This window comes from Mesorhizobium amorphae (assembly GCF_014843845.1).
Lineage (GTDB): Bacteria > Pseudomonadota > Alphaproteobacteria > Rhizobiales > Rhizobiaceae > Mesorhizobium > Mesorhizobium amorphae_A.
In genome coordinates this window covers 1-56,215 of sequence record NZ_JHQS01000064.1, presented here as the reverse complement: position 1 = coordinate 56,215, position 56,215 = coordinate 1, and the positions used below count along the sequence as shown (strand labels likewise).

At 62.7% G+C, this 56,215-nt stretch carries 54 protein-coding genes, 1 tRNA gene and 1 pseudogene (1 of these 56 cut by a window edge); 25 read left to right on the top strand and 31 right to left on the bottom strand.

Going from position 1 to position 56,215, the window contains the following annotated elements:
* Positions 1–83: the 5' end (the start) of a hypothetical protein gene (locus DH08_RS29990; RefSeq protein WP_192182871.1), read on the bottom strand. Its footprint begins 472 nt before the window's first position; the window shows 83 of its 555 coding nt (coding positions 1–83); its start codon is at positions 81–83; its stop codon lies off the left edge, out of view.
* A gap of 96 nt (positions 84–179) precedes the next feature.
* Between DH08_RS29990 and DH08_RS29985 the strand changes: the two genes are divergently transcribed.
* Positions 180–5,231, top strand: coding sequence for an NACHT domain-containing protein (locus tag DH08_RS29985; RefSeq protein ID WP_192182870.1), 5,052 nt, complete (start codon positions 180–182; stop codon positions 5,229–5,231).
* 149 nt (positions 5,232–5,380) lie between these two features.
* On the opposite strand, the gene DH08_RS29980 is transcribed toward DH08_RS29985, so the two are convergent.
* Positions 5,381–6,808 (bottom strand): hypothetical protein, encoded by a 1,428-nt coding sequence (locus DH08_RS29980; protein WP_192182869.1) that lies wholly within the window; start codon positions 6,806–6,808, stop codon positions 5,381–5,383.
* Positions 6,808–11,166 carry a P-loop domain-containing protein gene (locus DH08_RS29975; RefSeq protein WP_192182868.1) on the bottom strand — a complete coding sequence of 1,453 codons (4,359 nt, stop codon included), beginning with the start codon at positions 11,164–11,166 and terminating at the stop codon, positions 6,808–6,810. The genes DH08_RS29980 and DH08_RS29975 overlap by 1 nt, the downstream gene beginning before the upstream one ends.
* Positions 11,167–11,546: 380 nt before the next feature.
* Here DH08_RS29975 and DH08_RS29970 point away from each other — a divergent pair, with 380 nt between their 5' ends.
* Positions 11,547–11,795, top strand: coding sequence for a hypothetical protein (locus DH08_RS29970; protein ID WP_192182878.1), 249 nt, complete (start codon positions 11,547–11,549; stop codon positions 11,793–11,795).
* Positions 11,796–12,107: 312 nt separating this feature from the next.
* Here the strand turns inward: DH08_RS29970 and DH08_RS37235 are convergent, their stop codons facing one another.
* A complete protein-coding gene (locus DH08_RS37235) occupies positions 12,108–12,515 on the bottom strand; it encodes a hypothetical protein (protein WP_345892462.1) in 408 nt (135 codons plus the stop codon).
* Here DH08_RS37235 and DH08_RS36680 point away from each other — a divergent pair.
* A pseudogene (locus tag DH08_RS36680) lies at positions 12,417–12,800 on the top strand (tyrosine-type recombinase/integrase); the annotation flags it as partial. The gene DH08_RS37235 and the pseudogene DH08_RS36680 sit on opposite strands and share 99 nt — an antisense overlap.
* Before the next feature lie 191 nt (positions 12,801–12,991).
* On the opposite strand, the gene DH08_RS29960 reads toward DH08_RS36680, so the two are convergent.
* Positions 12,992–13,067, bottom strand: a tRNA-Ile gene (locus DH08_RS29960).
* Positions 13,068–13,200: 133 nt separating this feature from the next.
* On the opposite strand from DH08_RS29960, the gene DH08_RS29955 reads away from it, so the two are divergent.
* Positions 13,201–13,926, top strand: a complete 726-nt coding sequence (locus DH08_RS29955; protein WP_192182867.1) for an SIMPL domain-containing protein — start codon at positions 13,201–13,203, stop codon at positions 13,924–13,926.
* Positions 13,927–14,141: 215 nt separating this feature from the next.
* Here DH08_RS29955 and DH08_RS29950 read toward each other — a convergent pair whose 3' ends face one another.
* Together DH08_RS29950 and DH08_RS29945 are read right to left on the bottom strand one after the other, a co-directional pair.
* A complete protein-coding gene (locus DH08_RS29950) occupies positions 14,142–14,489 on the bottom strand; it encodes a hypothetical protein (protein WP_192182866.1) in 348 nt (115 codons plus the stop codon).
* Between the two features lie 238 nt (positions 14,490–14,727).
* Positions 14,728–15,174 (bottom strand): YcgN family cysteine cluster protein, encoded by a 447-nt coding sequence (locus DH08_RS29945; RefSeq protein WP_192182877.1) that lies wholly within the window; start codon positions 15,172–15,174, stop codon positions 14,728–14,730.
* A gap of 228 nt (positions 15,175–15,402) precedes the next feature.
* On the opposite strand from DH08_RS29945, the gene DH08_RS29940 reads away from it, so the two are divergent.
* Positions 15,403–17,553 carry an OmpA family protein gene (locus DH08_RS29940; protein WP_192182865.1) on the top strand — a complete coding sequence of 717 codons (2,151 nt, stop codon included), beginning with the start codon at positions 15,403–15,405 and terminating at the stop codon, positions 17,551–17,553.
* 319 nt (positions 17,554–17,872) lie between these two features.
* A complete protein-coding gene (locus tag DH08_RS29935) occupies positions 17,873–18,388 on the top strand; it encodes a TIGR00645 family protein (protein WP_192182864.1) in 516 nt (171 codons plus the stop codon).
* 16 nt (positions 18,389–18,404) lie between these two features.
* Here the strand turns inward: DH08_RS29935 and DH08_RS29930 are convergent, their stop codons facing one another.
* From DH08_RS29930 to DH08_RS29920, 3 genes are all read right to left on the bottom strand, one after another.
* Positions 18,405–19,271, bottom strand: a complete 867-nt coding sequence (locus tag DH08_RS29930; RefSeq protein WP_192182863.1) for an SDR family oxidoreductase — start codon at positions 19,269–19,271, stop codon at positions 18,405–18,407.
* A gap of 251 nt (positions 19,272–19,522) precedes the next feature.
* A complete protein-coding gene (locus DH08_RS29925) occupies positions 19,523–20,176 on the bottom strand; it encodes a helix-turn-helix transcriptional regulator (protein WP_192182862.1) in 654 nt (217 codons plus the stop codon).
* Positions 20,177–20,184: 8 nt separating this feature from the next.
* The gene (locus DH08_RS29920) at positions 20,185–21,057 is read right to left on the bottom strand and encodes a S1C family serine protease (RefSeq protein WP_192182861.1); all 873 of its coding nucleotides are present in this window, start codon (positions 21,055–21,057) and stop codon (positions 20,185–20,187) included.
* Between the two features lie 168 nt (positions 21,058–21,225).
* Between DH08_RS29920 and DH08_RS29915 the strand changes: the two genes are divergently transcribed.
* A complete protein-coding gene (locus tag DH08_RS29915; protein ID WP_192182860.1) occupies positions 21,226–22,176 on the top strand; it encodes a S1C family serine protease in 951 nt (316 codons plus the stop codon).
* A gap of 3 nt (positions 22,177–22,179) precedes the next feature.
* On the opposite strand, the gene DH08_RS29910 is transcribed toward DH08_RS29915, so the two are convergent.
* Positions 22,180–23,133: an arginase family protein gene (locus DH08_RS29910; protein WP_246801050.1), complete on the bottom strand. Its 954-nt coding sequence runs from the start codon at positions 23,131–23,133 to the stop codon at positions 22,180–22,182.
* Positions 23,134–23,187: 54 nt separating this feature from the next.
* Positions 23,188–23,613 (bottom strand): VOC family protein, encoded by a 426-nt coding sequence (locus DH08_RS29905; protein WP_192182859.1) that lies wholly within the window; start codon positions 23,611–23,613, stop codon positions 23,188–23,190.
* A 66-nt stretch (positions 23,614–23,679) separates the two neighbouring features.
* Here DH08_RS29905 and DH08_RS29900 point away from each other — a divergent pair, with 66 nt between their 5' ends.
* Entirely contained in the window at positions 23,680–24,288 is a 609-nt protein-coding gene (locus DH08_RS29900) for a TetR/AcrR family transcriptional regulator (protein WP_192182858.1), read from the top strand.
* A gap of 40 nt (positions 24,289–24,328) precedes the next feature.
* Here DH08_RS29900 and DH08_RS29895 read toward each other — a convergent pair whose 3' ends face one another.
* Positions 24,329–25,288: a LysR family transcriptional regulator gene (locus tag DH08_RS29895; RefSeq protein ID WP_192182857.1), complete on the bottom strand. Its 960-nt coding sequence runs from the start codon at positions 25,286–25,288 to the stop codon at positions 24,329–24,331.
* 108 nt (positions 25,289–25,396) lie between these two features.
* Here DH08_RS29895 and DH08_RS29890 point away from each other — a divergent pair, with 108 nt between their 5' ends.
* Positions 25,397–26,032 (top strand): FMN-dependent NADH-azoreductase, encoded by a 636-nt coding sequence (locus DH08_RS29890; RefSeq protein WP_192182856.1) that lies wholly within the window; start codon positions 25,397–25,399, stop codon positions 26,030–26,032.
* A gap of 93 nt (positions 26,033–26,125) precedes the next feature.
* On the opposite strand, the gene DH08_RS29885 is transcribed toward DH08_RS29890, so the two are convergent.
* Entirely contained in the window at positions 26,126–26,419 is a 294-nt protein-coding gene (locus tag DH08_RS29885) for an HlyU family transcriptional regulator (protein ID WP_192182855.1), read from the bottom strand.
* 59 nt (positions 26,420–26,478) lie between these two features.
* Positions 26,479–27,120 (bottom strand): TetR/AcrR family transcriptional regulator, encoded by a 642-nt coding sequence (locus tag DH08_RS29880; RefSeq protein ID WP_192182854.1) that lies wholly within the window; start codon positions 27,118–27,120, stop codon positions 26,479–26,481.
* Positions 27,121–27,284: 164 nt separating this feature from the next.
* Between DH08_RS29880 and DH08_RS29875 the strand changes: the two genes are divergently transcribed.
* A complete protein-coding gene (locus DH08_RS29875) occupies positions 27,285–27,962 on the top strand; it encodes a PspA/IM30 family protein (protein ID WP_192182853.1) in 678 nt (225 codons plus the stop codon).
* A gap of 59 nt (positions 27,963–28,021) precedes the next feature.
* Positions 28,022–28,282: a YiaA/YiaB family inner membrane protein gene (locus DH08_RS29870; RefSeq protein ID WP_006200022.1), complete on the top strand. Its 261-nt coding sequence runs from the start codon at positions 28,022–28,024 to the stop codon at positions 28,280–28,282.
* Between the two features lie 95 nt (positions 28,283–28,377).
* Here the strand turns inward: DH08_RS29870 and DH08_RS29865 are convergent, their stop codons facing one another.
* Positions 28,378–29,046, bottom strand: coding sequence for a PadR family transcriptional regulator (locus DH08_RS29865; protein ID WP_192182852.1), 669 nt, complete (start codon positions 29,044–29,046; stop codon positions 28,378–28,380).
* A gap of 273 nt (positions 29,047–29,319) precedes the next feature.
* Here DH08_RS29865 and DH08_RS29860 point away from each other — a divergent pair, with 273 nt between their 5' ends.
* On the top strand, positions 29,320–29,577 hold the full coding sequence (locus DH08_RS29860) for a DUF2798 domain-containing protein (protein WP_192182851.1): 258 nt from the start codon (positions 29,320–29,322) through the stop codon (positions 29,575–29,577).
* 78 nt (positions 29,578–29,655) lie between these two features.
* Here the strand turns inward: DH08_RS29860 and DH08_RS29855 are convergent, their stop codons facing one another.
* The 6 genes from DH08_RS29855 to DH08_RS29830 form a co-directional block, all read right to left on the bottom strand.
* Positions 29,656–30,024 carry a thiol-disulfide oxidoreductase DCC family protein gene (locus DH08_RS29855; RefSeq protein ID WP_192182850.1) on the bottom strand — a complete coding sequence of 123 codons (369 nt, stop codon included), beginning with the start codon at positions 30,022–30,024 and terminating at the stop codon, positions 29,656–29,658.
* A gap of 133 nt (positions 30,025–30,157) precedes the next feature.
* Positions 30,158–30,451 (bottom strand): GYD domain-containing protein, encoded by a 294-nt coding sequence (locus DH08_RS29850; protein ID WP_192182849.1) that lies wholly within the window; start codon positions 30,449–30,451, stop codon positions 30,158–30,160.
* A gap of 179 nt (positions 30,452–30,630) precedes the next feature.
* The gene (locus DH08_RS29845) at positions 30,631–31,116 is read right to left on the bottom strand and encodes a hypothetical protein (RefSeq protein WP_192182848.1); all 486 of its coding nucleotides are present in this window, start codon (positions 31,114–31,116) and stop codon (positions 30,631–30,633) included.
* A 116-nt stretch (positions 31,117–31,232) separates the two neighbouring features.
* Positions 31,233–33,260, bottom strand: coding sequence for an RNA polymerase sigma factor RpoD (gene rpoD / locus DH08_RS29840; protein WP_192182847.1), 2,028 nt, complete (start codon positions 33,258–33,260; stop codon positions 31,233–31,235).
* Positions 33,261–33,623: 363 nt separating this feature from the next.
* Positions 33,624–35,582 (bottom strand): DNA primase, encoded by a 1,959-nt coding sequence (gene dnaG / locus DH08_RS29835; RefSeq protein ID WP_192182846.1) that lies wholly within the window; start codon positions 35,580–35,582, stop codon positions 33,624–33,626.
* Between the two features lie 136 nt (positions 35,583–35,718).
* On the bottom strand, positions 35,719–36,090 hold the full coding sequence (locus tag DH08_RS29830) for an RcnB family protein (protein WP_192182845.1): 372 nt from the start codon (positions 36,088–36,090) through the stop codon (positions 35,719–35,721).
* Positions 36,091–36,479: 389 nt separating this feature from the next.
* Here DH08_RS29830 and DH08_RS29825 point away from each other — a divergent pair, with 389 nt between their 5' ends.
* Together DH08_RS29825 and DH08_RS29820 are read left to right on the top strand one after the other, a co-directional pair.
* Entirely contained in the window at positions 36,480–38,141 is a 1,662-nt protein-coding gene (locus DH08_RS29825) for a Na/Pi symporter (protein WP_192182844.1), read from the top strand.
* 159 nt (positions 38,142–38,300) lie between these two features.
* The gene (locus tag DH08_RS29820; RefSeq protein WP_192182843.1) at positions 38,301–39,482 is read left to right on the top strand and encodes an MFS transporter; all 1,182 of its coding nucleotides are present in this window, start codon (positions 38,301–38,303) and stop codon (positions 39,480–39,482) included.
* 7 nt (positions 39,483–39,489) lie between these two features.
* On the opposite strand, the gene DH08_RS29815 is transcribed toward DH08_RS29820, so the two are convergent.
* Together DH08_RS29815 and DH08_RS29810 are read right to left on the bottom strand one after the other, a co-directional pair.
* Positions 39,490–40,047 carry a GNAT family N-acetyltransferase gene (locus tag DH08_RS29815; protein WP_192182842.1) on the bottom strand — a complete coding sequence of 186 codons (558 nt, stop codon included), beginning with the start codon at positions 40,045–40,047 and terminating at the stop codon, positions 39,490–39,492.
* Between the two features lie 55 nt (positions 40,048–40,102).
* Positions 40,103–40,552: a GatB/YqeY domain-containing protein gene (locus DH08_RS29810; protein WP_192182875.1), complete on the bottom strand. Its 450-nt coding sequence runs from the start codon at positions 40,550–40,552 to the stop codon at positions 40,103–40,105.
* A gap of 261 nt (positions 40,553–40,813) precedes the next feature.
* Here DH08_RS29810 and carA point away from each other — a divergent pair, with 261 nt between their 5' ends.
* Positions 40,814–42,031, top strand: a complete 1,218-nt coding sequence (gene carA, locus DH08_RS29805; RefSeq protein ID WP_246801049.1) for a glutamine-hydrolyzing carbamoyl-phosphate synthase small subunit — start codon at positions 40,814–40,816, stop codon at positions 42,029–42,031.
* Positions 42,032–42,075: 44 nt separating this feature from the next.
* Here the strand turns inward: carA and DH08_RS29800 are convergent, their stop codons facing one another.
* Together DH08_RS29800 and ypfJ are read right to left on the bottom strand one after the other, a co-directional pair.
* On the bottom strand, positions 42,076–43,344 hold the full coding sequence (locus tag DH08_RS29800; RefSeq protein ID WP_192182841.1) for a TCR/Tet family MFS transporter: 1,269 nt from the start codon (positions 43,342–43,344) through the stop codon (positions 42,076–42,078).
* A gap of 156 nt (positions 43,345–43,500) precedes the next feature.
* On the bottom strand, positions 43,501–44,424 hold the full coding sequence (gene ypfJ / locus DH08_RS29795; RefSeq protein ID WP_192182840.1) for a KPN_02809 family neutral zinc metallopeptidase: 924 nt from the start codon (positions 44,422–44,424) through the stop codon (positions 43,501–43,503).
* 14 nt (positions 44,425–44,438) lie between these two features.
* On the opposite strand from ypfJ, the gene DH08_RS29790 reads away from it, so the two are divergent.
* Both DH08_RS29790 and DH08_RS29785 read left to right on the top strand, forming a co-directional pair.
* A complete protein-coding gene (locus DH08_RS29790; protein WP_192182839.1) occupies positions 44,439–44,594 on the top strand; it encodes a hypothetical protein in 156 nt (51 codons plus the stop codon).
* A gap of 33 nt (positions 44,595–44,627) precedes the next feature.
* On the top strand, positions 44,628–45,455 hold the full coding sequence (locus DH08_RS29785; RefSeq protein WP_246801048.1) for a hypothetical protein: 828 nt from the start codon (positions 44,628–44,630) through the stop codon (positions 45,453–45,455).
* A gap of 21 nt (positions 45,456–45,476) precedes the next feature.
* On the opposite strand, the gene DH08_RS29780 is transcribed toward DH08_RS29785, so the two are convergent.
* Positions 45,477–45,665 (bottom strand): hypothetical protein, encoded by a 189-nt coding sequence (locus tag DH08_RS29780; RefSeq protein ID WP_006200039.1) that lies wholly within the window; start codon positions 45,663–45,665, stop codon positions 45,477–45,479.
* 83 nt (positions 45,666–45,748) lie between these two features.
* On the bottom strand, positions 45,749–46,204 hold the full coding sequence (gene mntR, locus DH08_RS29775) for a manganese-binding transcriptional regulator MntR (RefSeq protein ID WP_192182838.1): 456 nt from the start codon (positions 46,202–46,204) through the stop codon (positions 45,749–45,751).
* A 238-nt stretch (positions 46,205–46,442) separates the two neighbouring features.
* Between mntR and DH08_RS29770 the strand changes: the two genes are divergently transcribed.
* From DH08_RS29770 to DH08_RS29760, 3 genes are all read left to right on the top strand, one after another.
* On the top strand, positions 46,443–47,810 hold the full coding sequence (locus tag DH08_RS29770; protein WP_192182837.1) for an Nramp family divalent metal transporter: 1,368 nt from the start codon (positions 46,443–46,445) through the stop codon (positions 47,808–47,810).
* Positions 47,811–47,864: 54 nt separating this feature from the next.
* On the top strand, positions 47,865–48,701 hold the full coding sequence (locus tag DH08_RS29765; RefSeq protein WP_192182836.1) for a protein-L-isoaspartate O-methyltransferase family protein: 837 nt from the start codon (positions 47,865–47,867) through the stop codon (positions 48,699–48,701).
* Between the two features lie 121 nt (positions 48,702–48,822).
* Complete coding sequence (locus DH08_RS29760) at positions 48,823–49,473, top strand: dihydrofolate reductase family protein (RefSeq protein WP_192182835.1); 651 nt, start codon at positions 48,823–48,825, stop codon at positions 49,471–49,473.
* Between the two features lie 55 nt (positions 49,474–49,528).
* On the opposite strand, the gene DH08_RS29755 is transcribed toward DH08_RS29760, so the two are convergent.
* The gene (locus tag DH08_RS29755; RefSeq protein WP_192182834.1) at positions 49,529–50,389 is read right to left on the bottom strand and encodes a LysR substrate-binding domain-containing protein; all 861 of its coding nucleotides are present in this window, start codon (positions 50,387–50,389) and stop codon (positions 49,529–49,531) included.
* Positions 50,390–50,484: 95 nt separating this feature from the next.
* Between DH08_RS29755 and DH08_RS29750 the strand changes: the two genes are divergently transcribed.
* Positions 50,485–51,084, top strand: coding sequence for a LysE family translocator (locus DH08_RS29750; protein WP_192182833.1), 600 nt, complete (start codon positions 50,485–50,487; stop codon positions 51,082–51,084).
* Between the two features lie 19 nt (positions 51,085–51,103).
* Here DH08_RS29750 and DH08_RS29745 read toward each other — a convergent pair whose 3' ends face one another.
* Positions 51,104–51,898, bottom strand: coding sequence for an SDR family NAD(P)-dependent oxidoreductase (locus tag DH08_RS29745; RefSeq protein ID WP_192182832.1), 795 nt, complete (start codon positions 51,896–51,898; stop codon positions 51,104–51,106).
* 180 nt (positions 51,899–52,078) lie between these two features.
* Here DH08_RS29745 and DH08_RS29740 point away from each other — a divergent pair, with 180 nt between their 5' ends.
* Positions 52,079–52,534 (top strand): MarR family winged helix-turn-helix transcriptional regulator, encoded by a 456-nt coding sequence (locus tag DH08_RS29740; protein WP_192182831.1) that lies wholly within the window; start codon positions 52,079–52,081, stop codon positions 52,532–52,534.
* A 23-nt stretch (positions 52,535–52,557) separates the two neighbouring features.
* Here DH08_RS29740 and DH08_RS29735 read toward each other — a convergent pair whose 3' ends face one another.
* Positions 52,558–53,736, bottom strand: coding sequence for an MFS transporter (locus DH08_RS29735; protein WP_192182830.1), 1,179 nt, complete (start codon positions 53,734–53,736; stop codon positions 52,558–52,560).
* Between the two features lie 216 nt (positions 53,737–53,952).
* Here DH08_RS29735 and DH08_RS29730 point away from each other — a divergent pair, with 216 nt between their 5' ends.
* From DH08_RS29730 to DH08_RS29720, 3 genes are all read left to right on the top strand, one after another.
* A complete protein-coding gene (locus DH08_RS29730; RefSeq protein ID WP_192182829.1) occupies positions 53,953–54,312 on the top strand; it encodes an ArsR/SmtB family transcription factor in 360 nt (119 codons plus the stop codon).
* Positions 54,313–54,371: 59 nt separating this feature from the next.
* On the top strand, positions 54,372–55,130 hold the full coding sequence (locus DH08_RS29725; RefSeq protein WP_192182828.1) for a metallophosphoesterase family protein: 759 nt from the start codon (positions 54,372–54,374) through the stop codon (positions 55,128–55,130).
* 202 nt (positions 55,131–55,332) lie between these two features.
* Entirely contained in the window at positions 55,333–56,130 is a 798-nt protein-coding gene (locus tag DH08_RS29720) for an SH3 domain-containing protein (RefSeq protein ID WP_192182827.1), read from the top strand.
* Positions 56,131–56,215 lie beyond the last annotated feature (85 nt).

The following is a 56,215-nucleotide window of genomic DNA, read 5'->3' as shown; positions in this document are numbered from 1 at the left end:
CGTGCTTGAATGTCCGATGCATCCACGATGCTTTTTTCACAGCTCGTTGAAAGCGTCATCTTCTCAGTATTGATGGGAATCATCGCTTCCGTCATTGATTGAGAATGGCACATACAACTTCGATCATCTCGACCAGCGGTGCTGGCGTATCGCTCGAGTCGCGAGTAGCGGCTGTTTACTTGGCAGCCATGCTCGCGCAATCGAGCGGACCTGGAGACGCGCAGGCGACAGTTATAGAAAATGTCAGCTTCCAACGCAGTGAGCCAGCGGCAGGCTTCGATGACATCCACCTGCATCATCGGTGTCCCACCGAAGTCAGGTCGACCACCTATCTGCAGATAAAGCGCAGCCTAACAGGAAACCGCAGCGACAACGCGTTCCGGCGGCCAGTCGCTGACGCGGCCAAGTTGCTTAGTAGTGGCGACCCTGGCGGTGCAAACTTCAGGATTGTTGCTTCCCGGAGCGCGATCGCACCGCGCGACGTCGACCGTGCCAAGGCCGCTGCTCTACTATCATCGGACAGCTCGGACTTCTGGTCGCGGTGGTCAAAGCCCGGAGCATCGAGTGAAACCGAGCGTGCATACACCAGAGCGGTCGCGTGGGTGATAGAACAGGAATTCGGGGAGGCTGACCCCGATCTCGCATGGCGAGTGATCACCCTGATGGGAATCGTCGAGCTCGACGTCGATCAGAGCGGCTCTCAGGTCATCTCGCAAGCCGTGGATCGACTACAAGGTGCGTTGGTCTCAGGCAGCCGAGCGGAGGCACTCCAACTTTTTGAGACGATCTGCTTTTTCGCCGAGGACGCAGCGAAGGTGGCTGGCGGCGTCAATCGGGCTCGCCTAATCGCGGAACTCGCGCCACGGTACAAGCTGACAGCGGCGATTTCTGCACGAGCCTGCCTCAAGCGCATCGCCGCCGATGCGAGTGCGGCCCTCGCAAGCATTCGCGATGACATAGCGGGAGTAAGGCTTGCTCGGGCGGATCTGACCGAGCATCTGACTGCGACATTGAGGGACATCAAAGGCCTAAGGCTCGGAGGCGAAGCTGGGGCAGGAAAATCTGCAGTCCTGCGCAGCATCGCAGAGCGCCAACGCGACGATGGTGCTGGAGTGATCGTGTTGAAGCACGACCGGCTGACGGCGGCGAGCTGGGCCGCGCATGCGCAGCTCATGCAAGTGACCACATCTCTTGAGGACCTTGTCGAAGAATTGTCAGCCGGCGGCTCCGGACTGCTGGTGCTGGATGGCTTCGATCGCATTATGGAGGCCGGTTTCGGTAGCCTCGTCCGCGAGGTTTGCGATGCAATTCAGAGGTCACCGACGACGCAGCTGTGGCGCTGCCTTGTGTCCAGCCGGGATGCCGCGGGACCCGAGCCATCCCTGGACATGCCTCTCCTTACGGAAACGCAACCGTTCGTTATCGGCGCGCCGAGTCCGGAGGAGCTGACCTTTGTCGCCCAGGCCTTCCCGCACTTGATACCGTTGATGTCGCGCCGCGGCTACGCTGATCTGAACAGAAATCTTTTCTTCATCGACCAGATGGCGCGCCATCCATCCGATGCTGGAGCATCGTCCGAACTCGATTTGATGCGTGCATGGGCAAGGCGCGGCGCCACAGAATCTGCTCGCCATCCATCCCGCGACGCGACGTTACGGTCGCTAGGTGAGCAGCGACTGATCCGTCCTTATGGGCCTCTTCCAAAGCCCAGCGACGACGACGGTCTCTCGCGCTTAATGTCCGAACGGACAGTGGACATCCCCGCCTATCGAGATGTCGTGACCTTTGCTCACGACATTTACGAGGAGTGGGCTGTCGCACGAGCTCTCGATGCCCGACGGGCCGAGATACCGGCTATACTCAAGGCGGCGGGACAGCCTCTCGCCTGGATGCGCTCGATCCGCCTGGTGGCCGAAGTCGCCCTAGAAACCGACGGGCCAATGGGATGGCGAGCTTTCCATGACCTCCTAATGGATGACGAAGAACTGGATCCACTGTGGCGCAGGCTAACACTCACTGCGATGCTTCACTCGCCACGCGCGGAAAACGCTTTGAATGGACTGCAGGCCATCCTTCTGGAAGATCATGCGCGACTGATGAAGGACCTAGTCGAGACCCTGCGGTCACTTGAGGTACGACCGCATCCGGTCGTCCTCTCCGCTCAGGAATACGACCATCTAGCTCCGGCAGAGCGACGTCAGCTCGCCCAGAGCGCCGCCGTGCCTCGCTTAGTGCCGTGGTACGCATTTCTTATCTGGTCCGTCGCTCGCTGGTCCGTCTGGCCGAAAAGTCTCGTCCCGGATCTCTCGCGCACAGCGCTCATTTGGTTGCGCCTCGGGGCGCATGGGCATGAGCCCAGCGGAAGGATTGTAGCGCAGTGCGTGGCGTGGCTGCGTGAGTTGGACGCCATCCACGCAATGCCGCTCGACGACTGGGAGGAACGTTCACGGCTCCTGATGGAGTATGGCGCTGAACGATCGGGTTCGGCCGACCCGGTGCGCAAGCTGCTGAGGACCGCCATTGCCAATGGCGCTGCCGACGCCGTGGCTGATGTTGACGCCTATCTGAGCGATCTAATCGCCACCGGTGGTCGCGGCGGGGCGGAGTTCGTGGAGACGCCTGGCGTCATACCGACGGTCTTGGCGAAGCGATACGTTGACCTCGTCATCGCAAAAATGATTCTGCCACATGATCCCGAAAAACCCCTCGACTATGGCGTAGAGCGGAGCGACGGGATCAGGGATCAGGGTCGGCTCTTCCCGACCTCGCCATCGCGCGCCGGCTGCGATCTGCTGTTTGCCGCCGACGAGGATCAAGCACTCCGCTTGATGGGTGCGCTTAGCGCCGCCGCGGCCGCTGTGTGGCGTAGGCGGGAGGCGAGCAGAGGGCTGAAGCCGCGGCCGCTTGCGCTTGCCATCGAAGGCATCGAAGCTGCGCTTTGGGGCGACCAGCACGTGTTCAAATGGTCCTGCGGACTACTTGGCCCGAAGCTGCTTGGTTCGCTGTTTCTTGCGGCCGACGGTTGGATGGCGAAGCAGGTCGAGGCGGGAAGGCCCGTGGGGCAACTTTGCGCGAAGGTTCTGGATTCCAGCCACCTTGTTGCATCCGCGAGTCTCTGTCTTGCCGCAGCCAAAGACAGAGCATCCCTGGAAGTCTTAAATCAGGTGCTGCCGCTGTTGGTGCAGCCAAGGCTGTGGAGCTATGACCTCAGATTGTCGCTGGAAGATCGGCGTGGCACCGCTTTCCGGATCGGGTGGCGGCCAGGAGACGAGCATGCCTATCGGACGGCCGTAGTGGTCCGCGAGCGTCGCGATCGTCAGCCTTCTCTTGTCGAGGGCCTGATCGCACCTCTTCACCTGGTCGGCGACAGCGACTTAAAGCAAGCCTTTGCAACTGCTGTCGGCGCTTGGAACGTCGGCGACCTTGCCGCTTTTGACGAGGAACTAGAAGACCCTGATGCCCGCGCTGAGCTTGACCAGGAACTGGAAAGCTGGCGCGCCAAGGCAGATCCGAAGAACTGGCAATTTGTGAGGGAGCCAGATGAGAGAACCATTCGTATCGGATATGCGCCACCCGAGAATCTGAGCGAGCGCGCAGCAGAAGTGCTCGACCGACATGAGGCAATGGAGCAGAGCGGGAAACTCCTCGATTGGGCGTTCGGCGATGGGAGGGCCGGCAAGACGCATAGCGGGCAGACGTTCCTGGAGGCCTTGCCAATCGCCAAGCAAATGGACGCGCCCGACTTGTTCGATCATGCGCTAGACATTGATCCGGCATTTCTCATCAGATCGCAGGGAGTCGCGGCGGTTGCAGCTGCGGTGGCAATGCATGGTGAAGCTGATCTCGTCTCGGCTGAATGGGAATGGCTTGTCTCCGTGTTCTCTCGTGCTGCCGCCATCGACCACCAATCGAGCCCCATCCACTTTGAGGAAACAGTTCTCAGCGAAGATCCTGCCGCTTCCGCGGCGAGGGGCTTGGGTGCTCTTGCCATGCGCGGTCTCGCCGCCCGCGAGCTCATGCGTATTTGGCTGGGTCTCATCGCCAGTCCCTTCCGCGACATCGCGAAGGCAGCACTAGAGCCTGCGGCGGCAGGGGCGTCGGCCCGTCTGGAAGTGTGTGCGGCTGGGCTCGCAGTGAGCGCTGAGTCGATGCTTTACAGCTGGCATCCGTTCGATGCCAACTTTGAGGAGAAGATGAGGACGTCGCGAGCCGAGCGATCCCTAGGGGCAATCGACCTAGCTCTTGACGCAATCGATCGAGGCGAGATCTTGGTTCCGGTCTTCCCTTTGCCAGTGGCGGAGACGTTTGTCGCGGGGGGCGCATCGAACCCATGCGCGGGCGATCCTGAGTCGCAGTTCGATACGTACCGCGCAAGTGCGTTATGGTCGGGCCTCGACATCGAGGCGATATGCCAGGTTTCTGAGCTACGCGAAATCCTGGTCACCTATGTGTCCGACGCCCTGCGCTGGTACGCATCCTTCATGGAATTCCAGGACAGCAGCCGTAGCTATGGCGCGACGCGGCGCATGGAATGGGAGATGACGTTAGGCGGCATCGCCGGCAGGCTCGCAGCACTTATCCCGTCCGATGAGGCAGTGGCCAAGTTCGTCCTGCCGGCTACGTCTATTCCGGACGGAAAGACGCGTAGCGATGTCCTTGCGCACCTGCTGAATGCCTTCGGCAATACCTTGATTGTCGCAGACCGACCGGTGGACTCAAGCTTCGAGACGGTATGGCGTGCCGCCTCGCAACCGATCTTCGAGCAGGCTCGCAACGAGGCTGGGCCTCGATACGATCCTGATGAAACAGCACTCACCGCCGCCGCGTTCGCTCTCTACTCGCTTCCGATCTTCCCACCTGAATGGCCGCGCGCGAAGGAACTGGCGGGGCTCGTCCATGAATGGGTTACCAACTGCGCACGCTACCGCTTCGCAGCATCGATCGTGCGGAGGTTGATCGCGCAAGCAGGGTCTGCCTTTACACCGTCTCCAGGGCTCGATTGGTTGGAGGCGATATTGGATGCACACGCAACCGACTCCCAGTATTGGCAATCCGGAATGGGTGACGCTACGGGCGAAATTCTTCTCCTGCTCTGGTCAGGCAGCGACAAGAGCGCGCGGCGAATTCACGTAAAGAGGTTCCGTGCAGCGGCAGCTCGCCTTGCGGACCGTGGAGTCTCATCCGCCGCGGAATTGCTGTCCGAGATCGCCATCGTTCAGGGCGGTGGCTGATCAATCCTCAATGGGCCTGCTGGAGTACCACGTGCAACGGAAAGGTGTTGGCTGCGAGCGCCAGCTTGAGTTCCGGCCCGTCTATCGGCCAGGTTCGCCGCTTGAATACACCCATCGTTCTCTCGCTAGAGCCGCGCGGTCCGCATTGCTCAGAGATGGACGAACGTCGATACGTCTTTTGGTGATCGGTCGTAACCGCCCTCAGACTTTTCCATCCTGGACAATCTAACAAACCAGCCAACTTTTTTGCCCAGTCGCACCGTAGCCGCCGTTAGCTGAGATCGCCGAATCCTGGTGATTGTTCCACACCGGGTTGCAGAGTTTGGCCCATACAATGGCGTCCAGGCATCATGCCAAATTGCCGTGGATCCAACTTCTTCGTCCCCAATGCTGAGATGAATGCCATCCGGTCGTGCCCGCTGAAACGTCGGCTGCTCGAAACAATAGGGCGCCGGCAGTGAAAGGCCCCGCTGATAATACTCGTCGTGCCAATAGCCATGGATCATTGGATATTCATCGCAGCACGCGGACAGCGCACTGCCTCGCTTTCCAACGTCCCCCCGGGGTTTGAGGTGCGAACGAGGCATGTCGAAATGATAATGCCTGGATTCAAGCAGCTGCCCGTCATCCTTCAGAAGCTGATTATCTCCCAGCGCGAAATCATCGCTCGCAAAATAGGCTGCAATTTCCAGTTCGCCGAATTCGTCGAAAGATCGATCGAATGGAATCCGCATCTGGACAACTTGGAAATCGTCTTTCGGCTGGAGCGCGATTAGTGCGCGGGCGGTGCTCGCCAGATCATTATTTTGAAGCTCTGCCGCATCAATCGAAGGTAGCCACGCCGGTCTCGCAGCTGGCTCTACCTCGAAAAGGCCGGGGAGAGCTGGCACGCCATATGTGGCAAATGGGGCGACCGAGTGAAACGGAACACCCCACTCGTCGGCTGCGCAAGCGAGCGTTCGTTGATAGGCAGAGCGGTAGAGTTCGCCCTGACGTTGGATGAACTGTCCAACGATTCCCTCGCGTTGAAGTCCAAAATCGCCAAAGTATGTTGGATAGCGTGTATACCCAGCTTGGAGCTGCGTCCTTAGCGCCGTCCACTCGAACGCCCACTGTCGGAGGAAGGGCAATCCCGTTCGCTCCTCAAGGTAATTCAGCTCGTGCTCCAGGGCCGGGGGCACCTGCGCTGTCTTGTGCTCGTAAAAGTAGCTCTCGGCCGCGAAATCCGCAGGAGCAGAACTACTGTGGGCGGAGTACCATCTGCCCGTGCTCATGCCGTACATCTCGTGCAGCAGAAAGTCCGCGGCCATTGAGGGCCTGTTTATGGACGTTTCCAGGTCGTCGAATGGAGGACGAACTTCGTGAGGCGAGACCATTAGGACGCTGAGGCCGGATATCACCTCGCTTTCCAGGTTCCTAGCGGCCACCCAAGCGAGTAACGCCTTCGTCGCGATCGCACGGCTCTCGTCATTCAGGAGGAGAGATCGTATTGCCTTGGCGGTTTTCCAGCGCACCATTTTGACTGGCCAACGCAGTCGCTCAAGGAGCATCTCCATGGCTGATTCGCGCTCGGTCATCAACGGAACCATGTGGCCTCGGGTATTTGCAAATCATGGACTTCGTCGACGATGGTCTTGACCATCGCGTCAACTATCCGAGTAGCAAGATCGCGTTGACCGACGAGCAGGAGAAACTCAACCAGATATTTCGCACCGATAGTTAGCCCGTAGCCGCGTGTTCTGTAGAATTCAGGAGGTTCCGAGGTGTCAACGATGTATTGCTTCCATCGCTCGGGATAGTTCTCGGCAGAAAAGTGTAGCCGAGCCATGACCTCATCACGTGATGTCCAGTTGCTTTGCCAACCGAGGCGCTCGATATGTGCTTTAACGAGCCATTCGTATGCAGCCTCTCGGCCTTCGACCTCCATGCTCACTTCAACTGCTGCATCGAGAACATCATTAGCACCATACGTTTCTCGTTTGGCCCGAAAGTATTTCCTAACTGACTCGAGAGCTTCCTTCCCTTTGCCGGCCTCCTTGTGAATCCCCAGCCACTTCTCAAAATAGCTTTTGCGATTGTGGTGATCGTACGACCCGGTTGTATCAGCCACAACAGCATCGAACTCGTTGGGGCCTCGCGCTCCAACTATTGGCTTTTCCTCAGGGAGTTGGGTGTCACCTGATCGGTAGTGGTCGGAGTGATCTGTCGGTTTACCGCCAAGAAACCGAATCTGGTCATCAAGCAGTTCCTTTGCCTTGACATCACCTTTTGCCCGCTGCTCAAGCGTCCCCAAGACACGCGGGTCGAGAAAGGTGCTTAGCAGCGCTGCGATTTCGGGAGTGTCCAACGACAATACACTTCCCACTTGACGCAGGCACTCGTCCGCATAGCTCCATTCTTCTTCTTCGACATGCCGTTGAAAGAAGATCGGAAGGCGATCCGGATAGGTCCTAGCAGTGACCCGTATGATCTCGCTGCGCGCGTGATTGGTGCCTGAGCCGTCCGTGAATTCAGTGATCTGATCAACAATCGGGACTAGCGTCGATATCCACGCAAGCGCCGGGCTTGCCGTCGGGTCATGCACGACCTCAACGGCGCCCAGAACATCAAATATCCACGGGTCTTTCCGGTATCCGTAGCCCAAAAGGCAATCTGCTGCTCGGTGTGCGAACGTCGACGCCTCCGACAGTCCATGGATCGCGGCGACACGAGCGCGAAGAGCCCACCCTCCAGACCTCTCGTTGAAGACCGAGACTGTTGCGCCTACTTTGATGGCGTCGCTTGCCATCATCTCCAACGCGGCCTCGGCGGTCATCGTTGGCCGACCCAAGTCCGCTACCTTCTCCAACCACAGCTCATCGCTCCAATGGGCTGAGGTACGCGCCTTTGCGAGGACGTGAATGCCTACGAGCGTTGTGCCTGCTGTCCTGCCGATAAGATGGAGGTCGAAAGCTATCCTACGCAGTGCCGCAGCAAATGACCGATACTGCGCTTGATCGTTTTCCGTTGCGCCGGCTCGGCCATGAAACACCGGGATGATGTGCTCTGCGCCCACAAACGGCGCGGACAGGTCCGCGGGGAGTTGTCGCGTACCGACCTCGTCTGCAATGCGGACCACTAGGTCGAATGCTTCCCCCAGCCAACCAAGCCCCTCGCGCGGCAAGGCCGGGTACTGGAATGGTTCGGCGGAAGTTCCGCGGAGAGAATGCGCTAGAGCAGCAAAAAACAGAACCTCGATGAAGCCTACCAATGTGGTGTCGATGCCATAGCCATAGCGATCCCGCACCAAGTTGGTGGGAACTGGGGGATGGCGCACGCGGTTCGCTACAATATGCTTATGGAGTCCGCACCAACTCGCATAGAGCGGGCTTAGCTCGCCGCCCTCAAAGTTTATTCGGGTGAATGGGTTGGCACCAAGCGCGCACGCAACGCGCAAAATCTGATCGTCGATCTCTGCACGTTCGGCAATCCACCTAGGATCCGCTAGTTTAGCCCTCAACTCAAGCAGTGCATCATAGCGATTCGAAGCCATTAACCGTTCGCCAAAGTATCGAATCTCCTCGGCGGGTTCGCGAAATCGCTGCAGAAAATTCCACACTCGAGTAATGCGAGGCGCGGAACTAAGGGCTACTAGATCAAGGTAGCGACGCGCGAGTGTTCTGAATTCGCCGTCCGGCCGGTGGCGGAGCTCGAGCCAAACATCGATTCTGCGCTCGAGCTCCAGTTCGCAGCCCTCCACAATCTCTTCAGACAGGTCCGGAGACGCGGCGCGAGGAAGCATGGCGACCTCTGCCTCAGAAAGCGCGGCGAGGTCGTCGAACATGCTCTTCAGCTGCTGCTCGTTGTTCGACGAACGAATGGCCGCTTCCTCAAACAGTGAATAGTCCTGGATCTGAAAATCTCGCGCATTCATCACGCGCGTTTTGATCGAGCGTAGTGCCACTGCGACAGGAAGGTCGAGCTGCCGAAAGGCGTACTCCTCTGCCTCGGAGAAAATTCGAATGATTTGTCGTTCCGGCCAGCCATGCGCGAGGGACGACACTGCCCATTCCCGTGACACCCCCGCCATCAGTGGCGCGAAGTCACCAAGTTTGGCTTTCGAAAGCCACAGCCATCCCCAACGCCAATAGGCAGGTGCATCCACTTCAAGCCATGCGATGATACGAGGGAGCAGTGATTGGAAACTCTCCACATGATCAGAGCGCTCTCGGACGTACGCGAGAATACTGCCGTGAAAGGGCAGCATTCCGGAGCTTCGCGCCTCAAGCAGAAATCCGATCTCCTCGTAGTTTCCCAAACACTGGCGAATTCCTAGCCCGGGCCAATTGAACTCGGATCCTGACAACGCATGTAGAATCTCGCGCCCTGTTGCGCTGAGTTTGTCCCAAAGATTTGCATAGTAATTTTGGATATCGCCCTCAGGACAAGGCGGGAGCAATGCGACTTGTTCGGCATCAACAGAAGCCCCCGTGCGGGCTAAGGTTTCAAATGCATAAATCAGATGAAGAGGGTGACCGTGTGATATCTCGTAGAATGCTTTCGATATGGCCACAACGGAATCGCCACGTTCCTTTCCATCCGGTTCGCCCCGGATAATGAGACGTCCAGCCTTATCTTGCGCATCAACCCAATGGTGAACGGCGAGCGTATCCATCGGCGGTATAGCGACCCAGTCGCTGCCCGAAGTATTGGCCAGCAAGCGACTTGGCAATTGACCTCTTGGAACTCGTTGTGTGCCGACTATGAGACTGACGTTAGCGGGAAGCGGAATCAATTGACTGAAGAGGTAGTTGAGTTGATCCACCTTCTGATAGTCACGCCAAACATGATCAAGGCCATCGATTATGACGTACAATCTCTCACCCTGCTCCTCGAAATGGCGAGCGACCGAAGCAAGGGTGCTCTGTAGTTTGTCCGCGTCCTCGATCTGGTCCGGAACGGATTCCGGATATCTGTCGATCAGCTGATTGGTGAGAGAGTGTGAGATCTCCGAATACGAAATGCGATCTGCTGTATCGTCGCCGGACAGGAAGTAGTGATGGCGAATGACCGGTTTGCCATTGTTGCGAAGCTCGCCAGTAAGGTAGCTGAGGTATGTGCTCTTTCCCCGACCTGGTGTGCCCCACAGGATCGTGGTTGGCGTCTTGGGATCAGCGATTCGTGCCAGGAAGTGCTGGTGGAATTGGTCGCTTGGGAGCGTGTATGCCGGAGGTACCAAGAAGTCTTGCCGAATGGGCTCGGCGCGCTGCCGCGTAATGATCTGAGCGAGATGCTTGTGAAGTATCCTGCCACCAGGCGGTTCGTCACGCCTAATCGCCCAACGTCGTACTTGGTCACGAAAAAACGACCAGCCGCCCGGCAAAAGGTCGGAAGGGACAAGCTCTAGCCTGATGCGGGCTTCGAGGCTGTCCAAACTTTCAGACAGAGACCTAAATTCGAAAGCGTTTAGAAAAGCTGCGGCTTCACCAGCTCCGCCGCACTCCTCCTCGAACCGAGCTTTGACCGGCAGATCGAGCCGGGTCGGGTCTATTCGCAGTCCATCTAGTGCCGCTTTGAACGAATCGGAGGGTATGCGGTTCGTCCGCAAAGAACATGAACGAACCGGCCCCAGTGTACGAACTCTCGATAGAGACTTTGCCCACTTGCTAATCATCGACGTGCCGTTCGGCTTTTTTGCTAAAAGCCAATCCCAATCGAGATAATACTTTTCGGCGTCGACCGTGAACTTCACCTGCGTAAACTCAAATGTTCCATCTGAACGGGCCGCGATTACGTCGTCGAGGGATCCGTAAGCGTCGGCATCAGCCTCCAACATGACCCAATCAAAAAGGTGAGGTTCGCGGTAGAATCGGATCAAGGTCTCGATCCCGACGAGGTCTTGAAACTCGTAGCCTGCGCGAACGATGGCTGTTGACTTAATCGTTGGATTTGCCAACGCATGCCTCGCAAAACGTGGTGTGTCCGAATACTACGCGACGTTGGCGTGTCGTGTCTGCTTTGTGAAGCCGCAGAGTTTTTGATGCAGTCCGAATGATGTCTGCTTTTAGCAAGCGGCGAAGACTGCGATGGGGCCGGCGATCGCTACGACGCGACCCGATATGAGAACGGCACCCATTCCGAATGTGGGGAGCGCTTGTAGCGCCCTACCGCTACCAACCCCGGACCTTGACAATCGACGAGGCAGTGACCGTAGGCGGCTATCCTATTTACAGGTCGCGACCGCGATTTGCCGAACAAACCGCGGAGCTCTCTTCCTTCCATGATCATTGGGGGTTAGCCGTGGCCGGTCTTATTTGTAGAACCTTGGATGAAGCGGTGAAAAGCGACACCCTCTCCTACCCTCCTCGCGGCCTCTCACGCGAAGAAGCCGCCCGATATGTTGGCGTGGGCATAACCAAATTCGACCAGATGGTTGCTGACCGCCGCATGCCGAAGCCGAAGAAAGTTGACGGTCGCGTGATTTGGGATCGGCTCAAACTCGAAGCGGCCTTTGGCGAACTACCTGGAGACGATGAAGAAAATATCGTCGACTTCCTGTTGCAAGGGAATCATCGCAGGGAATAGATTCATTCTGCCATGACCGACAAATATCCCGGCCTCTCCTCCTACACCGACCGCCATGGCAAAGTTCGCTGGCGCTATCGGACGAAGGAGCGTGTGGTTAGCCTGCCGGCCCCCAATCAGGCGGGTTTCAGAGAGGCCTACCAAGCAGCAGTCGAGGGCCGGAAAGTCCCTAAGGCTCCCGTCGTTCGTATGCCTGGAGCCGCTCTCCCCGGCACTTTTGGAGCGTCCTTTCAACGCTTGAAGATCTCGGTCAAGTGGCTAGCGCTTGACGAGGCTAGCAAGCGCAAGAACACGCGGCTGATCGAAGAATTTCTAGATCTGCGAGTGGTCCCTGATCACCCGCTCCTCTGGCGAGACGTAGCAGTTAAGGACCTCAGACGTATCCATGTTGAAGAGCTTCTTGGCCGCTTCATCGCCACACCCCACAAGGCTAAGCACCTGTTGGTAGGCATACGCAAGCTGGTCTATGTCGCATTGCGGCAAGATTGGATTGAAATCGACCCGACAGCGGCGGTCGAGTGGCGGCCTGCATATGCCGGTTGGAAAGCCTGGTCGCGCGAAGCGATGGCGCAATTCGAAAGCCGTTGGGAGCTCGGCACCGCGGCACGCACTTGCTACGGTTTGGCGCTTTGGCTCGGCAACCGCCGCGGCGACGTCGCGGGCCTGCGCTGGGATCAGAGGGTCACTCGCCGTGTCTTCATCGATGGTGTCGAGCGTCACTTCGACGGGTTTGATATCGTTCAGGGCAAGAACAAGGGACGAACGGGTGGCAAACGGCTTTTCGTGCCGATCACACCGATGCTGTCTGAGATCCTGGATGCGACCGACAGGCGCGGCGAGACCGTTCTGGTCAACGGCTATGGTGAGCCCTTCTCCGCCAAGTCACTGACTGGGATGATGGCGCATTGGTGCAAGCTTGCCGGTCTTCCGAAGGGTCTGACCCTACATGGTCTGAGGAAGTCGCTCGGTGTTTATCTGGCGGAGGCCGAGGCCTCCACCAGACAGCTCATGGACGTACTCGGACACGACGACATCGATCATGCGGAGCTCTATTCGCGCGAGGCATCGCAGGTACGGCTGGCGGTCCAGGGGATGGATCGAGTCGTGCGTCTCGTGACGCGCAAGCCGATGCTTGGCGAACCTATTGGCGAACCTCGTGGCGAACCACCTTCTAAAGTATTGATAAATAACGATAATGGTGGGCCCGGAGGGACTCGAACCCCCAACCAAGCGGTTATGAGCCGCCGGCTCTAACCATTGAGCTACAGGCCCCACGCGGCTGAATTAGTGTTTTTCCCCGGCCGGCACAAGGCTTTCCGGACGGGCCGGCGGCGATCGCCCAAATCAGCCCATATTCGCGCCCTAGTTGCCAGATGCGACTGGATCGCAGACCGAGGAGATTTTGATGACCAGACATCTTTTGCCGCTGACACTCATGCCCTTGGCGCTCGCCGCCGCGATTGCTTTTCCGGCAATGGCCGGCGCCGCCGATTCGCAGCCTGCGTCCCGCATCATCGTGTCGGGCGAAGGCCAGGCGACCGCAGCACCCGATCTGGCGCTGCTGACGCTCAGCGTCATGCGCGAGGCCAAGACGGCGCGCGCAGCGCTCGATGCCAACAACGACGCCATGGCCGCCGTGATCGCGGCGATGAAATCGGCCGGTATCAAGGATCGCGACCTGCAGACGGCAGGCATCCAGATCAACCCGCGCTACAACTACACCAACAAGCCGGACGGCAGCCAGGAGGCCGAGCTCGTCGCCTACCAGGTGACCAACACGCTTTCGGTGCGTATCCGCGACATCGACAAGACAGGCGATATCCTCGACAAGGCGGTGTCGCTCGGCGTCAACCAGGGTGGCGGCATCGCCTTCTCCAACGAGGATCCGTCCGCCGCCGTGACCGAGGCCCGCAAGAAGGCGGTCGCCGACGCCATGGCCAAGGCCAAGACCCTGGCCGACGCCGCCGGCGTCAGCATCGGGCGGGTGCTGGAGATCACCGACCAGAACATCGCCCCGCCACCGATGCCGATCAACGCCAAGGCCTTCGATGCCGCTGGCGCGGCGGTTCCGGTGCAGGCCGGCGAGAATTCCTACGCCGCGCAGGTCACCGTCACCTTCGAACTGAAGTAGGCGCCGTCAGCCGCCATCGACGGGACGAAAGCTGATCGGTTCGGATCGGCACAAGACATGAAAAACCCCGGAGGACCAGTCCTCCGGGGTTTTTTGAGCCGCACGCTTCCGTCCTGGCGAAAGAGGGGCTCTGCTACTCATAGCCGATCTTCACAGAAGATCGTGCTTCAAGACTGGATCTTCGCAGAAGATCATGTCCAAGCCGAGCCGGACCCCTAGCGATAGATGACCGGACAGCCGCGCTCGTTGGCAAACACGACCACCACGCGGTCGCCATACTGGCGGCCCGCAACTTTCACGGTGCGTCGGCTGACGTCGACTATGCGGGCGCGGCGCAGGCCCATGCGCTCGGCCTTGTCGAGGGCGCGGTCCGCCGAACAGCCACGGCGGCGCCAGTCGCGTTCACGGCGGTAGCCATCATCATCCCCGCTGTAGACGCCGATGCGAGGTTCATTGTTGTTGCCGAAGCCGAGATAGATGCTATCGGCATGGGCGACCGGGATGGCGGCCAGCGTACCGAGACCGACCAGGGCCGAAAGGGCTGCCGTCTTGAAGTTGAACATGTCTTCTCTCCTTGTTGCGGGCTCTCGCCCGTCCTCGTGAACCGATGGGGGAACAATGCACTTGCCAGTCTGAACTCTTTGCGAACCGTCCATTCATCTTCGGTTCATGTGGCGAATCATCGGTTGGCGGTCGGAACTCAAACGCCCGATCGCCTCGCCGGTTCCGGGCAAAGCCGAGTCGGCGCGTGGTATTTGCTACCGCTTTGCGGCGAAAATCGAGCTTGCGGCGAAAATCGAGTCAGGGCTCGTCGTCGAGCATATAGTCGAAATAATCGTCCGGTTCGGCCAGGTCGGTCTCGTTGGCCTTGACCCGGCCGCGGATCGAGATGCCGGCTTCGTGCACGGTCTCGGCGCTTCCCGAAACCAGCCAGTGCCACCAGTAGAGGTCATGCCCCTCCGCCACCAGCCGGTAGGCGCAGGTCCTGGGCAACCAGGTGATCGTGCGCACATTCTGCGGCGTCAGCCCGACACAATCGGGAACGCGCGCCAGCCGGTTGGCATAGTCGGCGCAGCGGCAGCTTTCGGAGTCGAACAGCCTGCAGCCGACGCTCGTCCAGTAGATTTCGCCGGTATCCTCGTCCTCGAGCTTCGACAGGCAGCATTTGCCGCAGCCGTCGCAGAGCGATTCCCACTCGGCCGGCGTCATCGCCTCGAGCGTCTTGGTTTTCCAGAACGGCGCGTCCATTGTGCCGATGTGGCCCTCACCGACGCCAAGGTCAAGCGCCGCGATGGACGCAAAAGCGGCTTGTGCCGCGCGATGGCCGCAAATGCGGCCGGCACCATACGAAAAACACGAAGTCGCCTTCAAAAGGCCGGTCAATCGTCTTTCGTTGCCAGTAATGCCCGCAAGCCGGAACCAAATCCGGATGATGAAAGTTTGGGCAGGGATGGGACCCCATAAGGAGAATTTGAGATGAAACGCCAACCACGGATTCTGGCAGGCACAGCAATTGGCCTGCTAATGGCATCCGCGCCGTTGGGCGCGTACCCGCTGCAGGACAGTGCCGCTTTCGGCACTCTGCAGCACACCGCACCGCTGATCCTGGCGCAAGCAGCCTGTGCCGAAGGCGAATCGGCAGAGGCCTGCGCGCAGAAACAGCAGGGGGAGCCGGAGCAGAAGCCTGAACGCAAGAAGCAGGAACCGGAACAGCAGGCCGCGCCGGCGCAGGGCGAGCAGGAGCAGCAGCCGCGCAGGAAGAAGCGTGATCAACAGCTGCAGACCGAACAGGCTCCGGCCGAACAGGCCGCGCCTGCCGCTGAGGAGCAGTTGCCGCGCAGGAAGAAACGCGACCAGCAACAGCAGATCGAGGCCGCACCTGCCGAACAGCCCGCCGAGCAGGCCGCCCCGGCAAACGAAGAGCAGCCGGTCAAGCCGCGCAGGAAGAAGCGCGACCAGCAGCAGCAGATCGAGGCCGCGCCTGCCGAACAGCCCGCCGAGCAGGCCGCCCCGGCAAACGAAGAGCAGCCGATCAAGCCGCGCAGGAAAAAGCGCGACCAGCAGCAGCAGGAGACCGCACCTGCCGAACAGCCCGCCGAGCAGGCCGCCCCGGCAAACGACAACAACCAACAGCCCCTGCGCAAGAAGCGCAAGCAGGATCAGCAGATCGAAGCCGCGCCCGCCGAGCAGGCGCCGGCCAACAAGGCAGCGCCGGCCGGCGAGCCGGTTCCGCAGGCCGAACCGCTTCAGCCTGAGCAGCAGGCAGCACCCGCCGAGGGCGAACAGCCTCAGGGCAAGAGGAAGCGCGACAAGAAGCCTGTCGGCGAACAGCCGGTGACGGGAGAGCAGCCGGCCGCCGGCGAACAGCCGTCGACGGCCGAACAACCAGCAAATGGCCAGCAGCCCGTGACCGGCGAACAGCCGGCCCAGGGTGAAAATGCGGCCCAGGGTGAAGCCCCGGCCGACAAGGACGCAGCCCCCATCCTCGACAGCCAGAAGGACGTCCTGCGCAAGCGCAAGGGCAAGAACGGCCAGCAGGGAGGCGAGAATGCGAGCGGCGAGCAGGCCAACCAGCCCGCTCAGCAGAATGGCGAACAGGTGCAAGCCCCGAAGCCGGCCCCCGTCGACCAGGGACCGCCGCCCACCGACGACAAGTCGGCCCAGCAGGCGATCCAGCCTGAAAAGATCGTTCCGGTGACGGAAGAAAAAGGCACACGCGTCGAGCGTGCGCCCGATGAAAACGTGCGCGACCGCCGGCGCCCGCAAGGCGTCGACGTCGTCAGGGAACTCGGCGACCGCGTCATCCTCCAGTTCAACAACCAGACGATCGTGGAAAGCAATGACGCTCCGCGCATGCACCGCGGCGCCAGGAATGTGTACTATGAGGATCTGTCGGGCGATCGCACCCGGGAGATCGTCGAGCGTGACAACGGCGTCCGCATCATCACCATCCGCAACCGTTACGGCGACGTCATCCAGCGCTCGCGCATTGCGCCGGACGGGCGCGAATATGTGCTGAGCTATATCGACGAGCGGCACTATGAGGATGATGGCGACTGGCGCGATCCTGGTGACGACCTGCCGCCAATGCGGCTCACCATTTCGCGCGATGAGTACATCCTGGACTCTGAGAATGTCGAGGATCCGGAAGACTACTACACCTTCCTCGAACAGCCGCCGGTGGAGCGGGTTCAGCGCCTCTACTCGATCGACGAGGTCAAGCGTTCGGCCCGCGTGCGTGACATTGCCCGCCGAGTCGATCTCGACACGCTGAACTTCGAGTTTGGCTCGGCCTCCATCTCCGACACCGAGGTGCAGAAGCTCGACGGCGTCGCCAGCGCCATGGAGAAGCTGTTGAAGAAGAACCCGGCGGAAACCTTCCTGATCGAAGGCCATACCGATGCCGTCGGCACGCCGGAGGCGAACCTTGCTCTGTCCGACCGGCGCGCCGAAGCGGTCGCCGAGGCGCTCACCAATGCCTTCGGCATCCCGCCGGAGAACCTGACGACGCAGGGCTATGGCGAGGAGTATCTCAAGGTCGACACATCGGGCCCCAACAGGGAGAACCGCCGCGTCGCCATCCGCCGCATCACCTCGCTGGTGGCGCCGGTGGCCAGCGCGAATTAGTGCATGATTCCAGAAGCCTGAACCGGCTTCCGGAATCACGATTGCAAGAGCAGGCCCATCCCGTTTTGCTGGGATGGGCGTGCTCGCGAAGGAGCACACTCAAGAAGAATGTAGCCGGCGATTCGGTGGAGATCATTGAATCGCCGTATTGACAACCCCAGATTTCGGAAGGGCGTTCCCTGCCCTGTCCCGACTCCAGCGGGACACATGAGCCCCGCCGGTCCCCTCCGGCGGGGTTTTTGTTTCCCTCGACAACCGCCCTTGCAAACCGTGGCGGCCTGCCCGAAATACGACAGTGCCAAAAAGACCGGAACCAAATATGAAACGTCTCGAACTCGCCATCGAATCGATCATTCTCGCCACGCGCTGGCTGCTGGTCGTGTTTTATATCGGGCTAGGTCTGGCACTTGCCATCTATGCCTTGTCCTTCGGCAAGAAACTCTACGAGTTCGTCACCGTGGCGTTCACGCTTGGCGACACCGACACCATCCTCAAGATGCTCGGCCTGATCGACGCGGCACTGGTCGCCTCGCTGGTGGTGATGGTGATCATCTCGGGCTACGAGAACTTCGTCAGCCGTTTCGATGAAAATGACGGCGAGGTGCACTGGCTGGGCACGATCGATGTCGGCTCGCTGAAGGTCAAGGTCGCCTCGACCATCGTCGCCATCTCGTCCATCCACCTGCTGCAGGTCTTCCTGAACTCGGTTTCCTATACGACCGATCAGTTGATGTGGCTGACCATCATCCACCTCGCCTTCGTGCTGTCGGCCTTCATGCTGGCCTACATCGACCGGCTGATGGGCTTGGGCAAAGGCAAGAAGGCCGAGGAATAAGGGCGCGCAGCGCCCGTCAGTAGATGCTTTTGATGTTGGTATCGGTCCGGGCGAACACCTCGTCCGGCACAAAAAAGTCGCCGGCGAGCGGTCCCGTCGCCCCGGGCGAATAGACGGAAAAATCGCTGACGCCCTCGGCGCGCAGCACTTCCTCGTCGATGTAGAAATTGCCGGTCGCCTCGCGTGACGGCCGCATGAAGATCGCATGCGCGGCATCGGCCATGATATCGGGCGAACGGCTCATCGCCACCACCGTGGCGCCACCCAGCAGATTGCGCACTGCCGCCGTGTCGATGGTCGAGATCGGCCACAGCGAGTTGACGCCGATGCCGTCCCTGGCGAACTCGGCACTCATCCCCAGCGTGCACATCGACATGCCGAACTTGGCCATCGTGTAGGCAACGTGGCTCTTGAACCATTTGGCCTTCATGTCGAGCGGCGGCGCCAGATTCAGGATATGAGGATTTTTGGCCAACTTCAGGTGCGGAATGCACATTTTGGACACCAGGAACGTGCCGCGCGTGTTGATCTGGTGCATCAGATCGTAGCGCTTTATGTCGGTCTCCAGCGTGCCGGTGAGCTGGATGGCGCTGGCATTGTTGACGCAGATGTCGATGCCGCCGAACTTTTCGACGGTCTTGGCGACAGCGTCGGCGACTTGCGCCTCCTCCCGAATGTCGCACAAGACGGGTAGCGCTTGGCCGCCAGCCTGCTCGATCTCTTCGGCAGCCGTATAGATCGTACCCGGCAGCTTCGGATGCGGCTCGGCGGTCTTGGCGGCGATCGTCACATTGGCGCCGTCGCGCGCTGCGCGCAGCGCAATCGCAAGGCCAATGCCGCGCGACCCGCCGGAGATGAACAGCGTCTTTCCCTTGAGCGACATTTTTTCCGCCTCCCTTGCAGCACGACAGGTGCGAACCTTTGCGCGGCGGGCAACCGCAGCGCAAGGCCCAACATGCCGGACAAGGGTTACGCTGCGTAGGGTCGAGAAACTGGTGAAGCCGGACCAGGGTCTGTTGAGATTCAGGCCGAGCCGAGAATGGTGAGTTCCGAGAACCGGAGCGGAGCATACTTGAGGTACGTGAGCACCGGAAGCGCAGAAACTCGCCGTTCGCAGGCCGGCATCAGCAGACCCTAAACCAGCACCAGGCCCTGCCGCATGGCAATGGCGATGGCATCGGTGCGGTTGGCGGCGCCTAGCTTGATCAGGATCGCGGCGACGTGGAACTTCGCCGTGTGCACGGAAATGTTCAGCCGCCTGGCGATCACCTTGTTGGGCGCGCCTTCTGCCAGCAGCGCCAGCACTTCGCTCTCGCGCGGCGACAGCGCCGGCCGGCCGACTTTGTCATCCGCCGGTTCCTCGTCGAACAGATCGCCGTCATGGAAAGCGAAATCGTCATGCCGGTCGGGCAAGGCACGGCCTCCACCCGAAATCCGGTATCCCGCCGCCGCCAGCCGCACGGCAGCGGCAATCAGCAGGTCGTCGGCCGTCGCCGGCAGCACGGCAAGCAAATTGTCGGCCTCCCGCTCCTGGGTGGCTCGACGGGACAGCAGCACCCGAGGTGTCGCGAGGTCGATGCCGCCCCCCAGACCGCTCTCGTCGACGATAGCCACATCCGCCGTCAGACTGGAGTTGCTCCCGGCCATGACCGGCAGCAGATCATCGGACGCGGCGAGAGCGGTCGACAGCCGTTCGGCGTGCGCGGCATCGCCGAGCGCGATCAGCACCGTCAAGCGGTGGCCCGCTAGGTCGCGTCTCGCGATGCTGTGGCTTGCGCTGTCCGCCATCGATCCTCTCAGCTCAGCGGCTTCTCGCCGATGGTCACCGCGACATCACGCTGTTCACCGCCACGCACCACGCCGAGCGTCACCGAGGCACCGGCGCTGTCCGGCCCGAGCTTGCGGATCAGGTCGCGCGGCCCATGCACGGCCTCTCCGTTCCAGGAGACGACGATGTCGCCGACATAGAGGCCGGCGGCCTTGGCCGGACCGCTATCGTCGAGGCTCATCACCATCGCGCCATGCGCGTCGCCATTGCGGATCGGATGCAGGCCGGCGCCGAGATAGCCGCGCGCGACATGGCCCTTTTCGCGCAACGTCGACACCGCCCGCTCGATCGTCTCATAGGGCATGACCAATGCCCGCCGGCGGGGTCCGAACAAAAGCATGCCGATCAGCCCGCCCGTGGCGTCGAGCACCGGGCCGCCCTCGAAACGGCCGCCGGCATTGACGGCGAGGTTGATGCGCCGGTCGATCGTGCCGCCGCGCATCGAGCGCCAGGCCGGGCCGACCTCGCCGACCGTCCCGAACACAGCAAGTGCGGCACCTTCGCTGTTGCCGACGGTGATGGCCAGATTGCCCGGCCGCACGGCATCCGCCTTGGCCAGCGGCGCGGCATTGACCGCTTCGGCAGGTTTCAGCAGCGCAACGCCGGTCGAAGGATCGCGCCCGACCAGTTCCGCCTTCACCCTCTCGCCGGAAGCCAGCTTCAGCTCGATCTCCTCACCTGCCTCCACGACCTCCTCGGCGGTGACGAAATAGCCGTCGCGCCAGTGGAAGGCACTGGCCGTGCGACCGTGATGCGTGGCGAGGCTCGCCATGGCCGGCGCTGCGGTTGCCGCGACATCGGCGATGGCATCGGAAAACGCGCTCAGATTGAAATCGCTCATGATTGGTCTCCTGGGTTTCTCATGTCCCAGATATCGCTGCCTTGCGCGAGGGTTGGTACTCGCCTGACGGCTAGTTGCCGGTGTGACTGGCCATCTGGTCAGGTCGCGGCCGAACAGGCCGCTCCGCACATATAGTCATCCTGATGCCTGATGACACGGAGCCCCGAAATGGCCCTGCCCGCCCAGAAACTGCGATCCGACGACACGCTTCTCGATGCCTATTCGACGACCGTCGCCGACGCCGTCGACCGCATCGGCCCGGCCGTCTGTCGCATCGAGCGCATCGGCGGTCAGGGCGGCCATGGCTCCGGCTTCGTCATTGCCCAGGACGGGCTGGTCGTCACCAACTTCCACGTCGTCGGCGACGCGAAGACGGTGCGCGTGTCGATGCCGGACGGCGCCTCGCGCGAAGGCCGTGTGCTCGGCCGCGACCCCGACACCGACATCGCGCTGGTGCGCGCCGACGGCAGCTTTGCCGATGTCGCGCCACTGGGCGATTCCAAGCGTCTGCGACGCGGCCAGATTGCGATCGCCATCGGCAATCCGCTCGGCTTCGAATGGACCGTCACCTCCGGTGTCGTCTCGGCGCTCGGCCGCTCGATGCGCGCCTCCACCGGCCGGCTGATCGACGACGTCATCCAGACCGACGCAGCACTCAACCCCGGCAATTCGGGCGGGCCGCTGGTGTCTTCGGCCGGCGAAGTGATCGGCGTCAACACCGCCATGATCCACGGCGCGCAAGGCATCGCCTTCGCGGTTGCCTCCAACACCGCCAATTTCGTCATTTCGGAGATCATCCGCTTCGGCCGCGTACGCCGCGCTTTCATCGGTGTCTCTGCCGACACGACAAACCTGCCGCGCCGCGCCGCTCTTCTGTCGCAGGTGTCGAGCAATACGGCCGTGCGCCTGCGCAGCGTCGAGAAGAACGGCCCGGCGGCGAAGGCAGGCCTGAAGGAAGGCGACATCATCGCCGCCATCGACGGCCGTCCGATCATCGGTGTCGACGATCTCGTGCGTATGCTCGACGCCGAGCGCATCGGCCGCGAAACGCTGTGCACGGTGGTGCGTCGGACCGGCATCAGCCAGGTCGCGGTGACTCCGGTGGCAAGGGCCAGCTGACGCCTATCGCTGCTTGAGCATCCGCCCGATCAGCGACACCAGCAACCGCGCCAGATCGCCGCTCGGGTCGAGATCGGGATCGTAGATCGTCATGTCCATGCCGATGCAGCGCTGGTCCGCTGCCAGCGCCGACAGGATGGCAACGAGTTCGTCGGGGTCGATGCCGGGGCTGCCGGGCGAATCCACTGCCGGCATCACCGTCTGGTCGAGCACATCGACATCGAGATGCAGCCAGTAAGAGCAATCGGCGCGCGCCAGCGTCGCCCTTGTCTTTTCCAACACTCCAGCCGCGCCCTGTTCCCGCGCAGCAAACACATCGATGCGCGTGATCTCGGTCGAGTTGATGTCGGGCCAGGCAAAATCGGCATCGCGGCTCTCACGTTCGCCGATCTGCACCACCGCCTCGTCGGCGACGAGCGGACCGACAACACCTGGCCATTCCGCCAGCAAGGCCTCGCCGCGTCCGGTGGCAAACGCCAGGTCCATGCCGGCGGCCGAGCCGAGTGAGGCATTGACATCGTAGTTGCCGGGATGGCGGAAATCGCTGTGGCCATCGACATGGACCAGTGCGACTGCGCCCGAGCGCCGCGCGGCCGCCAGCGTGCCAAGCAGGAGCGAACAATCGCCGCCGATGATCAGTGGGAACTCGCCTTGCCCAAGCGCACCGGCGACGATCTCGGCAAGGTCGAGATTGAAGCGACGGATCGCCGGACCGTTGCGCAGCCTTGTGCCCGGTTGCGGCTCGGTGCTGTAGGCGGGTCTATCGAGATCGACCACCCGCCCCGGCGCCAGCACCTCGATGAGCCCGGCTTCGCTCAACGCCTGCGGCGCACGCCAGGTGCCGGGCACATGGCCCGGCTGCAAGGGCCGGAGGCCGAGATTGGAAGGCGCACGAATAAGGCAGATATCACGCATGCGGCAGGACCAGTCTTCGATACGATCCAGCATAGACCGCATGGTGTGGCTCCGGCCACAGCGGCCGGAGCCGCTGCCGACATTTCCTGCCATCGTTCAGGCGCCCACCGCGCCCTCCGCGAATTGCGCCTGGAACTCGGGGCTGAGCGGGATCGGCTTGATCACATCGATCAGCACGCCGTTGGGGTCCTTGGTGATGAAATGGCGCTGGCCGAAGGGTTCGTCGCGCAGGCTGCACAGGATCGGCAGGCCGGCGGCAAGGAGCCGTTCATAGACCGCGTCCGGATCCCTGACCTCGAAATTGATCAGCAGGCCCGACGTCCGCCCTCGCCCTTCCTCGGGTATCGTCTCGTGGTCGCCCTGGACGATACCGAGATTGACGCGGCGATCCTCGGTCGACTGCAGATGCACATACCAATCGCTTTCGAACAGCGGTTTGAAGCGGAAGTGCTCGACATAGAAGGCTTTCGTTCCAGCCACGTCGCCCGTCATCAGCACCGGGTAATAGCTCGTTGTCTTCATCTTTCCTTCTCCCATCAGATAACATACAGTCTGCATGTAAATTGCAATAACATACAGGCTGCATGTATGCAACGAGAAATCGCGCGCCGCTCCAACCGTGATCGAACCGAAGCGACGCGCGCCGACCTGATCGCAGCGGCGCGAAAACTGTTCATTGAAAAACCCTATGCCGAGACCGGAACACCCGAGATCGTCGCGGCCGCCGGCGTCACGCGCGGCGCGCTCTACCATCACTTTGCCGACAAGCAAGCGCTGTTTGCCGCCGTCGTCGAACAGGAGGCGGAGGCCGTCGCAGCGGAGGTCGATCGCGCCTCGCCGCCGTCGCTGTTTGCCCGCGATGCGCTGATTGCCGGCTCGGACGCCTATCTCGCCGCCATGCGCGCCCCTGGCCGCACCCGGCTGCTGCTGCTCGACGGGCCGGCCGTGCTCGGCCGCGCCGGCATGGACGAGATCGACAACCGGCACGGCAATCGCTCGCTGCGCGAGGGCCTCGTGGCGGCGATGCGCGACCAGGCGGTGACAAGATTACCGGTGGATGCACTGACCGCGCTGCTTGCCGCCGCCTTCGACCGTGCAGCCCTTGCCATCGAGGCAGGAGGCTCGATCGAAGACCATCGGGCCGTCCTCGTCGCACTTATCGATGGGCTGTCTCCGGCGGCTCCTCGTCGCGCATGACCCCCGAGGTTCGGAAAGGATCATGCGCAAAATCAAAGTGCTACAGCGTCCTTTGCGCGTCCTCAGTGACGCGCGGCGCTGTAAGCACCTGGCCCGGCTCGAACTCGTTGAAGCAGCCGAGCTGGCGCTTGAACTGGTCGATCAGCCAGGCAGCCACCGGCTTCGGGCTGCGGTCGCTGCGATGCATGGCAAACAGCGGCGAGCGCACCTCGCTGAACGGCTCCAGATCGATTTCCACCAACCGGCCGCTCGCCAGATCGTCGGCGATCAGCCAGCGCGGCAGCCCGCCCCAGCCCAGCCCCTCGCGCATCAGCATATGCTTGGTGCGCAGGTCCGTCAGCCGCCAGGTGCGGTAGGCGAAGACGCCAAAGTCGCGCCCCTTGGTGCGCTCCGACTGGTCGGTGACGACGAGCTGGATGTGTTCGCGCACATCCTCGATGGCCACAGGCTTCGGCAGCAGCGCCAGCGGGTGGCTGGGCGCGGCAGCCAGCACGATCGACATGAAGCCGATGCGCACAAGGTGGACGTCGACCTCGCCCAGCAGGCCGCCAACACCGAGATCGGCCTGCCCGCTGACGACATGATCGGGGATCAGGCCAAGCGTGCCGATATGCAGGCGCAGCATCACGGTCGGAAACTGCGCCTCGAACGCCTTCAGCACCCGCACCAGAACCGGTGAGGGCAGCGCCGCATCGACCGACAGCGCCACTTCGGCCTCCAGCCCCTGATGGTGTCCGTCGACGCGCGAGCGGATGCGCTGCAGCACACCGGTCATGCGCCGCGCATCCTCCAGCATCGCCCGGCCGATTTCGGTCAGTTGCGGCTCGCGCGTGCCCTCGCGCTCGAACAGTTTCAGGCCGAGCTGCGCCTCGAGATTGGCGATGCCGTAGCTGATGACGGACTGCGCCCGGTTGAGCTTGCGGCCGGCGGCCGAGAAACTGCCGGTTTCGGCGACCGTCACAAAAATCTGAAGCTGGTCGAGTGTCGGATTGGGCTGCATCGCCATATCCAATTTATAGATGGATCATATATAAAATATACCAGTTTTTCGAATGGGTCGATAGTCCCATATCTGGCGGGACAATTCATTCCAACTCTGGAGAGCCCCATGTCCATCCTTCTTGTCACCTCGAGCCCGCGCGGCGCCGCCTCGCACTCGACCCGCATCGCCACCGAATTCGCCGAAAAACTCGTCGCCGCCGATCCTTCGAACACGCTGGTCGTGCGCGACCTCGTCGCCAACCCGCTGCCGCACATCGACGCCGACTACTCGACCGGCATCTATACGCCGGCTGAATCCCGCACCCCGCGCCAGGCGGAAGTCGTCGGCGTTTCCGACGCCGTGCTGGACGAACTGTTTGCCGCCGACACGGTGATCCTCGCCACCGGCTTCATCAACTTCAACATCTCCTCGACGCTGAAGTCCTGGGTCGATCACGTTGCCCGCTCCGGCAAGAGCTTTTCCTATGGCGAGAACGGCCCCAAGGGCCTCGTCACCGGCAAGAAGGTCTATATCGTGCTGGCCTCCGGCGGCATCTATTCCGAAGGTGCGGCCGTGCAGTTCGATCACGCCATCCCTTATCTGCGCAGCGTGCTCGGCTTCATCGGCATGACCGATGTCGACGTCATCCGCATCGAAGGCGTCGCCATGGGCGCCGATGCTGTGACCGCGGCTCTGGCAAAGGCGACCGCCAAGGTCGACGCCGTGGTGGCGGCGGCCGCAGGTGAGCGTGTCGCGGCGTAACGCGCACGCCATCCTTGGTCGAAAACAAAGGGCAGGCGCCAGCACGGCGCCTGCCTTTTTGTGTTCCGAAACAGGACCTGCAATCAGCAGGTCTTACCCGAACATCCTCTCGCCCTGCTCATCGACCAGCTGGATGCCTTTCTTGATCGAGATGTCGATGGCGTCGTCGAGCCCGGCGAAGCGGTCGGCGCGGATGAATTTGTGTTCCTTCAACACGCCGTCGACTTCCTTCGAAACCACGCCGCAGGTCTGGTACTGGCCCTCGGCCTTGTAGGGCGTGGCGCTGATCAGGAAGCCCTTGTGCTCGACCTGCTTTGCCGGCGCGGCGCTCTTTGGCTCGCCTGCATCACCGCCGCCACCGCCGAAAAGTCGTTTCAGAAAAGACATGGTTCAAATCTCCACTTTCGCCCCGGCGCCAAGGCATCGCCGGCGCCGACCGTCACGATTCACGACGGTGCTGTCTCAGCATGATCGAATGTCCCGCCGCGTTCCAGCCCCTTGATGAAGACGGCGACCAGCAGCTCGACCTGCTCCCAGGTTTCATCGGCCTGCCGTCCTGCGGAATTGGCTGCATAGCCGCTGGTCACGATGCCATGCACGCTTGACCACAAGGTTCGGGCGGCGATCCGCAGCCGGCTTTCGTCGAGGCCGAAGCGGCCATCGGCAAGCACCCTGGCGATGATCTGCAGCAAGGCGCTGAGCCGCGCCTCGTAGGCATCCGGCTCCGCATGCGGCAGCTGACGACGATTGAAGGCGAGCAAGGCCGGCCAACTCGCCGGATGCGCCGCGACGAACCCGGCATAGGCGCGCGCCAGCGCCAGCAGGCGTTGGCGCGTATCGGTCACGCCGGCTTCCTGCAGCTCGGCCATCGCCGAGGCACCGGCGTCGCCCAGCCGACCGAGCAGCCGCATGTTCACCGCGCGGTGTAGATCGTCGATGTCGCGGAACAGATTGTAGATGGAGCCGACGGCGATCCCGGCCTGCGTGGCGATGGTCCTGGCCTTCAGGTTCTCCGCCCCGCCCGCCTCGATCAGATCTTCGGCGATGGCGATGACACGCTCGCTCATCTCTTCCTTGTCCAGTGCCAAACCTGCTCTCCGTAAATCCTGTCAACCCGTGCCCAAGGCGGCAAGGCTGCCGTGTTTACCATGATCCAGCGTTGATGAACAGCGTTCAAAATTCTTCTTGAACACTGTTCATTTTCTGCTACAGTGCATTTGTGAACAACGTTCATAACCGGAGGAACAAACAAATGCTCAGTCTTATCAGGACATTGCTGGACGGCGCCAGCGCCAAGGCCGAGGACCGGCTGAAGGACCAGTTCGCTGTCGATCTTCTCGCCCAGCGCATCCGCGATGCCGAAGCCGGCCTCGCTTCCGCCAAGCAGACACTCGCCTCGCTGATCGTGCGTCAGCGGGCCGAACAGGCCAGCCTCGACCAACTCGACCGCCGCATCGCCGATCTGGAGGAGCGCACCCGCAGCGCCCTTGCCGCCGCCAACGAGCCCCTCGCCCGCGATGGCGCCGGCGCCATCGCCGAACTGGAGAACGAACGCGAGGTCCGCCGTGCCACCGTGCGCAGCCTGGTGGAAAAGACCTTGCGTATGCGCATGTCGCTGGAACAGGCGCACCGGCGCATCGTCGACCTCAACCAGGGCATGATCTCGGCTCGCGCCATAGACGCCGAACAGAAGGCGCAGCGTCGGCTGAACCGGTCCATCGGCCGGACGGCGAGCCTCAACGAGGCCGAGGCGCTGCTGGCCCGCATCAGGGAGCGCAGCGATCCGTTCGAAGAGGCAAGCATTCTGGACGAGATCGATGCAGGTCTCAGCCAGGAAGCCATTCGCGGCAGGCTGGAGGACGCCGGCCACGGCTCCTCGACCAAGGTGCGGGCACAAGATGTGCTCGACCGTCTGAAATCCACCCACTGATCCACCAAAGCCGATTCCTCACCAATCCCGATTCTTCACCAACCAAACGGAGATAGACTATGAACGCCAATCAGACCTACATCATGTTCAACAGCATCTCGGTCGGCGCCGCCTACTTCATGCTCGGCCTGTCGCTGTGGCTGGCCCCGGTCGACCTGTCGACCAAAGGCTACTGGGGCATGGGCATCCTGCTCCTCACTGGCAGCCTGGTGAACCTGGTCAAGTACCGCACCGACGAGCGCCTTTCGGCCGAAATGACCGCCAAGATCGAAAAGGCGCGCAATGAAAAGCTGATCAGCGAATATGTCGGCAAGGAATGATGCCTGCCGCACATTCCTGAACTCACCAGACCAAATGAAAAAGCCCGGATCTCTCCGGGCTTTTTTCGCTTGCGGCGATGGAGAAGCTAACGCCTTCAGCGGCGCGACAGCGCCTCGAGAGCTTCGGCGGCATCTTGCAGGATGCTCATCGCCTGGGCCTGCGTGTCTTCAGGCGCATCGACGATGTCGCTGAGCGCGGCGCGCATGCGGTGGCGTACGGCGCGGAACGCGTCGCGCTTTTCGTGGCGGCCTCGGCGGCCGCCCTCCTCGCCGTCGTCGTTCCAGCCGAACCAGTCGCGCGCCTTGGCCATCTTGCGACCGAAGCGCTCGAGATGGTCGAGCACATGGTCGATCATCTCGCGGTTTTCCTCGAGATGCGCCTGACCCGCCTCGGTGATCGAAAACACCTTCTTGTTGCCTTCCGCCGAGGAGGTGGCATAGCCGGCCTCTTCCAGGAAGGTCAGCGTCGGATAGACCACGCCCGGGCTCGGGCTGTAGACGCCGCTGGTGCGCTCTTCCAGCGCCTTGATGATGTCGTAGCCGTGGCGCGGCGCCTCGGCCAGCAGCGACAGCGTGATCAGCTTGAGATCGCCGTCGGCCAGCATGCGCCCGGCGCGGAACATGTCGCCCGGTCCGCCGCGGCCGCCGCCACGACCACCGTGGCCGAATGGGCCGAAGCCGCCGCCACGACCGCCGCCGAACTTGCCGGCCATGTGCATGAAAGCGCGCAACGGATGCTCGCCAAATTGATGATGTCTGTGCATAATTTACTCCATGAGTTATGTCTTACGATATATCTTAATTAAGTGCGCGCCTCCGCCGAGTCAAGATATATCTTACGATGTATCTGAAAACGTCGCCAGCCGGATTGATTTCGCCGGGAGCGGCGGCTAGAAGGCGGACGAGGGTCGACGACCGCTCCGTAAGCGTCTGACGTCAAGCAACGCATCCATCCCCGGTCTTTCCGGGCAGTTGCGCCGAAAAGCGGCGAACGGATGCCGATGCGACAGACCGGACACTTCAAGGAAAATCCAGAAATGACCCTGAAAATCCCGCGCAGGAAGCTGCCTGCGCGCTACGCCGCTGTCGTCAGCCCGCTGATGCTGTCGCTGCTGATGACCTTCATCGTCTCGTTCATCTCGACGCTGAAGAGCCTTGGCGTCCACCCCGACCTGCCGGCCATCTGGCTGACCGCATGGGGCCTCTCCTGGCTGGTGGCGTTTCCGACGCTGCTCCTCGTGCTGCCGGTGGTGCGCCGCATCGTCGGCTGGCTGTGCGAGCCTGCGGCCCGATAGATGACAACGGCGAGGCCCGGAGGCAATCCGGGCCGTTCCTCCCACGCAGCCATCGCGAGCTTGCCGGCAACGCGCCGGTTACCAGCGGCCCTTGCGCCGGTTCCAGGCGTAGAGGAGGTCGGCGAAACGATCATAGGCCAAGCGCGTCAGCGGCAGGAGGACGGGATTGCCGAACAGCGTCGCCAGCCAGCCCTCGCCCGGCGTCGCCTTCCAGACGGCAATCGCGACATCGGCACCGACCAGCAATCTGCCGTCGGCGTCGGTAGCATGCAGCCGACGGCGGATATCTTCGAGCGACGCCCCATACCCGGAAAGCGCCGCCGGTTCGAGATTGATGTCGCGGAACTCGATCCGGCCTGATTTGACCGCCTCGATCAGCCGCCGTTTCTGCCTGGAAATGCCGGCATCGCAGACAGGGCAGCGTGTGTTGTACCAGACGGTCAGCATGGCCCCGGCATTCGGTTCGCAACGCAAGCGAAGGACCACGGACGAACGGGCGTCGTCAAGACGGCGCCCGTTTGGTTGCGCGCGAACGAAAATGCTCCGGACTTGTCGGTCCGAACCTTTTCCGCCATGGCGCCTATCCAAGCGAGGAGATGATCTCGCGATAGGCGAATTCCGGGAAGGCCTTCAGCGTCCGTGTCTTGACGTTGCCTCCGGTCGCCAGCATCAGCGCGAAACGAGCGAGCACCGCGTCATCGGGGGCTTCGACAATCGCCACCATGTCACATTCGCCCATGGTGAGATAAAACGCCTTGAACGATCCGCCCATGTCCCCCAAGAGCTTCTTGGCGGCGTCCAGCCGCTTCGGGGAGTCGCGCACATTCTTTGCGCCCTGCTCGGTCCAGTTGATAAGCACGATGTAAGTCGTCATGGCACACCTCCGTCCGGGCCACGGAGCACGGCGGCAGGTCGTGACCTCCGCCGGGGCGGGCATCCGGGTTATCGCCCAGAACATGCATCCGACATCGAAACTATCCTCCCGGCGGCCGTCACGGGCAAGAGCGGTGGAACCCTCGGCCCAATGAAAAAGGGCGCCGGAGGCGCCCTTAGTTAGTGAACAACATCTATTCCGGCCGCAAAAAGCCCGTCCGCCGTGCCGCGCCCGGTCAACACGACCCGAGTGCCCTGATGAAGTGTATTACGAAAGTCGTCCGAGATACCGCATAGAGTGCCGGTCATCATGGGCATGCCCGCCAGACTGACTCGATTCGGACAGCGGTAGGACCAACCCGCCGTTTCACTGACGGAAAATTCGAGTTGCGTATGCTTCCCCATCAGTGCCGCAAGCCAAAGCGGATATGCAGTCAGGACAGTTGCACGGATAAAAACTCCGAAAAAGAAAGGCAACACAACAACGCTAAAGCCAGAGAGGATGAGGGTCTTGACGGACACCTGCGGGGCATCGAAGTCCTTTGCAAACTTTCGGCAGCAAAGAACGAAAATTATGCAGCCAGCCGGTATGGCTATCCATTTCGCGATCATATCGTGGTCGCTCACATAAGCTTGCGACGGCACAAAAGAATGACCGAAAATCATTGCTCCAAAAAGAGCCCATAGGTGAATGGTAAGACCGGCCAGGCTGAAAACGATGACCCGTGGGAGGAGGCGGCGTAATGACCGTCTCTCTGTTCCCTCCCCCACGAAAGCGTAGCCTAACTGTCGAGGAAGCTGCGCAGCTTCCGGCTCCGGCTCGGGTGCTTGAGCTTGCGCAGCGCCTTGGCTTCGATCTGGCGGATACGCTCGCGGGTGACCGAGAACTGCTGGCCTACTTCCTCCAGCGTGTGGTCGGTGTTCATGCCGATGCCGAAGCGCATGCGGAGCACGCGCTCCTCGCGCGGCGTCAGCGAGGCCAGCACGCGCGTCGTCGTCTCGCGCAGATTGGCCTGGATCGCCGCGTCGATCGGCAGGATTGCCATCTTGTCCTCGATGAAGTCACCGAGATGCGAATCCTCCTCGTCGCCGACCGGCGTTTCGAGCGAGATCGGCTCCTTGGCGATCTTGAGCACCTTGCGCACTTTTTCGAGCGGCATGGCGAGCTTTTCGGCCAGTTCCTCCGGCGTCGGCTCGCGGCCGATCTCGTGCAGCATCTGGCGCGAGGTGCGCACGATCTTGTTGATCGTCTCGATCATATGCACCGGAATGCGGATGGTGCGCGCCTGGTCGGCGATCGAACGGGTGATCGCCTGCCGGATCCACCACGTCGCATAGGTCGAGAACTTGTAGCCGCGGCGATACTCGAATTTGTCGACCGCCTTCATCAGGCCGATATTGCCTTCCTGGATCAGGTCGAGGAACTGCAGGCCGCGATTGGTGTACTTCTTGGCGATGGAGATGACGAGGCGCAGATTGGCCTCGACCATTTCCTTCTTGGCGATCGCCGCTTCACGCTCGCCCTTCTGCACCTGGTTGACGATCTTGCGGAATTCCAGGATCGAGATCGCCGTTTCGGTGGCCAGATGCTGGATCTCGGCGCGCAGGTCGCGGATCGCGTCCTTCTCGTTCTTGGTGAATTCCTTCCAGCCGCGCGACGTCAAATTGGCGATCGAGCGCGTCCAGTTCGGGTCGAGCTCGGAGCCCTGGTACTCCTTGAGAAATTCTTCGCGGCGCACGCCATAGCTTTCGGCGAGCCGCAAAAGCTTGCCTTCGTTCTGCACCAGCCGCTTGTTGATGTCGTAGAGCTGCTCGACCAGCGCCTCGATACGCGCCGTGTTGAGCGACAGCGACTTCACCGCCTTGATCAGCTGGTCCTTCAGCTCCTTCAGCCGGCGGTCCTGGCTGGGCGACAGCGTGCCGGCGGCGGCCAGCCGGTTCTCGACCTGCTGGTCCTGCAGCTTCCTCAGCTTCTTGTAGGTGTCGGCGATGACGTCGAGCGTCTCCATCACCTGCGGACGCAGTTCCGCTTCCATCGCCGCCAGCGACAGGCTCGCCTCGTCCTCGTCTTCCTCGTCGTCGTCCGTCAGGCCGCGGGTGTCGCCGCCGACATTGGTGATGTCGTCCTCGTCCTCGCGGCTGGCGCGGCGCGGCTTGTCCTCGACCTTGGGGGCTTCCTCGATGCGCTCGACCACCGGCGCCTGCTTGGCCTCCGGGCCGGCATAGGTCGCCTCGAGATCGATGATCTCGCGCAGCAGGATCTTCGATTCGTTGAGCTCGTCGCGCCAGATGATGATGGCCTGGAAGGTCAGCGGGCTTTCGCAGAGGCCCGCGATCATCGTCTCGCGGCCCGCCTCGATGCGCTTGGCGATGGCGATTTCGCCCTCGCGCGACAAAAGCTCGACCGAGCCCATCTCGCGCAGATACATGCGGACCGGATCGTCGGTGCGATCGGTCGGCTCTTTCTTGGTGGTCGTGGTGGCAACCGCCGTACCGGTCTGCTCGGCCAGTTCGTTGGCGTCTTCCTCGGCATCGGCGCTGGTGTCGGCGGCCTCGGACTCTTCGCCCTGCTCGTCGTCCTCGACCACGTTGATGCCCATGTCGGAAAGCATGGCCATCGTGTCCTCGATCTGCTCGGAGGTCACTTCCTCCGAGGGCAGCACCGAATTCAGCTCGTCCATGGTGACATAGCCGCGCTTCTTGGCGGCTTTGATCATCTTCTTGACAGCATCGTCGGAAAGGTCGAGCAGCGGGCCATCAGTGGCGCCTTCACGTTCGGTCTCGACCTCTTCCTTTTCCTTTGTCGCCATTCTTTATCGTCTCCAAGCGGCTCTGTATCGAAACCGCGTAAGCTGCCGCGCCGGTCAAATCGGATGCGCTCGCTTCAAACGCACGTCACCGGGCCAGTAACCGCATCTCTCGTTAAGTCCAGATTAACCCTGGTATCTGTGGCAGGCCTGCCGCCTGTCCAGTGACCAGTACCTCACATCGCTCATTTCCCGTCGACGCCGGGCACGGGTTAACGTTTCGAATCGTCCTGATTCCGCCATTCTGCCAGAAGGTCAAGCGCCTCTCGCATGATTCGCATGAAAAAAGCGAATCAATTACCCGACTTAGGGGCGTCTAAACGACGCGCGGCACATTCCCACTTCATTCTTGGCGCAGGATTCCACCTATACGCGACCCGCCCTGCCCGAGGACACGCCGAACCCTTCGATCAGCGCTTCCGTTGCTTGCACATCGTTGAATTGCGCCTGAATCTCGACCAGATGCCGGAAGTTTTCGTCCGACGGATCCTGATCGAGCGCTGCCTGCGCCTGTTTCAGCTCCCTATGTAAGGTGCGCGCGCTGCGCTGCAAGTGCAGTGCCTGGTTGAAGGCGTCGCGGGCATCCTCGAGGGCGGCGGTTTCCAGCGCCGGCCATTGCCGCGCGCGCTTGATCAGCGCCACAGCGCGCTCCCAGATGTCGCCGCAGCCGGCCCGTTCGACTGTGGCGATGACAGCGTTGCGGTCGTTGGCCATGTCATGCGCCATCGCATCGAGGATGGCGGCGTGCAGCCGCTTCAGGTCGGTGTTGGCGAGATCGAGGAATTCGACATGGGCAAAGTTCTCGTCGATCAGCGACGGATGGTTGATCAGCGCCACGATGATCGTCGCCTCGCGCACCGACATGCCCTCGGCGCCGCGCTTGACCAGCGCCGAACGTCCGAGGCTTTCAGTGATCGCGGTGCGTCCGCCGCTATTGCCCCGCGCGAACTGCCCGCCCGACCCCGCACCCTTGCCGCGCTCGCCGGGCCGGCCGCCCTGATGACCTTGCCGGGCGCCGCGCTGGGCACCGAAGAAGCTTAGCACCCGCTCGCGCATTTCCTGTTGGTAGTGATATCGCAGGCTTTCGTCGCGGATGCGGCTGGTCAGCTCGCGCAGCGTCTTTTCCAATTCCGCCCTTTTTCCCACCCCCCCCCGCCGTTCCGGCGTGTCGAAGACACCGCTTGACGTCTCGCGCATCCACAGCAGATCGGCGAGCGGCCGCGCTTCCGCGAGCACGACGCGGAAGGCGTCCGCACCTTCGGCCTTGACCAGATCGTCGGGATCCTTGCCTTCGGGCAGCAGCGCAAAACGCGCCGAGCGTCCCGGCTGGACCGCCGGCAGCGCCAGATCGGCGGCGCGCCACGCCGCCTTCAGCCCAGCCTGGTCACCGTCGAAGCATAAGATTGGCTCGCCGGCCATGCGCCACAACAGCTCGAGCTGGTTCTCGGTAAGCGCGGTGCCGAGCGGCGCCACGACGTTTTCGAAGCCGGCCTGCGCCAACGCGATCACGTCCATATAGCCTTCGACGGCAATGACCGTGCCGCCCTTGGCCAGAGCCTTGCGGGCACGGGCGAAATTGTAGAGCACGTTGCCCTTGTGGAAGAGCTCCGTGTCGGGCGAATTCATGTATTTGGCCAGCGCATCCGCCGCCAGCGCCCGCCCGCCAAAGGCGATGATCTTGCCTCTGGCGTCGGGGATCGGGAACATGATGCGGTCGCGGAACCAGTCATAGGAGACCGGGATGTCGTCGCCATGGCGCACCAGCCCGCAAGCCTCGATATCGGCTTTTGGAACGCCCCTGGCGGCAAGATGCTCCTTCAGCGCGTTGCGGCTGTCCGGCGCATAGCCGAGGCGGAACGATTGCTGCGTCGCCGATGTCAGTCCGCGCTCACGCAGATAGGCGCGCGCCTTTGCGCCTTCCGGTCCCTGCAGCCGCTCCTGGAAGAAGGTGGTCGCCATCTCCATGACGTCGGTCAGGCTGGCGCGTTCCTTTTCGCGCCGTTCCTCCTGTTCGTCGCGCACCGGCATCGGCACGCCGGCCATGTCGGCGATCTTCTCGACCGCTTCGGGAAAACTCATCCCGTCGAGCTCGGTCAGGAACTTGAAGTGATCGCCCGACACCGAGCAGCCGAAACAATGGTAGCGGCCCTTCTTGTCCTCGCAGTGGAAGGACGGGCTCTTCTCGCCATGGAACGGGCAGCAGGCCCAATAGTCGCCGCGCGGCGCGTTGGTCTTCTTCCTGTCCCACGCGACGCGCTGGCCGATCACCGAAGAAATCGGCACGCGGTCGCGGATCTCGTCGAGGAAGGCGGGCGGAAAGCGCATGGGGAACTCGTTTCCCCCTCATATAGCCATGCCCGCGAAGTCCGACGACCCCTAATGCGGACGATGCCCGGTTTCCACAGGGCAAAAAGAAGGCGGCCGTCGCCGGCCGCCTTCCTGCGACACGATTCGAGATGGATCAGTGGGCGGCGATGGCGCCGAAGACGATACCCGACAGGATACTGACCAGCACATAGTCGTTGCCGACGCGGATCCACTCCTGGCCGGGGCCTGGACGACGCAGGCCATAGCGGCCGTAGTCGCGGATCGCCTGGTGGCGCTTCCAGCTCGAATACCTCTGGCCGTTGCGCCAATGGTTCCGCTTCACCACAACGACCTTCTTCCTCACCACGACCCTCTTTTTCACGACATGCCTGTCGGGCTTCTGCCAGTCGACCTGGCTGTAGTTCGACTGCGGCGCGACGGGCGCGTTGAGCGGCGCGGCATGGCCCGAGAAGGACGTAGCGGCCAGCATCGAGGCGGCGACAGCGGAAAGAACGAGACGTTTCATGACAGGTACTCCTTGGTTGTCGATGCCCAAGCAATAGGGCGCCAAGGATGAACCGAAACTGAACGCTAAGGTTACGTTTCTGTAATGATTTCCAATATTTAGATGATCTAATTCAACGTCGCTCTTAGACTTGGTTGGAAACAAATGCGGGAGCCAGGCAGCACCGCTGTCCTGGCGCCGGCTGGCCATGCAACCAATCTGCCATCCATCCATTTCCGACACACCCTGTCGCGCGCCAGCAGCCGGCCGAACGGTGCGAAATTTATTATCCGGCTAAATGCAATCAGAGTATGCTCGACCCTTACAATGCCCATGATTCGTGCCCTTCTTGACCTCTTCGACGGCATGGCCCCCGCGCCGCGCGCGTCTCTTGGATTGCGAGGCTGAGCGTGAGCGGTTCGGTCGTCCTTTTGCATCTTGCCGGCGCGGTGGCGCTGATGCTGTTCGCCACCCGCCTGGTGAAAACGGGTGTCGAGCGTGCCTATGGCGACGTGCTGCGCCACCGGCTGCGCGCCACCATGCGCAATCCGCTGATGGCGGTGCTTGCCGGCTGCGGCCTGTCGATCGCGCTGCAAAGCTCCACCGCCGTCACCTTGCTCGTCGGCTCCTTCGCCGGGGCCGGCATCGTCTCTGGCATGTCCGGCCAATTGGCAGTGCGCGGCGCCGAGATCGGCTCGGCGCTGGTGGTCAAGCTGCTCACCTTCGACCTGTCGCTGCTGGTGCCGGTCTGCCTGGTCGCCGGCACCGTCATGTTCATGGCCACCGAGCGGCGTGACTGGCGCCAGTTCGGCCGCATCCTGATCGGCATCGGCCTGCTGATCCTGTCGCTGGAAATGATAGGCCAGGCATCGGAACCGCTGCGCCAGAGCACGCTGATGCCGGTCATCGTCAACTACTTCTCCGGCGATCCGGTCACCGCCTATCTTCTGGCGGCATTGATCACCTGGCTGTTCCATTCCTCGATCGCCGCCGTGCTGTTGATGGTCACGCTGGCCGGCCGCGGCTTCATCCCGCCCGAGCTTGGCATCGTGCTGGTGCTCGGCGTCAATCTCGGCTCCTCGATCATTGCGCCGCTGCTGACCCGCAATGCCGAGCCCGGCGTGCGTGTCGTGCCGATCGGCAATCTCCTGATGCGCGGCATGGGCTCGCTGGTCATGCTGATCCTGTTCCTGACCTTCAAGCCGCCGGTCGCCTTCCTCGGCACCAGCGTGCCCGACCAGATCGTCCACGCCCACATCCTGTTCAACGTGTTGATCCTGCTCGCCGGCCTGCCATTGGCCGGTCTCGTCTACCGCGCTTCGGAGAAGATCGTGGCGCTCGGCACCAAGTCGGAGCCGGCCGCGCTCGACGCCATCGAACTGTCCGCTCTGAACGAAAGCGCTCTCGATACCCCGAGCCAGGCGCTGGCCAATGCCACACGCGAGGTGGTGCGGGTCTGCGAGACGGTCGAGATCATGCTGAAGCGCATCATTGAGCTCTATGAGAGCGCCGACGCCGACAAGATCAAGGCGCTGGCGGCACTCGACGATCGCGTCGACAAGAAGCATGCGGCGATAAAGCTCTATCTGGCCAAGGTCACCAAGAACCCGCTCTCCGAAGACGAGGCGCTGCGCTGCCAGGAACTGATCGGCGCCTGCGTCAAGCTGGAGCAGGTCGGCGACATCATCGTGCGCAACATGCTGGTGCATGTCAGGAAGAAGCTCGAGCGCGGCCTGGAGTTCACGCCTGAAGGCTGGCGCGAACTTTGTGCCTTCCACGCCTCGGTGCTCGCCAATGCCAGGCTTGCCTTCAACGTGCTGGTGTCGCGCGATGCCGAGACAGCGCGCCAGCTTGTCCTGGAAAAGGACCGCCTGCGCGACCGCGAGAAGGAAACCAGCGCCAGCCATTTCCTGCGGCTGCGCGACGGCACCGCCAAGAGCGTCGAGACCAGTTCCATCCACCTCGACACCATCCGCGACCTCAAGCAGATCAACTCGCTGCTGGCGTCCATGGCCTACCCGGTGCTGGAGGAACGCGGCCTGCTCGGCGGCTCGCGGCTCAAGGCGAGTTGAGGCGTTGAAACTGCCGATCTCCCTTCGAGGAGATCGCCGCTTCACCTCCGCGCCACTTCCCGGTCAAGAAAAGCTAAAGCGGCGTCGACAATTTCTGCATTGCCGGCAGCGTTCATCCGTGGTTTGAGGCCAACTCATCCTGGGATTGCTTGCCGCGCCATGCTTCCTCTATTCGCCCTGTTTTTTGCCGCCTTCGCCTTCGGCACCACGGAATTCGTCATTGCCGGCGTGCTGCCGCAGGTCGCCGACGGCTTGAGCGTGTCCATCCCCACCTCGGGCTACCTCGTCTCCGGCTACGCCTGCGGCATCGCGATTGGCGGCCCACTGCTGACGCTCGCCACTAAGAGCTTTTCGCGCAAGGCCCTGTTGCTCGGCCTTTCGATAGCCTTCACCATCGGCCAGGCAGCCTGCGCGCTGGCGCCCGACTTTGCTTCCATGCTGCTTTTGCGCATTGCGGTCGCCGTGGCGCATGGCGCCTATTTCGGTGTCGCCATGGTGGTCGCGGTCGGCCTTGTCCCCGAGGACAAGCGCGGCATGGCCGTGGCGGTCATCTTGTCCGGCCTCACCGTCTCCAACGTCATCGGCGTGCCGGCTGGCACGGCAATCGGCACTCTGTGGGGCTGGCGCGCCACCTTCTGGGTGATGTGCGCTCTTGGGGTAGTGGCGACCTTGGCCATGCTGGCGCTTTTGCCGCGCACGGCAGGCACATCGAACCAGCAGGCAGGCTTTACCCGTGAGGTGCGCGTGCTGGCACGCCAGCAGGTCTGGACCTCGCTCATCCTGATGCTGATGCTGATGATCGGCCAGTTCACCCTGTTCACCTACATCACCCCGACGTTGCTTGAAGTTACCGGCCTCGACAAGAACCTGGTGCCCTGGGTGCTTCTGCTCAATGGCGTCGGCGCCACGATCGGCGTCTTCGTCGGCGGCAAGCTCTCCGACTGGAAGCTGATGCCGTCGCTCATCACCTTGCTCTGTCTACAGGCGGTCACGCTCGCGGTGATCTATGTCGTCAGCCCCTATCCGCTGCCGATGATCGTTGCGATCGTCATCTGGGGCGGCCTCAACTTCTCCATCGGCACGCCGATCCAGACCCGTATCCTGGCCTGGACGGCGGATGCATCGAACCTCGCCTCCTCGCTCATCCCCTCCGGCTTCAACGTCGGCATTGCGCTTGCCGCGTCGCTTGGCGCCGCCATGCTCAACGCCGGCTACGGCTATCGAACCTTGCCGGTGGTTGGCGCCATGGCCATGCTGGTAGCAGTGGCGGTGGCGCTGGCCTCCTATGTCTGGGAAGGACGCAGCCGGGCAACCCCGCCACTGCCGGCCGCCGCCGAATAGGGCCTGCCTACAAATCGATCCGGAACCGCAAGCTCTCAGCGCCGCCATAGGCGGCATCCTCGAAGAAGCGGCCGACGAGCTTGCCGCCATTGGTCAGGATCACCTTATGCGACGCCGGATTGTGCGGCTTGGCGGTGATTTCCACATAAGGCAGGCCGACCGCCCTCGCCTCGTCCAGCATCAGCCGCACCGCTTCGGTCGCGTAGCCACGCCCGCGCTTCCACGGCACCACGGCATAGCCGATATGGCCGAGCACATGCGGCGGCAGCGCCGCTGTGCCGGGTTGCCAGCGAAAGCCGATCGAGCCCGCGGCTTCGCCGTCCCAGATCCAGCGCCGGAATCCCGGCAGGCGCGGCACCTTCCTGCCGTCGGGCAGAGTGATCGACGGCCCCTTGCCCTCGGGATCATCGAGGTCGGCGAGGAAGGCCGCAGGATCCTGCTCGATGGCCGCAAGTTGCTCGCGCGTGGCTTCCTCAAGCCGCACATTGTCCGGCGACCAGCCGCGCTCAAGTGCGGCCTTGTAGGACGCCAGATATTTAAGCGCGGGTTTGACGATTTCGATCATGACGACAGACTATCGCGCCCGGCTCGCAAACTGGGCGTAGGAGGCAGAGACCCTCTTACTGCAGCAGGCCTTTGACGATGCCGCTCGCTTTGCCGAAATCCATCTGGCCGGCGTATTTTTGCTTGAGCGCGGCAATCACCTTGCCCATGTCCTTCTGGCTGGCGGCCCCCGTCGCCGCGATCGCTTCGCGCGCCGCGGCCGTCACTGCGGTATCGTCCAACTGCGTCGGCAGGAAGCCGCGGATGATCTCCATCTCGCCGCGCTCCTGCGCGGCAAGCTCGGGCCGCTTGCCGTCTTCGAAGGCCTTGGCCGATTCTTCGCGCTGCTTCACCATCTTGGCCAGGATCTGCAGGATCTCTTCGTCGCTCGCCGGCTCCTTGCCGGCGCCGCGATTGGCGATGTCGCGGTCGTGGATGGCGGCCTGAATCAGCCGCAGCGTCGGCAGCCGGTGCTTGTCCTGCGCCTTCATCGCGCTCTTGAGGGATTCGGCGATTTTGCCACGCATGATGCTCTTCTCCTTCGATCGGCGCGGACCATAACCCCGCCGAAAGCACAAGGCAAATCCCGAAGGAGCGAGCAAACCACTGATATTGTTAGACGAAATAAATCGATGCCGGTCACTGGCTGTATCATTGACCGTTCTGGCGCCTTCCCCTATGTAGTCGGCCTTGCATAAGACATGAATTGATGCGCGGAGGCTCGAGAAATCGCTGCCGCGCCGTTTGCTGCGCAGGACAATCCGCAAGCAGCCTTTAGGAGTGCCGCCATGGCGACGATGACCGCCGCGTCTACCCCCGCTTGGGCCACCGAGAAGCCGACCGGCCTTTTGGTGCTGGCCGACGGCACCGTCATCGAGGGCCGCGGCCTGGGCGCCACGGGTTCCGCCGTCGCCGAGGTCTGCTTCAACACGGCGCTGACCGGCTACCAGGAAATCCTCACCGACCCGTCCTATGCCGGCCAGATCGTCACCTTCACCTTCCCGCATATCGGCAATATCGGCACCAATGACGAGGACATCGAGGACCTCAATCCGGTTGCCCGCGCCGGCGCCGTCGGCGCCGTGTTCAAGGCCGATGTCACCAACCCGTCCAACTACCGCGCCGCCGGCCACCTCGACCAATGGCTGAAGAAGCGCGGCATCGTCGCCCTGTCGGGCATCGACACGCGTGCGCTGACCGCGCTGATCCGCGAAAAGGGCATGCCCAACGCCGTTATCGCGCATGCGCCCGACGGTGTCTTCGACCTCGACGATTTGAAGCGCCGCGCCGCCGCCTGGTCGGGCCTGATCGGGCTCGACCTCGCCAAGGAAGTCACGTCAGGCCAATCCTCGGTCTGGCGCGAGACACCCTGGGTCTGGAATGAAGGCTTTGGTGAGCAGGAGGAGCCCTCCCTGCATGTCGTCGCCATCGACTACGGCGTCAAGCGCAACATCCTGCGCCTGCTCGCGGGTCTCTGCGCCAAGGTCACCGTGGTACCGGCAAAGACCGACGCCGAAGAAATCCTCGCCATGCAGCCCGACGGCATCTTCCTCTCCAATGGCCCCGGCGACCCGGAAGCCACTGGCGACTACGCCGTACCGGTGATCCGGGACTTGCTCAAGACCGACATCCCGGTGTTCGGCATCTGCCTCGGCCACCAGATGCTGGCTCTGGCGCTCGGCGGCAAGACCGCCAAGATGCATCAGGGCCACCACGGCGCCAACCATCCGGTCAAGGACCACACCACGGGCAAGGTCGAGATCGTCTCGATGAACCACGGCTTTGCCGTCGACGCCGACTCGCTGCCCGATGGCGTCGAGGAGACCCACGTCTCGCTGTTCGACGGTTCCAACTGCGGCATCGCGTTGACCGGCCGTCCCGTGTTCTCGGTACAGCATCACCCCGAGGCCTCGCCCGGCCCGCAGGACTCGCACTATCTGTTCCGTCGCTTCGTCAATCTGATCCGCGAAAAGCGTGGTGAGGAATTGCTGGCTGAACGCGCTTAAAGCCGGACGCGCCGCCTTCACTTTTTCTCCGTGCTTCGCGAATCTCAAACCGTGTCGGTCACCGTCTCCTGCGCATGCATGCGCTCGACTTCGTTCGGCGTCGGCTTGGCCACTTTGGTGACGAAGACGACGAGTGCCAGCGTGAGGAAAACCGCGCCGAGCAGATAAGGCGCGCCACCGAAGGTCACCGGTGCGCTCGGCCCCGTGAACCAGGAAAAGATCCCCGTATAGAGCAGCGGCGTGATGATCGAGGTGATCGAGAAGATCGACGACATCGCGCCCTGGAGTTCGCCCTGCGCCGACGGCGGCACCTTGGCGGCAGCGAGGCTCCTTAGCGGCGGATCGGCCAACGCTTCGAGGCAGCCGGCGACGATCACCGCATAGATCATCCAGCCCTGCCACGCGAAGGCGTAGCCGAAGGCGCTGAGCGCGGTGAAGGTAAGGCCGATGACCGCCGTCCTCCATTCGCCAAGCCTGGGGATCACGCGCGGCAGGACCGTCGCCATGATAATCGCACCGCACAGGCCGAAGGCGCCGAGCGAGAAGCCGATCTGCTGCTCGCTCCAGCCATAGCGGTAGTTGGAGACGAACGACCAGACCGCCGGGTACATCATGTGGCCGAGCGTCATCAGGAAGAAGGCAAGCCCGATCCAACCGATGCCTTGATAGTTGCGCATCTGCATGAGCGTGCCGACCGGGTTCGCGCGTTTCCACTCGAAGCGGCGGCGGTGCTTGTCGTCGAGCGTCTCCGGCAAGAAAAACAGCGCAATCATAAAGTTCACGAAAGCCAGCCCGGCGGCGAAATAGAACGGCACGCGCGGCCCGAACGTGCCGAGCAGCCCGCCCAGAACCGGTCCGATGACGAAGCCGACGCCGAAGGCGATGCCGAGCAGGCCGAAATTCTTGGCCCGGTTCTCATCGGTCGAGATGTCGGCGATGAAGGCGGAGGTCGTCGAATAGCTGGCGCCGGAAATGCCGGCCAGTACGCGCCCGATGAACAGCATCGGGTACGACCAGGCGACGGCGCAGATCAGATTGTCGATGGAAAACGTCAGCACGGAGGCAAGCAGGATCGGCCGACGCCCGAACCGATCGCTCAAGCCTCCCATGACGGGCGCGAAAACGAACTGCATCGCTGCATAGGCGAAGAACAGCCAGCCACCCTCGATCGCGGCCTCGCTGACGCCGACGCCGGTGAGCTCCTGCAGATAGGCCGGCAGTACCGGCATGATGATGCCGAAGCCGATGATGTCGAGCAACAGCGTGGTAAAAACGAGCGCAAGGCCCCGCTTGGCGGTTTTGGGATCGATCATGATCGGTCAAGCTCCTCTGGCCGCCCCGGGGCAAAGGCGGACGCACTTTATAGGCGAGCGCCCAGCAGGGAACAATAAGGGAACGAGCAGGATGCTTCCATCCTGACATCCCCTGACGGCAATGCCGCCGTCAGATCAGCGAGGAATCCGGCCGCTTCAGATCGGGTTGTTGAAGGTATCGCAGTCCGAAAGCTTGCCGCTCTTGTAGCCGCGCGCCAGCCAGGTCTGCCGCTGCTGCGAGGTGCCGTGGTTGAAGCTTTCCGGCACGACATAGCCTTGCATCTTCTTCTGCAGCGTATCGTCGCCGATCTGCCTGGCGGCGTTCAGCGCCGATTCCATGTCGCCCTGTTCGAGAATGCCCTTTTGCGCGGTGAAATGCGCCCAGACGCCGGCGAAGCAGTCGGCCTGGAGTTCAACCTGCATCGACATGTGGTTGGCCTCGGCCTCACCCATGCTCTGCCGCATCTGGTTGAACTTGGGCAGGATGCCGGTCAGGTTCTGCACATGGTGGCCGACTTCATGGGCGATCACATAGGCCCGAGCGAATTCACCAGAAGCGCCGAACTGCTGGTCGAGCTGCTGGAAGAACGTCACGTCGAGGTAGACCTTGTGGTCGCTGGGGCAATAGAACGGCCCGGCCGCCGAGGAGGCAAAACCGCAGGCCGAGCGGATCTGGCTGCTGAACAGCACCAGTTTCGGATCCTCATAGGTCAGGCCCTCGGCCTGGAAGATGCCTTTCCAGGTGTCCTCGGTTTCGGCAAGCACGGTCGAAACGAACTGCTTCATCTCGTCGGAAGCGGGCGCTCCCGTGCCGCCACCCTGGTCGCCGCTGTTGTCGGTGATCTGGCCACCGCCGCCCGGCACGGTGTCGCCGCCGCCCAGGATCTGAGACGGATCGAAGCCGAAATACCATCCGGCAAGGACAACAAGGATGACAATGAAGATGCTCGAACCACCGCCGGCGCGCCCGCCGATCGGTATGCGGAACTGGCCGGGGCTGCCGCCGCCCAATCCACCACCGCCGCCACCGCTGCGCTGGTCCTCGACATTGTCACTCTGACGACGGCCTCTCCAGAGCATGGCAACTCCCCGCGATGCAAATTCCAAACGGTCAGGACGACATCCCGATGCCGGCCACACCCAACAAACAATTATCCCAATGGTTGCAGCAAGTCACAGCATTTTTCGCGCCGATGGAGCGCCGGCTTGGCGGCTTCGCCGCTCTGGCCGAGACGGCGCAAGGTCTGTAGCATGCCTCTTCGACAAGGGGTTGCGAGGGGCACTTGCGGACGATTGGCCGGTTCCTGCTGTTGCTGGCGGCATTGATGGGTCCAGGCATCGGGACAACCGGTGCCGTCACCCTCGATTCCAGCGTCGCCGTCACCGACGCCGAGACGCTGCAGGCGCTCGAGCGCGGCGGCTTGTCGATCAGCCGCTTGCTTGGTCCGGCGCTTGGGCTGACGCGCTATCGCGGCACGGATGCCAGCTTCAAGGACTGGAGCTGTGGCGAACGCCTGCGCTGCGCCGGCGTCCACGAAAGCGCCATCCATCCAGGCTTCGGCACCTGCGTCAGCGAAGCAGGGACCGCGGTCGGCGACCCCGTCGAATTCGGCGAGATAAAAATGTCGAAATGGGGCAGCGACCAGTATTGCCGTCTGTCGCCGGCCACCGCGAAGGCCTGCGGTATCGACCCGGCCAGGGACAAGAAGCCGCTGGTGAAAGTCGCCGGCTATGGCGCGGCGCGCCAGCGCTACGACAATCCCGAACAGAAGACCGGCGGCTTTCCAGGCGGCATGCTGCGCAAGGCGCACTGCGACAAGCTACCCGACGAAGCAACCTGCGGCCGGCTAGCCAAAACCGGCTTCAACAACTGCATCGGCTCTGGCAGGATCACAAATTCTGCACCAGGGAGTTCACCAAGACCGCCGGCCTGCGCGCCTGCGACAAGGCGCATCCCTGCCGCGAGGACTATATCTGCACCGCCGGTTATGACGATCTGGCGGAAGCAAGGCCCGGCAAGGGCACCTGCATCCCGCCCTATTTCATCTTCCAGTTCCGCGTCGACGGCCATCCGCGCAGCTGGGTGCAGGACACGCAGGACTGAAATGTGATTTGGCCGCGAGTGAACAGCCTTAGCTCTTCTGCTTGGTGCCGGCGCTCTTGCCGTCGGAACTTTTCGAGCGCTCCTCGAAGCGGGCGGCGCCCTTCTTCAGCGGCCGGCCGGTGTCGGCTTCGGTCTTGCGTTCGTTCTTTGCCGCGGCTTGCTTCAATCCTTTGGCAGCCTGCTTGCCTTTTGCGGTCGGTGCCTGTTCCACGCCCATGATGTCCTCCTCACCGCGCCAATCGCGCGGCATGACATCAAACGCACCGGCGATATCTCTGTTCCGGCAGGTCGAAAAAGAGATCAGCGCGGCGCCGTCATCGCCTTGCGAAACGCCTCGAGCGTCTCGGCGCTGACATGGTGCTCGATGCCCTCGGCATCGATGCGCGCCGTCTCGGCGCTGACGCCGAGCGAGCGCAGAAAGGCTTCCACGGTCTGGTGGCGGATGCGGCTCTCTTCGGCAACCTTGCGGCCGGCCTCGGTCAGGAACACGCCGCGATAGGGTTTTCTGGAGACCAGTCCCTCGGTGCACAGCCTGGTGAGCATTTTGGCCACGGTCGGTTGGGCGACGCCCAGCCTGGCCGCGATATCGACCTGCCGCGCCTCGTTGCCATCCTCGATCAGGTCGGCGATCAGCTCGACATAGTCTTCGACGAGCGCGCTGCGGCGTGCTTCACGCGTCTGCCGAAACCCTTGCGAATGAACGTCGGCATCGGGAAGCGGCTTTTCGCGTCGAACCGGTCTGTTCCTCAGCGCCAATACGCGCTCCTCCTTGGCAGCTTGAAGTCTGAATCGGCTTCGCACTCATAGCACGGACCCGGATGGTCTGGCCGTTTATTTGCATTCCAGGGCAGGCGCAACCGGCGTTTGCGGCTATCCGTCCGGGGCATTGATCGGCACATCACAAAAGCATGATCGATGAAACATAGCATATTGCATAATGTTGAGCCTCGGCATAGGTAGCAAGCACAGTCATCCATTCAAGCGGACCCCCTCCATGTCAGACGCCGAAGCCACCGTAGAACCCCGATCCGCGTGGCGATTTGCCAGGCCGGACGAAGACGACCAGCCCAGCCTGCGCGAGGTCAACGCCTCGATCGCCGTGCCGCAGTCCGGCTTCTGGCTGCGCCGGCTGTTCGCCTTCATGGGACCGGGATACATGGTTTCGGTCGGTTATATGGACCCCGGCAATTGGGCGACTGACCTCGCCGGTGGCGCCCAGTTCGGCTACACGCTGCTGTTCATCATCATGCTGTCGAACCTGATGGCGATCCTGCTGCAGGCGCTTGCCGCCAGGCTTGGCATCGCCACCGGCCGCGACCTTGCCCAGGCGTGCCGCGCCTACTATCCCCGACCTGTCAATTTCCTGCTGTGGATCGCCTGTGAACTGGCCATCATCGCCTGCGACCTCGCCGAGGTCATCGGCACGGCGATCGCCCTGCAGCTTCTGTTCGGCATTCCGCTGATCGGCGGCGCCATCATCACCGCACTCGACGCCTTCCTGCTGCTTCTCTTGATGAACAAGGGCTTCCGCTTTCTCGAAGCCTTCATCATTGCGCTCCTGATCATCATCTTCGGCTGCTTCGCCATCCAGATCTTTGCCGCCGCACCGCCGGTCGGCTCGATCCTGCATTCGATGTTCGTGCCGTCGTCCGCGATTGTCACCAATCCGGAGATGCTCTACATCGCCATCGGCATCATCGGCGCCACCGTGATGCCGCATAACCTCTATCTGCACTCCTCGATCGTGCAGACCCGCGCCTATGAGCGCACCGAAAAAGGCAAGCGCGACGCCATAAAATGGGCGACCATGGACTCGACCATCGCGCTCATTCTCGCGCTGTTCGTCAACGCCTCCATCCTGATCGTGGCCGCGGTGGCCTTCCACAACACAGGCCACCAGGACGTCGCCGAGATCGGCCAGGCCTTCGAACTTCTGTCGCCGCTGCTTGGCCTCGGCATCGCCTCGATCCTGTTTGCGGTGGCGCTGCTGGCCTCCGGCCTCAACTCGACGGTCACCGCAACGCTTGCCGGCCAGATCGTCATGGAAGGGTTCCTGCGCCTGCGCATCCCGCAATGGGCACGCCGCCTGTTGACGCGCGGCATCGCCATCATCCCGGTGGTGGTGGTGACAGCGCTCTACGGCGAAAAGGGAACCGGCCAGCTCCTGGTTCTCAGCCAGGTGATCCTGTCGATGCAGCTGCCCTTTGCCGTCGTGCCGCTGGTGCAGTTCGTGTCCGACAAAAACAAGATGGGCAACCTCGCCATCCCCCGCAGTGTCGCCGCCCTTGCCTGGGTGGTCGCCGCCGTCATCCTGGTGCTCAACTTCAAGCTGCTCTACGACACCGTCGTCGGCTTCGGCTGAGTTTCTTCCAGCCATCGCGACAAAGCTGCGGCCTGCGCTATCTTCTGCAGCGCCATGAACAGGATCGAGGACGCCAGGAGATTCTACGCACGGCTGATGGCGGCCCATGCCGCATCGGCCGATCCGCGTCTCGAGGAGGTGATCGCCGCGGTGCCGCGCGAGGCCTTTCTCGGCCCCGGGCCATGGACCATCATTGCCGGCAACGGCAAGGTCGAGACGCCGAGCCCCGATCCGGTTCACATCTACCAGAACGTGCTGGTGGTGCTTAACGCCGACAAGGGCATCAACAACGGTGAACCCTTCCTGCACGCCATGTGGATCGGCAGGATCGCGCCAAAGCCTGGCGAGGCCGTCACCCATATCGGCGCCGGCACCGGCTACTACACCGCCATTTTGGCGAAGCTGGTGGCACCCGGCACCGTCACCGCCATCGAGCTGGATCCCGGCCTCGCCGCCCGGGCGAAGAAAAACCTCGAACCCTATGGCAATGTTTCGGTTGTCCACGACAATGCCGTCGAAAGCGAACTGCCGCCTTCCGATATCATCTATGTCAATGCCGGTGTCATGGCGCCGCCTTCTTGCTGGCTGAAGGCGCTAAAGGCCGGCGGTCGCTTGATCTTCCCGTGGCGTCCGGCCGATCGCGTCGGCCTGGCAATGGTGGTGACCCGCACCGCGCAGGGTTTGGCCTGCGATCCGTTCATGGGTTCATGGTTCATCCCTTGCGTCGGCGCCTCGCTCGCCGGCCCGACGGCGAAAATCCCCGACCGCCAACAGGCCGCGAGCAGCCGCTCGATCTGGCTGACGGCCGACAAGAAGCCGGACCGTACGGCCACTGCCATCATCGGTGATATCTGGTTCTCGTCGCGGGCCCTCGGCAGGCGGCGGCGATGAGCACCGCTCAGCTATGGGGCCACGGAAATTTATCCGTAGCGTGTCGGACGGCTGTCTGCCCGCCCGTCCTTAGGTCGAAATCCGGCCCTGACGGCACGGATCATCGAAAGGGAGAAGACCAATGAGAAAGATCATCGCCGCTACATTCGTCAGCCTCGACGGCGTCATGCAGGCGCCAGGCGGTCCGGAAGAGGATCCGGTCGGCGGCTTCAAGTTCGGCGGCTGGACCTTTCATTACTTTGACGAGGTGGCGGGCGCGGCAATGGATGAAATGTTCTCCAAGCCCTTCGCCCTGCTGCTCGGCCGCAGAACCTACGACATCTTCGCTGCGTACTGGCCGTATCAGAAAGATTCGATCGCAGATGCCTTCAACCCTGCGACCAAGTATGTGGCGACGCATCGGCCGGATTCGCTCACCTGGCAGAACACGCAATGGCTTGGGGAAGATATCGTCGCGACGTTGCGCCGCCTCAAGCAGGAAGATGGACCTGACCTGCTTATCCAGGGATCGGGCAATCTGATCCAGACCCTGCTCGCCAACGGGCTGATCGACGAGATTCGGCTGATGATCTTCCCGCTGGTGCTGGGCAAGGGCAAGCGGCTGTTCGGCGATGGCGCGATGCCGGCCGCCTTCAAGCTTGCCAAGTCGCAGACTTCCAGCACCGGCGTCATCATGGCCACCTATGAGCGCGGCGGCGAAATCAAGACCGGGTCGTTTGCCACGGAGAAGCCTTCGGAAGCCGAGCTCGAACGGCGCAAGAACTGGAAGTAATCCGAGGTGAAATTCGGGCGGCCGGATAATCGGCCGCCCCTACCTCTCACGCCGCCTACTGCCGCCGCGCCAACCCGTCGCGGATATGAGCCGCAAACTCTCGTGCAGCGGGTTCAATGCCATGCTTGGGCAGGTGCAAATTGATCGCAAAATTCGGCAAGGCCGGCAGTTCGGCATCGGCAGACAAAATCTCAAGGTCGCCAGGCACTGTCGAGGCGAGCCAGGTGGTGACGGCGAGGTCGGAACGCACCGTCGCCGTCGTCGCATCGATGTTGCCGTTCTCGAACACGGTGCGCCATTCCAGCCCATGCTCGTCGAGCGCAGAAATCACCGCCGGGCGGAAGGCACAGGTGTCGGCAACCATCGACACCGGCAAGGGGCGCTTTTGGCGGGCGACGCCACCTCTGGCGCCGACCCAGACCAGCCGGTCGATGAGCAGGCATTCGCCGGCGGACGGGCCGACCTGCTCTTCGATGACGGCGAGATCGATCGTACCGGCTGCGAGCGCCGCGGCGAGCTCGGGCGAGGAGGCGCAGTGAAGCGATATCTCGATCTGCGGATAAGTCCCGGCATAGGTCTTCAGCACTGGGGCAAGCAGCGTGCCGACGAGATCATACGGCACGCCGAGCCGCACCTGCCCGGAAACCGCTTCTCCCACCATCTCTGCCCAGATCTCATCATTGAGCGACAGCAGGCGTTTGCCCTTGCCGAACAGCCGTTCGCCGGCGCGGGTGAGTTTTAGACCGCGCCGGTCGCGTTCGAACAGGCTGGAGCCCAAGAGATCCTCCAGCCGCTTGACCTGCTGGCTGACGGCGCCTTGCGTCAGATGCAGTGCATTCGCCGCAGCCGTCATGCTGGCCTTGTCGGCAACAGTGACGAAGGTGCGGATCAGGGCGGTGTCGAGATTACGGATCATTGTTGTATTATGGATGCTAATGCTATCCATGGCAAACATTGCATTTACTGATGCAGGACAATCTCTAGAAATGCTGGTTCCACGCAGGAAACAGCATGCTCGAGACCGTCCTTCCGCTTATCCTGTTCGCGCTGGTCTCCACCTCGACGCCTGGCATTGCCACGACCTTGTCGACGGCCTCAGGCGCGCAGTTCGGCTTTCGCCGTTCCATTCCGCTGATGGCCGGCAGTGCCGCCGGCCTGGCATCGGTGGCGGCCGCCGGTGCCGCCGGGCTTGCCGGCCTGCTCGCCGCCGTGCCGTCGCTGCAACTGGCGATGAAGATCGCGGGATCGGCCTACCTTGTCTGGCTTGCCTTCAAGATCGGTCGCAGCGGCCCGCCCAATCTCGATGTGTCGATGGCAAAGCCGAACAGCTTCTTTGGAGGTGCCAGCGTGCAATGGATGAACCCAAAGGGCTGGGCCATGGGGCTGGGCGCTGCCGCCTCGTTCGCAGCGCTGGCCGACGGCCCGCTGCAGCTCGCGCTGCTGCTCGGCGCTGTCTTCGGCCTGGCGGCGGCACTGTCGCTTTCGCTGTGGTGCGTGGCCGGCACGCTGCTTGCGCGGCTGCTCAAGACAGAGCGGCAATGGCGGGCGCTCAACATCCTGCTCGGCTTGGTGCTCGCCGCCTCGATCGTGCCGATGTGGCGGCCGGCCTGAGACCGGCCGCCTCAGTGTTTCAAGCCGCGTAACGCGCCGCCGGCTTGCCGGCGATCAGGCTGACGTAAAAACTGTCCCTGGCGCCGATGAACGCATCGAGCTTGGCCGGATCGGCGAGCCCCGGCGCAGTGACCGTCTCGCCCTGGGCAAAGCCGGCAAGCGCCGCATCGACCAGATCGTCAACGGTCATCACCCAGTCCTGGTTGAGAGAGTTGAGATCGGCGCCGGCCAATTCCCAGAAGTCGGTGCGGATCGGCCCGGGCAGCACGACCTGCACCTTCACCTCGGTGTCGGCGACCTCGCGTTGCAGCGCTTCGGTGAAATTGACGACATAGGCCTTGGTGCCGCTGTAGATGCCGCCGATTGCCGTGCCATAGGCGGCCACCGAGGCAATGTTGACGATGGCGCCGCGATTGCGTGCGAGCAGCCCCGGCAGCACTGCGCGTGTGAGCCGGGTCAGCGCCACGACATTGACCTTGATCATGCGCTCGGTCGCATCGGCATCGGCGTCTGCCACGACCTGCTGGCCGCCAAGGCCGGCATTGTTGACCAGCAGCGTCACGCTCTCATCGTTGGTGATCGCCTGCTCGACCCGGCGAACATCGCCATCATCGGAGAGATCGGCGGCGATCACCTTGACCTTGCGGCCATAGTCGTAACCCAACCTGTCCGCCAGTTCCTTCAGCCGGTCGGCGCGCCGCGCCACCAGCACCAGGTCGTAGCCCTGTGCGGCCAGCCGGTCGGCATAGACGGCGCCGATGCCCGACGATGCGCCGGTGATGACGGCCGTGCCCTTATTGTCCTTCGTGCTCATTGTCGTGTTCCTTTTGCTGCCAAGCGAGACGAGCCCCATGGCGTTCGTCCGCGTCAGATTTCAATTAGTGGCATATGCCACTTTTTCCGAAGTAGGTATATGCCACTATCTTGTCAACGGCGGCGGCAAAAACTATTTCTGCGGCAGGCCAGCGGATCCATTCGCTGGCAAGGAGTTGTCATGACCAAAGGCGCGCTGCCGGGACTTACCCTTTGTAACAACGCAACGCTGCGGCGCGCCGGGCGCAAGCTCGGCCGGTTCTATGACGATGTGTTGGCGCCTTCGGGCCTGAAAGGCACGCAATACGGCCTGCTCTACCAGATCCATATCGGCAGCGAGCCGGCGATGGGCGCCATAGCCGAGGCGCTGATCATGGACCTCTCGGCGCTCGGCCACACGCTGAAGCCGCTGATCCGTGACGGTTATGTCGAGACCTTCGCCGACAAGGACGACCGTCGCGTCAAGCGCGTGCGGCTGACGCCGCAGGGCGGGCTCAAGCTCGATGAGGCGACCAAGCTGTGGACCATCGCGCAGCAGCGTTTCGAGGCCATGCTCGGCAAGGACCAGGCGGCGAAGCTGCGCGCGGCGCTCGATGAAATCGCCACGCTGGATTTCGATATGCCGCCGGCCAGATAAGCGGCCGGCGACTTTGTAGAAGACTACTCCGCCGGAACCGCGACCGGCCGCGCCAGCATCCGCCCGGCCAACACGACGCCGAGCCCGATCAACGGGAACGCCGCGGCGATCAGGCCGAGATCGGCCGGCGCGCCATAGCGCAGCACGGCACCGCCGACCACCGCGCCCAGCGCCACGCCGAGATAGAGCGCCGAGGCATTGAGCGACAGTACGATCGGAGCGGCGTCAGGCGCGATCTTGATGATGCGGCTGGCCTGCGCCGGCGGGAAGGCCCAGCCGACGATGCCCCACGGCACCATCATCGCCATCAGCGCCGGCCCGGCAATATGGTGCGGCAGGAAGATCGGGATGACCGACAGCATGACCAGCATGGCCGCGCTCAGCGTCAGCGACCAGCCGACGGTGCGCGTCGCGCCGAAACGGTCTGCCGCCTGCCCGCCGGCGATGTTGCCGATGACGGCGCCGACGCCGAAGGCGAGCAGCATGCCGGGCAGCGCCAGCGCGCTCAGGCCGCCGCCTTCGATGGCCAGAGGCGCGACATAGGAAAAGACGGTGAAGGCGCCGATCAGTGCCAACATCGTCGTCAGCAGGATTGGCATCACGCCGGGACGCAGTGCGGCCGCCAGCCTGCGCTTCAGCGGCAGCCTGGTGCCGACGATGCCGCGCGGCAACCGGTACCACAGGATCGCGCCGGCCAGCGCACCGAGCCCGGCTATGGCAAAGAAGGTGCCGCGCCAGCCGGCAACGGTGGCAACGAGCGCGCCGAGCGGCGCACCGAGGGCAACAGCCACCGTGGTGCCGCCGACGACGACGGCAATGGCGCGCGCCCGGTGATGGTCATCGACCAGCGCCACAGCCGTGCCTTGCGCGGTTGCGGCGAACAGGCCTGACGACAGCGCCATGATGATGCGGGCGATCAGCAGCAGTTCGAAGGACGAGCTCAGCGCCGCCACCAGATTGCCGAGAACGAAGAACACCAGCGTCCACAGGATGACGCGGCGCCGATCCCATTCGCCGGTCAGCGTCGCCAGGATCGGCGTGCCGACCGCATAGGCCAGTGCGAAGGCGGTTATCAGCGTGCCGGCGAGCGGAATGGAGATACCGGCGTCGCTGGCGATGTCGGGCAGAAGGCTGGAGATGACGAAGCCTTCGGTCGAGATCGTGAACGATCCGAGCGCAAGCCAGAAGAGGCGCTTGTCCATGGCGGTGTCCTTAGTTCAAAAGTTATTGAACAATTGGACATAACAGGGCATGATGTCAATGAAGCCGCGGGAAAATAACTGAAGCCTGCTGACAGCCCTGTGTCAGGACAAGCGGTGGGTTCAATAAACTCTTTGCACCCGCCATGAGACGCCGTGTGCAGCCGCTGACGGAGGAGACGCGTTGAAATCGGCCCCGATTGTGCTTAATTCCTGCGCATGACACTGCCCCACCCCAACGCTGACCAGATCAGCCTGCCAAACGTGCTCGCCGTGCTCGGCGATCCGACCAGGCTCGCCATCGTGCGCTATCTCGCCAGCAAGGAAGGCGTGGCGCTGAACTGCAGCCAGTTCCTCGATCTCGGTTCCAAGACCAATCTCAGCTACCATCTGGCCAAGCTGCGCGAGGCCGGCGTCACCCGTGCCGAGGTGGTCGGCACCAACCGGATGATCACGCTGCGCCGCGCCGATCTCGACGCCCGCTTCCCAGGCCTGCTCGACAGCGTCATCGCCGCGGCCGGCGAGGACAAGGCACTGCCGATGGTCGGCGGCGCCGACGAGATCGAAATCCAAGCTTAGCATTCCTCTCCCTGCTTTGCGGGGGCGAGCAAACACTACCTCACCCACGGAGCTCCCCCATGCGCATCGCCGTCCTCGCCGACATCCACGGCAACGTGCTCGCATTGGATGCCGTGCTCGACGATCTCAAGCGCCGGGGCGGTGCTGATCTCACCGTCAATCTCGGCGACTGCGTCTCCGGCCCGCTGTGGCCGCGCGAGACCATGGAGCGGCTGGAAGCGCTCGGCCTGCCGACGGTGCGCGGAAACCACGACCGACGCGTCGCCGTCGATCCGGCCGACGACACCATGTGGCCGTCCGACCGCTATGCGCAGGAGCGGCTGACGGCGGCGCAGCGCGAGGCGCTGCTTGCCTTGCCCTTCACGCTGGAGATCGTGCCCGGCGTCATCGCCTTCCACGCCCGGCCCGATCATGACGAGAAATACCTGGCCGACGCGATTACCGACGGCCAGCTGGTGCGGGCGCCGCTCGCCGCCATAAGGCGAAGGCTGAAGCCGCTCGACCCCGCCTGCCGCATCGTGCTCTGCGGCCACAGCCACCGCAGCGAGCTGATCCGCATTCCCGGCGGCCCGGTGATCTTCAATCCCGGCAGCGTCGGTTGCCCGGCCTATGACGATTCGACCCCACCGGCGCACGTCTCCGAGCAGGGCTCGCCGCATGCGCGCTACGGCATTGTCGAGCTGGATGTGCCCGGCCGTCCCGACCGTTTCGAGGCCTTCGCCGTCGACTACGACCACGAGGCGGCGGCACGGCAAGCCGAGCAGGCTGGCAGGCCGGAATGGGCGCACGCGCTCAGGACAGGGTTTATGTCAGACTGAACGCAGAATGCGTTCATGTCAGGCTGAACCTACTGGTTCATGCCTCAGGGCTGAACGCGGTACGCGTTCATACCGTCGGCTGAATAAGCAGCAGCATCTTTTCGGGATGACATGGCATCGCGTCGTCCCTTATAAAACGCTCCGGCAAGCGGCGACGACTTCTGAGTCGAGCCGCGCTCTAACGCACGCCCACGGCCAGGTGATGAGGCGCACGATTACGCTCCCGAAGACGCTGTACCTCATGATTGCGGCTCCGTTTCTGCTGGCGGTATTGCCGACCAGGGCCGAGGAGCAGCCGGCACCTGTCGTCTCCTATGTCAGCGGTCTCGCTCCCGACGATCTCCTCAACATCCGCGCCGCGCCGTCGGCGATCGGCAAGACCGAGGCGCGCCTGCCGGTCGGCGCACCCCTCAAGAACTTCGGCTGCGCCGACGTCAACGGCAATCCGTGGTGCAAGGTCGAAGAGGTCGACAACCCGCAAGTCCGCGGATGGGCTCCGGCGCGCTACCTCAACCCCGCCAGCGTGGTGGTGCTGACGGAAGCGGATATGGCATTTTCCGACCAATCAAGCCCAAACGCCGCGACGCCGCCCGACCTGACAGCGCGCCTGGGCGCGGACGAGACGACCGATCCCGACGGCGCGCCGAAATCCGCCGAGGCTATCGGCAGGACTGCCATGCAGGATGCCTATAGCCTGGCATTCGCGACCGTTGAAACCGCCTCGACTGGAGAGGCATCCACCGAAATCCCCTGTGCGCGCCATGTCGGCCAGCCAATGACCCGTTGCGAGACAAGCGTCGCGCATACGGGTGGCGACAGCGCGGTGACCGTGACCTGGCCGGATGGCGGCACGCGCGTCATCAGCTTTCACGGCGGCCTGCCGACCGGCTCGGACTCGTCAGACGAGTTCCGCTTCACCCGCGAGGGCAGCCTCAACATGATCCGTATCGGCACCTCCGAACGCTTCGAGATCACCGACGCGGTAGCGACCGGAGGTTAGGTAGATTCTACGGAGGTCGGCGGGACAGCGCCCCCCTTGTAACTCAACATTGGCCGAATCCGTTATTGTAGCGGATGCGGTGGCG

Excerpts from the sequence above, each read along its gene's own strand:
- DH08_RS29735 (WP_192182830.1), bottom strand. The coding sequence starts at position 53,736 with ATGGACAAGCGCCTCTTCTGGCTTGCGCTCGGATCGTTCACGATCTCG.
- DH08_RS29900 (WP_192182858.1), top strand. The coding sequence starts at position 23,680 with ATGCAACGAGAAATCGCGCGCCGCTCCAACCGTGATCGAACCGAAGCG.
- DH08_RS29955 (WP_192182867.1), top strand. The coding sequence starts at position 13,201 with ATGACCAGACATCTTTTGCCGCTGACACTCATGCCCTTGGCGCTCGCC.
- rpoD (WP_192182847.1), bottom strand. The coding sequence starts at position 33,260 with ATGGCGACAAAGGAAAAGGAAGAGGTCGAGACCGAACGTGAAGGCGCC.
- DH08_RS29930 (WP_192182863.1), bottom strand. The coding sequence starts at position 19,271 with ATGTCGCTCAAGGGAAAGACGCTGTTCATCTCCGGCGGGTCGCGCGGC.
- DH08_RS29745 (WP_192182832.1), bottom strand. The coding sequence starts at position 51,898 with ATGAGCACGAAGGACAATAAGGGCACGGCCGTCATCACCGGCGCATCG.
- DH08_RS29865 (WP_192182852.1), bottom strand. The coding sequence starts at position 29,046 with ATGCACAGACATCATCAATTTGGCGAGCATCCGTTGCGCGCTTTCATG.
- DH08_RS29800 (WP_192182841.1), bottom strand. The coding sequence starts at position 43,344 with ATGATCGATCCCAAAACCGCCAAGCGGGGCCTTGCGCTCGTTTTTACC.
- DH08_RS29885 (WP_192182855.1), bottom strand. The coding sequence starts at position 26,419 with ATGTCTTTTCTGAAACGACTTTTCGGCGGTGGCGGCGGTGATGCAGGC.
- DH08_RS29760 (WP_192182835.1), top strand. The coding sequence starts at position 48,823 with ATGAGAAAGATCATCGCCGCTACATTCGTCAGCCTCGACGGCGTCATG.
- DH08_RS29915 (WP_192182860.1), top strand. The coding sequence starts at position 21,226 with ATGGCCCTGCCCGCCCAGAAACTGCGATCCGACGACACGCTTCTCGAT.
- DH08_RS29980 (WP_192182869.1), bottom strand. The coding sequence starts at position 6,808 with ATGACCGAGCGCGAATCAGCCATGGAGATGCTCCTTGAGCGACTGCGT.
- DH08_RS29890 (WP_192182856.1), top strand. The coding sequence starts at position 25,397 with ATGTCCATCCTTCTTGTCACCTCGAGCCCGCGCGGCGCCGCCTCGCAC.
- DH08_RS29870 (WP_006200022.1), top strand. The coding sequence starts at position 28,022 with ATGAACGCCAATCAGACCTACATCATGTTCAACAGCATCTCGGTCGGC.
- DH08_RS29860 (WP_192182851.1), top strand. The coding sequence starts at position 29,320 with ATGACCCTGAAAATCCCGCGCAGGAAGCTGCCTGCGCGCTACGCCGCT.
- DH08_RS29950 (WP_192182866.1), bottom strand. The coding sequence starts at position 14,489 with ATGTTCAACTTCAAGACGGCAGCCCTTTCGGCCCTGGTCGGTCTCGGT.
- DH08_RS29740 (WP_192182831.1), top strand. The coding sequence starts at position 52,079 with ATGACCAAAGGCGCGCTGCCGGGACTTACCCTTTGTAACAACGCAACG.
- DH08_RS29780 (WP_006200039.1), bottom strand. The coding sequence starts at position 45,665 with ATGGGCGTGGAACAGGCACCGACCGCAAAAGGCAAGCAGGCTGCCAAA.
- ypfJ (WP_192182840.1), bottom strand. The coding sequence starts at position 44,424 with ATGCTCTGGAGAGGCCGTCGTCAGAGTGACAATGTCGAGGACCAGCGC.
- DH08_RS29920 (WP_192182861.1), bottom strand. The coding sequence starts at position 21,057 with ATGAGCGATTTCAATCTGAGCGCGTTTTCCGATGCCATCGCCGATGTC.
- DH08_RS29810 (WP_192182875.1), bottom strand. The coding sequence starts at position 40,552 with ATGCGTGGCAAAATCGCCGAATCCCTCAAGAGCGCGATGAAGGCGCAG.
- DH08_RS29750 (WP_192182833.1), top strand. The coding sequence starts at position 50,485 with ATGCTCGAGACCGTCCTTCCGCTTATCCTGTTCGCGCTGGTCTCCACC.
- DH08_RS29790 (WP_192182839.1), top strand. The coding sequence starts at position 44,439 with ATGCAAATTCCAAACGGTCAGGACGACATCCCGATGCCGGCCACACCC.
- DH08_RS29720 (WP_192182827.1), top strand. The coding sequence starts at position 55,333 with ATGAGGCGCACGATTACGCTCCCGAAGACGCTGTACCTCATGATTGCG.
- DH08_RS29945 (WP_192182877.1), bottom strand. The coding sequence starts at position 15,174 with ATGGACGCGCCGTTCTGGAAAACCAAGACGCTCGAGGCGATGACGCCG.
- DH08_RS29845 (WP_192182848.1), bottom strand. The coding sequence starts at position 31,116 with ATGATTTTCGGTCATTCTTTTGTGCCGTCGCAAGCTTATGTGAGCGAC.
- carA (WP_246801049.1), top strand. The coding sequence starts at position 40,814 with ATGGCGACGATGACCGCCGCGTCTACCCCCGCTTGGGCCACCGAGAAG.
- DH08_RS29850 (WP_192182849.1), bottom strand. The coding sequence starts at position 30,451 with ATGACGACTTACATCGTGCTTATCAACTGGACCGAGCAGGGCGCAAAG.
- DH08_RS29770 (WP_192182837.1), top strand. The coding sequence starts at position 46,443 with ATGTCAGACGCCGAAGCCACCGTAGAACCCCGATCCGCGTGGCGATTT.
- DH08_RS29895 (WP_192182857.1), bottom strand. The coding sequence starts at position 25,288 with ATGCAGCCCAATCCGACACTCGACCAGCTTCAGATTTTTGTGACGGTC.
- DH08_RS29820 (WP_192182843.1), top strand. The coding sequence starts at position 38,301 with ATGCTTCCTCTATTCGCCCTGTTTTTTGCCGCCTTCGCCTTCGGCACC.
- DH08_RS29905 (WP_192182859.1), bottom strand. The coding sequence starts at position 23,613 with ATGAAGACAACGAGCTATTACCCGGTGCTGATGACGGGCGACGTGGCT.
- DH08_RS29730 (WP_192182829.1), top strand. The coding sequence starts at position 53,953 with ATGACACTGCCCCACCCCAACGCTGACCAGATCAGCCTGCCAAACGTG.
- DH08_RS29875 (WP_192182853.1), top strand. The coding sequence starts at position 27,285 with ATGCTCAGTCTTATCAGGACATTGCTGGACGGCGCCAGCGCCAAGGCC.
- dnaG (WP_192182846.1), bottom strand. The coding sequence starts at position 35,582 with ATGCGCTTTCCGCCCGCCTTCCTCGACGAGATCCGCGACCGCGTGCCG.
- DH08_RS29815 (WP_192182842.1), bottom strand. The coding sequence starts at position 40,047 with ATGATCGAAATCGTCAAACCCGCGCTTAAATATCTGGCGTCCTACAAG.
- DH08_RS29855 (WP_192182850.1), bottom strand. The coding sequence starts at position 30,024 with ATGCTGACCGTCTGGTACAACACACGCTGCCCTGTCTGCGATGCCGGC.
- DH08_RS29765 (WP_192182836.1), top strand. The coding sequence starts at position 47,865 with ATGAACAGGATCGAGGACGCCAGGAGATTCTACGCACGGCTGATGGCG.
- DH08_RS29755 (WP_192182834.1), bottom strand. The coding sequence starts at position 50,389 with ATGATCCGTAATCTCGACACCGCCCTGATCCGCACCTTCGTCACTGTT.
- DH08_RS29910 (WP_246801050.1), bottom strand. The coding sequence starts at position 23,133 with ATGCGGTCTATGCTGGATCGTATCGAAGACTGGTCCTGCCGCATGCGT.
- DH08_RS29925 (WP_192182862.1), bottom strand. The coding sequence starts at position 20,176 with ATGGCGGACAGCGCAAGCCACAGCATCGCGAGACGCGACCTAGCGGGC.
- DH08_RS29940 (WP_192182865.1), top strand. The coding sequence starts at position 15,403 with ATGAAACGCCAACCACGGATTCTGGCAGGCACAGCAATTGGCCTGCTA.
- DH08_RS29830 (WP_192182845.1), bottom strand. The coding sequence starts at position 36,090 with ATGAAACGTCTCGTTCTTTCCGCTGTCGCCGCCTCGATGCTGGCCGCT.
- DH08_RS29935 (WP_192182864.1), top strand. The coding sequence starts at position 17,873 with ATGAAACGTCTCGAACTCGCCATCGAATCGATCATTCTCGCCACGCGC.
- DH08_RS29725 (WP_192182828.1), top strand. The coding sequence starts at position 54,372 with ATGCGCATCGCCGTCCTCGCCGACATCCACGGCAACGTGCTCGCATTG.